Source organism: Bordetella sp. MIP270_01_BMS (genome assembly GCF_054958705.1).
Genome location: NZ_CM143297.1, coordinates 4,305,363 through 4,363,033, shown reverse-complemented (window position 1 = coordinate 4,363,033; position 57,671 = coordinate 4,305,363). Strand labels below are relative to the sequence as shown.

General features: G+C 65.0%; 50 protein-coding genes (2 of these 50 cut by a window edge). 15 read left to right on the top strand and 35 right to left on the bottom strand.

From position 1 onward, the window contains the following. The 5 genes in view from ACV17W_RS20480 to ACV17W_RS20460 are tightly spaced (at most 41 nt apart) and all read right to left on the bottom strand, a layout consistent with a single transcriptional unit that may run on beyond the window. Positions 1-693 carry the 5' portion of a CaiB/BaiF CoA transferase family protein gene (locus ACV17W_RS20480; protein WP_462594203.1) on the bottom strand. Its footprint begins 417 nt before the window's first position, so 693 of the gene's 1,110 nt are visible here — the first part of the coding sequence; it begins with the start codon at positions 691-693; its stop codon lies off the left edge, out of view. Between the two features lie 7 nt (positions 694-700). After that, complete coding sequence (locus ACV17W_RS20475) at positions 701-1,888, bottom strand: CaiB/BaiF CoA transferase family protein (protein WP_462594202.1); 1,188 nt, start codon at positions 1,886-1,888, stop codon at positions 701-703. Beyond that, the gene (locus ACV17W_RS20470; protein WP_462594201.1) at positions 1,885-2,385 is read right to left on the bottom strand and encodes a MaoC family dehydratase; all 501 of its coding nucleotides are present in this window, start codon (positions 2,383-2,385) and stop codon (positions 1,885-1,887) included. Before ACV17W_RS20470 ends, ACV17W_RS20475 begins: the two co-directional genes overlap by 4 nt. Continuing rightward, the gene (locus ACV17W_RS20465) at positions 2,385-3,383 is read right to left on the bottom strand and encodes a Bug family tripartite tricarboxylate transporter substrate binding protein (RefSeq protein ID WP_462594200.1); all 999 of its coding nucleotides are present in this window, start codon (positions 3,381-3,383) and stop codon (positions 2,385-2,387) included. The genes ACV17W_RS20470 and ACV17W_RS20465 overlap by 1 nt, the downstream gene beginning before the upstream one ends. 41 nt (positions 3,384-3,424) lie before the next feature. Next, the gene (locus ACV17W_RS20460; RefSeq protein ID WP_462596601.1) at positions 3,425-4,339 is read right to left on the bottom strand and encodes an SDR family NAD(P)-dependent oxidoreductase; all 915 of its coding nucleotides are present in this window, start codon (positions 4,337-4,339) and stop codon (positions 3,425-3,427) included. Positions 4,340-4,461: 122 nt separating this feature from the next. On the opposite strand from ACV17W_RS20460, the gene ACV17W_RS20455 reads away from it, so the two are divergent. After that, entirely contained in the window at positions 4,462-5,211 is a 750-nt protein-coding gene (locus tag ACV17W_RS20455) for an IclR family transcriptional regulator (protein ID WP_462594199.1), read from the top strand. A gap of 2 nt (positions 5,212-5,213) precedes the next feature. Here the strand turns inward: ACV17W_RS20455 and ACV17W_RS20450 are convergent, their stop codons facing one another. Genes ACV17W_RS20450 through ACV17W_RS20435 form a run of 4 tightly spaced genes read right to left on the bottom strand, consistent with a single transcriptional unit; the run spans position 5,214 to position 8,695 of the window. Further along, entirely contained in the window at positions 5,214-6,197 is a 984-nt protein-coding gene (locus tag ACV17W_RS20450) for a Bug family tripartite tricarboxylate transporter substrate binding protein (protein ID WP_462594198.1), read from the bottom strand. Further along, positions 6,194-6,961 carry a citryl-CoA lyase gene (locus ACV17W_RS20445; RefSeq protein WP_462594197.1) on the bottom strand — a complete coding sequence of 256 codons (768 nt, stop codon included), beginning with the start codon at positions 6,959-6,961 and terminating at the stop codon, positions 6,194-6,196. The genes ACV17W_RS20450 and ACV17W_RS20445 overlap by 4 nt, the downstream gene beginning before the upstream one ends. Beyond that, positions 6,958-7,467, bottom strand: coding sequence for a MaoC/PaaZ C-terminal domain-containing protein (locus ACV17W_RS20440; RefSeq protein WP_462594196.1), 510 nt, complete (start codon positions 7,465-7,467; stop codon positions 6,958-6,960). The genes ACV17W_RS20445 and ACV17W_RS20440 overlap by 4 nt, the downstream gene beginning before the upstream one ends. A 52-nt stretch (positions 7,468-7,519) precedes the next feature. Then, complete coding sequence (locus ACV17W_RS20435; RefSeq protein WP_462594195.1) at positions 7,520-8,695, bottom strand: acyl-CoA dehydrogenase family protein; 1,176 nt, start codon at positions 8,693-8,695, stop codon at positions 7,520-7,522. A gap of 285 nt (positions 8,696-8,980) precedes the next feature. On the opposite strand from ACV17W_RS20435, the gene acnA reads away from it, so the two are divergent. The 5 genes from acnA (at position 8,981) to ACV17W_RS20410 (ending at position 15,401) form a co-directional block, all read left to right on the top strand. Beyond that, entirely contained in the window at positions 8,981-11,680 is a 2,700-nt protein-coding gene (acnA, locus tag ACV17W_RS20430) for an aconitate hydratase AcnA (RefSeq protein WP_462594194.1), read from the top strand. Positions 11,681-11,781: 101 nt separating this feature from the next. Further along, positions 11,782-12,981, top strand: coding sequence for a DUF2863 family protein (locus ACV17W_RS20425; protein WP_462594193.1), 1,200 nt, complete (start codon positions 11,782-11,784; stop codon positions 12,979-12,981). 14 nt (positions 12,982-12,995) lie between these two features. Next, entirely contained in the window at positions 12,996-14,105 is a 1,110-nt protein-coding gene (earP, locus tag ACV17W_RS20420; RefSeq protein WP_462594192.1) for an elongation factor P maturation arginine rhamnosyltransferase EarP, read from the top strand. Between the two features lie 148 nt (positions 14,106-14,253). After that, positions 14,254-14,811: an elongation factor P gene (gene efp, locus ACV17W_RS20415; RefSeq protein WP_462594191.1), complete on the top strand. Its 558-nt coding sequence runs from the start codon at positions 14,254-14,256 to the stop codon at positions 14,809-14,811. A gap of 122 nt (positions 14,812-14,933) precedes the next feature. Continuing rightward, on the top strand, positions 14,934-15,401 hold the full coding sequence (locus ACV17W_RS20410; protein ID WP_462594190.1) for a DUF1178 family protein: 468 nt from the start codon (positions 14,934-14,936) through the stop codon (positions 15,399-15,401). Between the two features lie 78 nt (positions 15,402-15,479). Here the strand turns inward: ACV17W_RS20410 and ACV17W_RS20405 are convergent, their stop codons facing one another. From ACV17W_RS20405 to ACV17W_RS20330, 16 genes are all read right to left on the bottom strand, one after another. After that, positions 15,480-16,193, bottom strand: coding sequence for a DUF2968 domain-containing protein (locus ACV17W_RS20405; protein ID WP_462594189.1), 714 nt, complete (start codon positions 16,191-16,193; stop codon positions 15,480-15,482). A gap of 79 nt (positions 16,194-16,272) precedes the next feature. Then, positions 16,273-17,670, bottom strand: coding sequence for a sigma 54-interacting transcriptional regulator (locus ACV17W_RS20400; RefSeq protein WP_462594188.1), 1,398 nt, complete (start codon positions 17,668-17,670; stop codon positions 16,273-16,275). 38 nt (positions 17,671-17,708) lie between these two features. Continuing rightward, on the bottom strand, positions 17,709-19,808 hold the full coding sequence (locus tag ACV17W_RS20395) for a pilus assembly protein TadG-related protein (protein WP_462594187.1): 2,100 nt from the start codon (positions 19,806-19,808) through the stop codon (positions 17,709-17,711). A 21-nt stretch (positions 19,809-19,829) separates the two neighbouring features. After that, positions 19,830-20,291, bottom strand: a complete 462-nt coding sequence (locus tag ACV17W_RS20390) for a DUF3613 domain-containing protein (RefSeq protein WP_462594186.1) — start codon at positions 20,289-20,291, stop codon at positions 19,830-19,832. A gap of 44 nt (positions 20,292-20,335) precedes the next feature. Further along, complete coding sequence (locus tag ACV17W_RS20385; protein WP_462594185.1) at positions 20,336-21,241, bottom strand: tetratricopeptide repeat protein; 906 nt, start codon at positions 21,239-21,241, stop codon at positions 20,336-20,338. Continuing rightward, positions 21,241-22,233 (bottom strand): type II secretion system F family protein, encoded by a 993-nt coding sequence (locus tag ACV17W_RS20380; RefSeq protein WP_462594184.1) that lies wholly within the window; start codon positions 22,231-22,233, stop codon positions 21,241-21,243. Before ACV17W_RS20380 ends, ACV17W_RS20385 begins: the two co-directional genes overlap by 1 nt. Positions 22,234-22,246: 13 nt before the next feature. Further along, positions 22,247-23,173 carry a type II secretion system F family protein gene (locus ACV17W_RS20375; protein WP_462594183.1) on the bottom strand — a complete coding sequence of 309 codons (927 nt, stop codon included), beginning with the start codon at positions 23,171-23,173 and terminating at the stop codon, positions 22,247-22,249. Beyond that, complete coding sequence (locus ACV17W_RS20370) at positions 23,170-24,525, bottom strand: CpaF family protein (protein WP_462594182.1); 1,356 nt, start codon at positions 24,523-24,525, stop codon at positions 23,170-23,172. Before ACV17W_RS20370 ends, ACV17W_RS20375 begins: the two co-directional genes overlap by 4 nt. A 29-nt stretch (positions 24,526-24,554) precedes the next feature. Next, positions 24,555-25,883: a P-loop NTPase family protein gene (locus ACV17W_RS20365; RefSeq protein ID WP_462594180.1), complete on the bottom strand. Its 1,329-nt coding sequence runs from the start codon at positions 25,881-25,883 to the stop codon at positions 24,555-24,557. Beyond that, the gene (locus tag ACV17W_RS20360; protein ID WP_462594178.1) at positions 25,880-27,259 is read right to left on the bottom strand and encodes a type II and III secretion system protein family protein; all 1,380 of its coding nucleotides are present in this window, start codon (positions 27,257-27,259) and stop codon (positions 25,880-25,882) included. Before ACV17W_RS20360 ends, ACV17W_RS20365 begins: the two co-directional genes overlap by 4 nt. Positions 27,260-27,307: 48 nt before the next feature. Further along, positions 27,308-28,255, bottom strand: coding sequence for a Flp pilus assembly protein CpaB (cpaB, locus tag ACV17W_RS20355; protein WP_462594176.1), 948 nt, complete (start codon positions 28,253-28,255; stop codon positions 27,308-27,310). Beyond that, on the bottom strand, positions 28,252-28,749 hold the full coding sequence (locus ACV17W_RS20350; protein WP_462594175.1) for a TadE/TadG family type IV pilus assembly protein: 498 nt from the start codon (positions 28,747-28,749) through the stop codon (positions 28,252-28,254). Before ACV17W_RS20350 ends, cpaB begins: the two co-directional genes overlap by 4 nt. After that, positions 28,746-29,162, bottom strand: a complete 417-nt coding sequence (locus tag ACV17W_RS20345; protein WP_462596600.1) for a pilus assembly protein — start codon at positions 29,160-29,162, stop codon at positions 28,746-28,748. The genes ACV17W_RS20350 and ACV17W_RS20345 overlap by 4 nt, the downstream gene beginning before the upstream one ends. A gap of 23 nt (positions 29,163-29,185) precedes the next feature. Then, on the bottom strand, positions 29,186-29,683 hold the full coding sequence (locus tag ACV17W_RS20340; protein ID WP_462594173.1) for an A24 family peptidase: 498 nt from the start codon (positions 29,681-29,683) through the stop codon (positions 29,186-29,188). 95 nt (positions 29,684-29,778) lie between these two features. Next, entirely contained in the window at positions 29,779-29,964 is a 186-nt protein-coding gene (locus tag ACV17W_RS20335; RefSeq protein ID WP_462594172.1) for a Flp family type IVb pilin, read from the bottom strand. 91 nt (positions 29,965-30,055) lie between these two features. Continuing rightward, entirely contained in the window at positions 30,056-30,886 is an 831-nt protein-coding gene (locus ACV17W_RS20330; protein ID WP_462594171.1) for an MHYT domain-containing protein, read from the bottom strand. A 426-nt stretch (positions 30,887-31,312) separates the two neighbouring features. On the opposite strand from ACV17W_RS20330, the gene ACV17W_RS20325 reads away from it, so the two are divergent. The 3 genes from ACV17W_RS20325 (at position 31,313) to ACV17W_RS20315 (ending at position 35,502) form a co-directional block, all read left to right on the top strand. Then, the gene (locus ACV17W_RS20325; RefSeq protein WP_462594170.1) at positions 31,313-33,031 is read left to right on the top strand and encodes a ShlB/FhaC/HecB family hemolysin secretion/activation protein; all 1,719 of its coding nucleotides are present in this window, start codon (positions 31,313-31,315) and stop codon (positions 33,029-33,031) included. Between the two features lie 297 nt (positions 33,032-33,328). After that, entirely contained in the window at positions 33,329-34,927 is a 1,599-nt protein-coding gene (locus ACV17W_RS20320; protein ID WP_462594169.1) for a collagen-like triple helix repeat-containing protein, read from the top strand. Between the two features lie 29 nt (positions 34,928-34,956). Beyond that, positions 34,957-35,502 (top strand): MarR family winged helix-turn-helix transcriptional regulator, encoded by a 546-nt coding sequence (locus ACV17W_RS20315; RefSeq protein WP_462594168.1) that lies wholly within the window; start codon positions 34,957-34,959, stop codon positions 35,500-35,502. 28 nt (positions 35,503-35,530) lie between these two features. Here ACV17W_RS20315 and ACV17W_RS20310 read toward each other — a convergent pair whose 3' ends face one another. The 7 genes from ACV17W_RS20310 to ACV17W_RS20280 form a co-directional block, all read right to left on the bottom strand. Then, positions 35,531-37,216 carry an ABC transporter ATP-binding protein gene (locus ACV17W_RS20310; RefSeq protein ID WP_462594167.1) on the bottom strand — a complete coding sequence of 562 codons (1,686 nt, stop codon included), beginning with the start codon at positions 37,214-37,216 and terminating at the stop codon, positions 35,531-35,533. After that, positions 37,213-38,688: an ABC transporter permease gene (locus ACV17W_RS20305; protein ID WP_462594166.1), complete on the bottom strand. Its 1,476-nt coding sequence runs from the start codon at positions 38,686-38,688 to the stop codon at positions 37,213-37,215. The genes ACV17W_RS20310 and ACV17W_RS20305 overlap by 4 nt, the downstream gene beginning before the upstream one ends. Positions 38,689-38,693: 5 nt before the next feature. Next, on the bottom strand, positions 38,694-39,671 hold the full coding sequence (locus ACV17W_RS20300; RefSeq protein WP_462594165.1) for an ABC transporter permease: 978 nt from the start codon (positions 39,669-39,671) through the stop codon (positions 38,694-38,696). After that, a complete protein-coding gene (locus tag ACV17W_RS20295) occupies positions 39,668-41,920 on the bottom strand; it encodes an ABC transporter substrate-binding protein (RefSeq protein ID WP_462594164.1) in 2,253 nt (750 codons plus the stop codon). Before ACV17W_RS20295 ends, ACV17W_RS20300 begins: the two co-directional genes overlap by 4 nt. A 118-nt stretch (positions 41,921-42,038) precedes the next feature. After that, a complete protein-coding gene (locus tag ACV17W_RS20290) occupies positions 42,039-42,650 on the bottom strand; it encodes a thermonuclease family protein (protein WP_462594162.1) in 612 nt (203 codons plus the stop codon). 96 nt (positions 42,651-42,746) lie between these two features. Continuing rightward, a complete protein-coding gene (locus tag ACV17W_RS20285) occupies positions 42,747-43,751 on the bottom strand; it encodes a magnesium and cobalt transport protein CorA (protein ID WP_462594161.1) in 1,005 nt (334 codons plus the stop codon). A gap of 51 nt (positions 43,752-43,802) precedes the next feature. Next, on the bottom strand, positions 43,803-45,887 hold the full coding sequence (locus ACV17W_RS20280; RefSeq protein WP_462596599.1) for an ATP-dependent helicase: 2,085 nt from the start codon (positions 45,885-45,887) through the stop codon (positions 43,803-43,805). An 83-nt stretch (positions 45,888-45,970) separates the two neighbouring features. Between ACV17W_RS20280 and ACV17W_RS20275 the strand changes: the two genes are divergently transcribed. Next, positions 45,971-46,924, top strand: coding sequence for a DUF72 domain-containing protein (locus ACV17W_RS20275; RefSeq protein WP_462594159.1), 954 nt, complete (start codon positions 45,971-45,973; stop codon positions 46,922-46,924). Positions 46,925-47,115: 191 nt separating this feature from the next. Here ACV17W_RS20275 and pdxR read toward each other — a convergent pair whose 3' ends face one another. Beyond that, on the bottom strand, positions 47,116-48,621 hold the full coding sequence (gene pdxR, locus ACV17W_RS20270) for a MocR-like pyridoxine biosynthesis transcription factor PdxR (protein WP_462594157.1): 1,506 nt from the start codon (positions 48,619-48,621) through the stop codon (positions 47,116-47,118). Positions 48,622-48,764: 143 nt separating this feature from the next. Between pdxR and ACV17W_RS20265 the strand changes: the two genes are divergently transcribed. From ACV17W_RS20265 to ACV17W_RS20255, 3 genes are all read left to right on the top strand, one after another. Beyond that, positions 48,765-50,030, top strand: a complete 1,266-nt coding sequence (locus ACV17W_RS20265; RefSeq protein ID WP_462594156.1) for a 4-aminobutyrate--2-oxoglutarate transaminase — start codon at positions 48,765-48,767, stop codon at positions 50,028-50,030. 98 nt (positions 50,031-50,128) lie between these two features. Next, positions 50,129-51,598 carry an NAD-dependent succinate-semialdehyde dehydrogenase gene (locus ACV17W_RS20260; protein WP_462594155.1) on the top strand — a complete coding sequence of 490 codons (1,470 nt, stop codon included), beginning with the start codon at positions 50,129-50,131 and terminating at the stop codon, positions 51,596-51,598. A 214-nt stretch (positions 51,599-51,812) separates the two neighbouring features. Then, complete coding sequence (locus tag ACV17W_RS20255) at positions 51,813-52,661, top strand: inositol monophosphatase family protein (RefSeq protein WP_462594154.1); 849 nt, start codon at positions 51,813-51,815, stop codon at positions 52,659-52,661. A gap of 105 nt (positions 52,662-52,766) precedes the next feature. On the opposite strand, the gene ACV17W_RS20250 is transcribed toward ACV17W_RS20255, so the two are convergent. Further along, positions 52,767-53,648 (bottom strand): NAD-dependent protein deacetylase, encoded by an 882-nt coding sequence (locus tag ACV17W_RS20250; protein ID WP_462594153.1) that lies wholly within the window; start codon positions 53,646-53,648, stop codon positions 52,767-52,769. A gap of 14 nt (positions 53,649-53,662) precedes the next feature. Further along, positions 53,663-54,619 (bottom strand): serine O-acetyltransferase EpsC, encoded by a 957-nt coding sequence (gene epsC / locus ACV17W_RS20245; protein ID WP_462594152.1) that lies wholly within the window; start codon positions 54,617-54,619, stop codon positions 53,663-53,665. Positions 54,620-54,994: 375 nt separating this feature from the next. Between epsC and ACV17W_RS20240 the strand changes: the two genes are divergently transcribed. Together ACV17W_RS20240 and ACV17W_RS20235 are read left to right on the top strand one after the other, a co-directional pair. Beyond that, entirely contained in the window at positions 54,995-55,666 is a 672-nt protein-coding gene (locus ACV17W_RS20240; protein ID WP_462594151.1) for a TetR/AcrR family transcriptional regulator, read from the top strand. A gap of 53 nt (positions 55,667-55,719) precedes the next feature. Next, positions 55,720-57,671, top strand: the 5' portion of a protein-coding gene (locus tag ACV17W_RS20235) for an acyl-CoA dehydrogenase (protein WP_462594149.1). The gene runs 397 nt beyond the window's last position; the window shows 1,952 of its 2,349 coding nt (coding positions 1-1,952); it begins with the start codon at positions 55,720-55,722; its stop codon lies beyond the right edge, outside the window.

The following is a 57,671-nucleotide window of genomic DNA, read 5'->3' as shown; positions in this document are numbered from 1 at the left end:
ATAATACGGGTGGCCGCCGTCGAGCAAGTTATGCCCGCGCGGCTCATTGAATGCCCCGCGCAGGGCGCGCCCCACGTGGTGGGCCATCAGGTTGATCACGCCGTCCGTGATGGCGCTGTCCACGACCTGCCCGCGCCCGGAACGGCGCGCCTCGAACAACGCTGCCAGGATGCCCATCACGAGGTATAGGCTACCTCCGCCGTAATCGCCCACGAGGTTCAGCGGCGTTACCGGGCCACTGTCTGCGGTACCGAAGGCGGCGAGCGCGCCGGTAATGGCAATGTAGTTGATGTCGTGACCAGCGGCATGAGACAAGGGGCCATCCTGCCCCCATCCCGTGACTCGGCCATAGACCAGGCGCGGGTTGATCTTGAGAAGCTCGTCGGGGCCCAACCCCAGGCGCTCCATGACGCCCGGCCGAAAGCCCTCGACAAGCACGTCCGCGCACTGCAACAGGCTCAGCACGCCTTCGCGCGCTTGCGCATTTTTTAAGTCGGCGCAGACGACGGTGCGTCCTCGTGAGGCGATCTGCGTGCGATCGCCCAGGGCGCGCCCGGGCCGTTCGACTGTGACTACGTCGGCTCCCATATCCGAGAGCAGCATGCCAGCGAAGGGGCCTGGCCCGATGCCTGCAAATTCGACGACCCGCAGCCCCGCGAGCGGGCCGCTGCCTGCCTTTGCATCCGTTGCCATCGGCCCGCTACCCCTCGGAGCGCGGCGGTTGCAGCAACTCGTCGCTGTGCGCGCCCAGGGGAGGCGCGGGCCGCCGCAACGACCCCGGGGTGCGAGACATCCTGACCGGGATATCCATGAGTCGCACAGTACCCTCGGTCGGGTGCTCCATGGTCTTGAAGAAATTCACGGCCTCGAGGTGAGGATCGTCGAGCACGTCTTGCAGTGAATTCACGCGCGCCACCGGAATGTCGTGCTCATCCAGCAGGCGGATCCATTCGTCGGTGGTCTTGGTCGCCACGATCTCTATCAGTTCACCGTATAGCGCTTCGAAGTTGCGGTTGCGTGCCGTGGTGGTGGCGAAAGCCGGATTGGCGATGAGGTCGTCGCGGTCGGCCATCTGGAAGAAACGCACCCAATGGGCATCGGTATAGGGCAGAATGCTGATGTACCCATCACGCGTGCGATAGGGTTTTCTATTGCTGGTGAGAATGCGTTCGTAACCCATGCCCGCGATGGCGGGTACGTAGCTTTCGCCGCTCAGGTGTTCTATCAGCGTAAACGACACCAGCGTTTCAAACATGGGCACCTCGATGGCCTGCCCCAGGCCGGACTTTTCCCTTTCATACAGGGCCATGGGAATTGCATAGGCGATGGTCAGGCCCGTGACCTTGTCCGCGATCAGCGTGCGCATGTAGGCGGGCCCTTCTTCTTTTCCCATGCCCTGCAGCGCCGCCAGCCCGCTGTAGGCCTGGATGATGTCATCGAACGCCGGTTTGCCCGCGTAAGGGCCCGCCTGGCCGAATCCCACCGCGGCGCAGTAGATCAGGCGAGGATTCAATGCATGCAGCGCGTCGTAGTCCAGCCCGAGCTTTGCCAGGGCCTGAGGCCTGATATTGGAAATGAAGACGTCGCTGTCCTTGATGAGCGCCAGCAAGGCATCACGGCCGCTGTCCTGTTTGATGTCCAGGCAAACGCTGCGCTTGTTGCGGTTGAAATTCATGAAAGGAGCGCCCATCCGCGGCGACCGGGTGGGCAGCGCGTGGCGGAAGATATCGCCCTCGGGGGGTTCCACCTTGATCACTTCCGCCCCCATGTCGCCGAATATCTGGGTAGCGTAGGGCCCCATGCCCACGGTGGTCAGGTCGATGACCTTTACACCACTGAGAGGGCCATTGTTGTGCTGCGGCTGCGCGCCATGCGTCGCGTTTTTCATGGGTGCGAGTTTCCTTGCTGGGATTCAGATTCGGACTGCTTCATCAATACTTTGGCCTGATAGCTCAGCACCACCTCGCCTCGCTGGTTGAGCACGCTGACGCCCACCGACAGCACGCCGCAGCCCGGCTTGCGCGAGGGCCGCTTGTCTTGGATGGACACTTGCGCGTGCAGCGTGTCGCCAGGCGCCACAGGCCTGGCGAACACAAAAGAGTCCATGCCCAGCCCCGCCAGCACATGGCCGCCCAGGATGCTTTCGAGCATGCCCGCCGAAACGGCGGCCGTGAGAAATCCCGGCGCGATGGGCGAGCCGTACGGACCATCGCGCCTGGCGAACTCGTGATCGATAAAGATGGGCAGGCTCAAGCCCGCGAATGCCGTAAAGCCAACCAGGTGGGCCTCAGTCACGGTACGGGCGTAGCTGACATGCACGTCGCCCACCTCGAACTCATCGAGGTATGGCGACCGGACATGAACGAATCGCGTGGAGTCCGACATCACTTGATCTGCAGGGCCTTGGTGATTTGCTGGATACGCTCGCGCTCTGCCTGCAGTTGCTCGGTGAACTCTGCGTTGCTGGGGTTGACCGGCTCGGCTCCGAGGCTGATGAGACGCTCGCTCACTTCCTTGGATCCCATGGCGTTCAACACGAGCTCGCGCAGCCGCTCGACGATTGCAGGCGGCGTGCCCGCGCGGGCCACGAATCCGTACCAGAGAGGTGTGGCGATGTAGCCCTCAGGATTGCCCAGGGCTTCCGGCACGGTCGGTACTTGCGGCATGGCGTTCGAACGCTGTCCCGAGAACAGCCCCAGCACGCGTATGCGCCCTGAACTGGCCTGCGACAATGCCAGGGGCATCGCTGCGGGATAGAGCGCGATATTGCCGCTCATGACGTCCGTGAGCGCCTGCGCTGAGCTCTTGTAGGGAATCTCCACCATGTCGATCCCGGCAACGCTCTTGAGAATCTCCATTTCGATCTGGCTCGGCGTCCCCGCCCCGGAGGAGGCGAAACTGAGTTTGCCCGGGTTCTTCTTGGCATAGGCGACCAGATCGGGCAGCGTCTCGATGCCCAGGCCCGCATGAACCGTCAAGGCGATCGGCACCGTGGCGACCTTTGCTATGGGCACAAAATCTTGCAGCGGATCGTAAGGCGGGTTCTGGTCGGTGCTTGCCGCAATGACAAACGGGTTCGCGACCATCAGCATGGTGTAGCCGTCGGCGGGAGCGCGCGCCACGGCTACCGTACCGATCGCGCCGCTGGCGCCCAATTTGTTTTCGATCACCACCGGCTGCCCCGTCTCCTGACCGATACGCTCGCCTACGGTGCGGGCGAACACATCACTGCCCGTGCCGGGTGAGAACGGCACCACGATCTTGATCGGCTGACGCGGAAATGAGTCAGACTGGGCCGCCTGTGCAGTCATTGCGGCAGCGAGGCCGAGGGCTGCCGCCGCGGCAGCCAGTACCCTGGGGGCAAACGGTCGTGTGGATGTCATGGTTGTCTCCTTGTTTATTTGTAGTGGGCGTGCGGCGCACGCTAGATCGGGTCCCAGTCGAACACGTCCTGAGTCCGATCCAATGGATAGAAACTCTTGCGCAGGGCGGGCATGGCGTGCGCGGCGATGCTGTCGGCCGTCCAGCCCGCCGATTCGTGCACCGAGCGCAAGGGCCGGCTCTGGCTCATCAGGAAGATCTCATTGGCACGCACCGTGAAGATCTGTCCGGTGACCTCCGCGCTGGCTTCACTGCCCAGGAACCGCGCCAGCGGCGCGATCTTGCGCGTTTCCATGACTTTGAGGCGCTCGACGCGCTCCTGCTGATCCGCGGTGTCCGTCGGTATGCTGCCGATCAGGCGGCTCCAGGCAAACGGCGAAATGCAGTTCGACCGCACGCCGTATTTGTGCATGTCCAACGCCATTGATTTCGAGAGCGCGATGATGCCGGCCTTGGCAGCAGAATAGTTGGCCTGGCCAAAATTGCCGATCATGCCCGCCGTGGACGTCATGTTGATGTAGCTGCCGCCGTTCTGCTTCCTGAAATAGGGAGCCGCCGCGCGCGAACAATAGAACGTGCCGTTCAGATGCACATCGACCACTGCGCGCCATTCTTCAATGTCCATATTGAAGAAGAACCGATCGCGCAGAAAGCCGGCATTGTTCACCACGATGTCGATGCGCCCAAAACTGTCGAGCGCGCATTCAATGATGCGGCTTGCCGATGGCCACTCCGCAACGCTGTCTGCATTGGCGACCGCCATGCCACCGAGTTCGTTGATCTCCTGCACCACGGCGCGCGCCGGATCGGCATTCCTGCCCTCGCCTTTCGCGGAAGTCCCTAGATCGTTGACGACGACCCGAGCGCCGGCACCTGCCATTTCCAGGGCGATATCACGGCCTATGCCATTTCCCGCCCCGGTGATCACGGCAACTTTGTTGTCCAACCTGGTGTTCAATCCTGTCTCCTTGATGATTACCCCTGCCCCTATCGGCAGCGGACCTGTTCTAGAATTCAGCCTGGTGATCGCGATGGAATCTGTTGCGCTCGTCGCTGCATAGCCTCTTTTTTGTGTGCCCCATGACGACAACCAAACGCGTAAAAGCGGCCGATCGCACGCTCGATTTGTTCGAGGCATTCGCCCGCAGCAAGCGCCCGTTGACCCTGTCGGAAGTCTCCAAAGCGATCGACATGCCGGTCAGCAGCTGCCATGTCCTGCTCCGGACCCTCACTTCGCGCGGCTATGTCACCACGTTCGACCAACAGCGCCTCTACTATCCAAGCAAGCTGCTGTCCGAACTTTCCGGCACGCTGCTGGCCAACAACCCGGTCCTCGCGATCATTTCTCCCCTGCTCCAGGCGCTGCGCGACCATTGCGGTGAAACCGTCGTGCTGGGCAAGCGCCTGGGTAACCAGGTCATCTACCTGGACGTCTACGAGACGCCCAAGACCATCCGTTTCAGCGCACGCGTAAGCACCTTGCGCGACCTCCATTCCAGTGCCCTGGGCAAGGCGTTGCTTGAACAGATGCCCGAGGCTGAGCGCGTGGCGTTTGTCGCCGGCCTGAACTTGCAGCCGATCACCGGCCATACTCTTACCGACGCTGCATCGCTGCTGACCAATATTCGCGAAGGCCTGGACCGCGGCTGGCAGCTCACCGACGGCGAAAGCGTGGACGACGTCATGGCCGTTGCCCGCGGTGTGTCGCTGGCCAGCGAACCTTACGCCGTGGCGATCGCCGGGCCCCTGGCGCGCGTGCAGCCGCGTCTTCATGAGCATGCGCACGCGCTTCTCGCAACCTTGCATAATCTGCGGGCAGAGGCCGGCTGAGCTCAGTCCGGGGCTATGCCGGCGGTCTTGACGACTTTCGTCCATTTCGCCAGTTCGCTCTCGTGGAACGCCCGCATCTCGGCTGGCGAGGACGGCGTGATCGTGAAACCCGCGCCGGCGAGTATGCGCTCCACCTCGGGCAGTTGAAGCACCCGGCGCAGTTCTGCATTCAGCGCCGCGACCACCGGCTCCGGCGTGCCGTACGGCACGAAAACCGCGAACCAGGCGCTCACGTCATAGCCGGGCAAGGTATCGGCCACCAGCGGTGTTTCGGGAAATTCGTGCGAACGGGTCGAGCCAGTCAGGGCCAGCAACTGCACCTTGCCCGCTCGGGCATGCTCCGCCGCGGACACCGCTGGCTCGATCATCAGGTCGACATGCCCGCCTATCAGGTCGATCAGGGCCGGCCCACTGCCTTTGTACGGCACATGAACTATCTTCATGCCGCCCATCTGCATCAGCAGTTCGGTGGCTACGTGCTGAGAGCCGCCTACGCCGCCCGTGGCATAGTTCAGCTTGCCGGGCTTCTGCCGAGCGAGTTCCACCAAAGCGCCGACGGACCCGGCCGGCAAGCCCGGGCGCGCCAGCAGCGCGAACGGTGTCGACCCGATGAGACCCACCGGCGTGAAGCTCTTCATGGGATCCCAGGACAGGCCTGTGCTGACCACCGGGTTGATGGCGATGGTGCCGATCGTTCCCAGCCCCATCGTGTATCCGTCGGCAGGCGCACGTGCCAATGCCTGAAGACCAATAGAACCCATGGCGCCGGCCAGGTTCTCGACAACCACGGGCTGCCCCAGTCCGATGCCCATTTTGTCGGCGATCACCCGCGCCACCAGATCGGTCGACCCGGACGGTGCATTGGGGACAATCATCTTGAGCGGCCGGGTGGGAAAGTCCTGTGCCTGTGCCTGCACACCGACCAGGCACAGCAAGCCGGCCAACATCAAGACCGGGCCACGAAATCCGCGTGAAAAGACGTTCATGTTGTTTCCTTGCTGTAGGGCACATTGGTGCTGACCAGATTCCAGACGTAGCGGGCAGAAGGCTTGTTCTGCTCTTCATGGATATGCCCGACCAGGCCGGCAGCCCGGCTCACTACGGCTATGCCTCGCATGATCTTCTGCGGGATGCCGATCTCGCCCAGAACGGCCGCCACCGCGCCCGTGACATTGATCGTCAGGTGCCGGCCCATCGCCTTGTCGACTTCTTCGGACAGTACGCTCAGCGCCTCGATGTGGCGTCCGCTCGCGCCATGGCGCCGCGCCACCTCGAACAGCTTGGGCGAGCGCGGATCATCGGGCTTGTGGAATGGGTGTCCAAATCCGGGGACGGCGAGGCGCGCCTGCACGTGCCGACGGGCGATCTCGGCCGCACGGGACCGCAGGTCCTGCGGCTGGGACAACAGATCATCGATCAAAGCGGCGGCGCCTTCCATGGTGCCGATGAAGGTGCCCCCCACCCCGAGGATGCCGGCCGCGATCGCGCTCTGCATCGCTTCGGGCGTCGAGTCGTATATCTGGCGGGCCACGATTGAGCTGGGCGTGAATCCATGCTCCATCAGGGTCACCAGCACGGCATCCAACACCCGTGCCTGCAGCGCGGTGGGGCGCTGGCCCATCATTTGAAGGAACATCATCTCGGCGAACGTCGTTTCGCCGATCAGATCGTTCACCAGGTCGACTTCGCGGATGTGGATACTGTCACTGCTGTGGCGCGCGATGGATGTCGTGGGAGCTGCAGGCTTCATGTCGGCTCCTGGGTGCCGGATTGCACGGGCCGGGTCCTGACCACCAGGTGCCATGTGCTTTCCATGACGTCTTCGCCACGCTGGTTGACTGCCACACGCTTCATGACAATCGTGCCCCGATCAGGCTTGCGACCGGGAACCCTGCCCGCGATTTCCAGCCGCACATGCAGGGTGTCGCCCAGCTTACACGGCCTGAGGAAGCGGCATTCAAGACTCTTCAAGCCTAAGATCGAAGGCTCCAGGTACTTCATCAACGGCAGGCGGGTACACAGGCCCGAACTGATGGACAACACCAGCAAACCATGGGCAATACGGCCTCCGTGCTGGGTCTGGCCGGCAAATTCCGCATCCACGTGCAAGGCGTTGTAGTCGGCCGACAGGCCAGCGAAGTTGACGACATCCGCTTCGGTGACAGTGCGTGCCGAAGTCTTGAAGCTGTCACCTTCGGCGAAGTCTTCAAAATAAAGAGGCGTCGCCTCGACGAGTGCGGATAAGCGTTCTGACATGCGCAGGTTCCCCTTCAGGAGCAATAGGTGTTAAGTGAGCACCGCTGGCAATTCAGCCGGCCGGCGCACCGAAGGCTGACACCCCCAGCAGGTCGCGGCCGATGATGAGCGTCTGTATTTCGCTGGTGCCTTCCGGAATCACGGCGCCTCGCGTATCTCGAAAAATGCGCTCGATCGGATACTCTTTGCTGTAGCCCATTCCGCCATGCGCCTGCAGCGCGAGATCGGCGACCTCATGGGCGGCCTGCGCCGCATAAAGCTTGGCCACCGAACATTCCATGCGTGCAGGAAGCCCGCGATCGAGGGCACGGGCTGCGCGCCGGCACAATTGCCGCGCCGCGTCGGTCCTGACTTTCATGTCCACGACCATCTTCTGCACGAGCTGGAAGCTGGCGATAGGCTGCCCGAACTGTTTGCGGGTGCGCGTGTATTCCACTGACAGATCCAGGGCCGCCTGGGCGGCACCCACCGCGCCGGCGGCTACCGACAGCCGGCCGAAATTCAATCCTCGCAGAATGGCCTTGAGCCCTTCGCCCACATTGCCCAGCACATTGGCTGCAGGCACGCGGGCGTCGTCGAACGACATCTCTGATGTGACCGTCGACCGAAGAATCATGGTTTCCATGCGTCGGGCCGTGTAGCGCGTCTGCGTGCGGTCCACCAGGAACGCAGTGATGCCGCCCGGCTCGCCTTCGACGGAAGGCATCACCCTTGCCATCAGGATGCCCAGGTCGCCGATGGCGCCATTGGTGATCCACATCTTCGTGCCGTTTATCACGAACTCGTCGCCCTCGCGCCGCGCTCGCGTTTCCATGCCCGCAACGTTCGATCCGTGATCCGGCTCGGTGATGCCGATCCAGACCCGCAGGTCGCCCGCGAGCAAGGGAGCCAGGTACTGCTCCTTCTGGGCGGACGTGCCCAGTGCATCCAGCAGCAACACCGCCATGTTCATGGTGTTCAGCGTGGCTCGCAGGCTATGCCAGCAATATCCCGCCTCCTCCATGAGAATGGCGTAATCCAAGTGAGACAGGTCATACCCACCGCGGCTCTCCGGCAGAAATCCGCCCAGCAATCCGAAATCGGCCAGTCGCCTGGGGAGGGACCAATCGAATTCCGCCCTGGCTTCGTAGCCCGGGACTGTGGGTGCGACCTCGCGGCGCAAATATTGCGCCAGGTTGGCGCGAAGCTCGCGCTGCTCAGGCGTCAAATCGTCATCGTCTTGCAACATGCAGTCTCCTGGCACCCCGTGGCTTTCAGCCTGGTAAAACCTTTTCTTCTATCCTGAAATGATCCGGCAAATAAAAAAGCCCCGCCACAAGGGATTACCCTTGTCGGGGCAAACAAGCGAGGGACTTCAGGCCGGGAACTCTTTGCGGGCAACGCAAGTCTTATATAAGATATAAGATACAAGACCAGTGCACCGCGGGCCGTTGTGTCTCACATACAATGACAAGCGCGCCAAAACGCCACAAAATGGCAGCTTTACGCGGTCCTACACCCACGGAGTCCCATCATGCCGCATAACACGTTCAATACCCTGCAGAAGTTCAAGATCGGCAATAAATCCTGTCAGTTTTATTCTCTGCCTGCCTTGGGCAAGGCCTTAGGGGTAGACGTGCAGCGGCTGCCCGTATCGATCCGCGTCGTGCTCGAATCGGTACTGCGCAACTGCGACGGCAAAAAGGTAACCGAGGAACACGTGCGGCAATTGGCCGGCTGGCAAGCCAATGCCAAGCGCGAAGACGAAATCCCGTTCGTGGTCGCGCGCGTAGTGCTGCAAGACTTCACCGGCGTGCCGCTTCTGGCCGACATCGCAGCCATGCGGTCGGTTGCCGACAAAATGGGACAGGACCCCAAGCGTATCGAGCCCCTTGTGCCGGTGGACCTGGTGGTCGACCACTCGGTCATGATCGACTACTTCGGCTCGAAGAACGCGCTCGACCTGAACATGAAGCTGGAATTCAAGCGTAACCAGGAACGCTATCAGTTCATGAAATGGGGCATGCAGGCGTTCGATACGTTCGGCGTGGTGCCTCCCGGTTTCGGCATCGTGCACCAGGTGAACCTGGAGTATCTGGCGCGCGGCGTGCACCAGAAAGACAATATCTACTACCCCGATTCACTGGTGGGCACCGACAGCCACACCACCATGATCAATGGCATCGGCGTGGTGGGCTGGGGCGTGGGCGGCATCGAAGCCGAGGCCGGCATGCTCGGCCAGCCCGTTTACTTCCTGACTCCCGATGTGGTCGGGGTGGAACTCAAGGGCCAGCTGCGCGGCGGCGTCACCGCCACGGACCTGGTGCTGACCATCACCGAGATGCTGCGTCGTGAGAAGGTCGTCGGCAAGTTCGTCGAGTTCTGCGGCGAAGGCACCGCGAGCCTGTCGGTGGCCGAACGCGCCACCATCGGCAACATGGCGCCCGAGTATGGCGCCACCATGGGCTTCTTCCCGGTTGACGAGCGCACGATCGATTACTTCGAGGGCACAGGCCGCACGCCCGAGGAAATCGCCGCCTTCGAAGCCTACTTCAAGGCCCAGAAGATGTTCGGCGTACCCAAGGCCAGCGACGTCAATTACACCAAGCTGCTGACGCTCGACCTGTCCACCGTGGCCCCCTCGCTGGCCGGCCCCAAGCGCCCGCAAGACCGCATCGAAATCGGCAACGTAAAGAACACCTTCATAGACCTGTACTCGAAGCCCACCTCCGAAAACGGCTTCAACCAGCCTGCCGACAAGCTGCAGCAGACCTTCACGACCAGCGCGGGCACGAAGATCAAGAACGGCGACATCCTTATCGCTGCCATCACCTCGTGCACCAACACGTCCAACCCCAGCGTCCTGCTGGCGGCCGGCCTGCTGGCCAAGAAGGCCGTCGAGGCCGGCTTGAAAGTGCCCAAGCACATCAAGACCTCGCTTGCGCCCGGATCGCGTGTGGTAACCGAATACCTGACCAAGACCGGGCTGCTGCCATATCTGGAAAAGCTGGGTTTTGACGTGGCCGCCTACGGGTGCACCACCTGCATCGGCAACGCCGGCGATCTCGCCGCCGACCTGAACGAAGCGATCATCGACAATGACCTGGTGTGCGCCGCCGTACTGTCGGGCAACCGCAACTTCGAAGCGCGCATCCACCCCAACATCAAAGCCAACTTCCTGGCTTCGCCGCCGCTGGTGGTGGCCTACGCCCTGGCCGGCACCATGACCCGCGACCTGATGACCGAACCTGTGGGCCGCGGCAAGAACGGCGACGTCTGGCTGGGCGATATCTGGCCCAGCACCGAAGAAGTGCAGTCCCTGATCAAGCACGCCCTCGACCCGGCGGCGTTCCAGGCCAACTACGGCCAGGTCAAGAGCAACCCCGGCAAATTGTGGGAGAACATCAAGGGCGTGACCGGCGACACCTACAACTGGCCCGAGTCCACCTACATTGCCGAACCGCCGTTTTTCCAGGGATTCGGCATGGAACCCGATGCCATGCCGCCCATCAACGGCGCGCGGGCGCTGGGCATCTTCGGCGACTCGGTCACGACGGACCACATCTCGCCGGCCGGCGCCATCAAGGAAACTTCGCCCGCCGGCAAGTGGCTGAAAGAACACGGCGTAATGAAGGCCGATTTCAACAGCTATGGTTCACGCCGGGGCAACCACGAAATCATGATGCGCGGCACCTTCGCCAACGTGCGCATCAAGAACCTGATGATCCCCGCCCTGCCCGATGGCAGCCGCTACGAGGGCGGCGAGACGCTGTTCCAGCCCAGCGGCGAGCAGATGTCGATCTACGACGCTGCCATGAAGTACGTCGCGGAAGGCACGCCCACCGTGGTATTCGGCGGTGAAGAATACGGCACGGGCTCTTCGCGCGACTGGGCGGCCAAAGGCACGCAACTGCTGGGCGTCAAGGCCGTCATCGCCCGCAGCTTCGAGCGCATTCACCGCAGCAACCTGGTGGGCATGGGAGTTCTGCCGCTGCAGTTCATTGGCGCCGACAGCGTCGAGTCGCTGGGCATCACTGGCCAGGAAGTCTTTGACATCTCGGGGCTCGAAAACGGCATCAAGCCCATGCAGGAAGTGACCCTGACGATACGCCGCGCCGACGGCTCGCGTCAGGATGTGCCGGTACTTCTTCGCATCGACACCCCGATCGAAGTCGAGTACTACCAGCATGGGGGCATTCTGCCCTTCGTGCTGCGCCAGCTGCTCGCTGCCTGATAGCGCGCAACGCCCCCGGGCTTGCCCGGGGGCGTCCGCAGCCGGCGGGCGTTAAACTAGCGGGTTACCTCTCCCCTTACTTTGGACACCCGCAAGAAACAATGGCCCGAGCCCGAAGCCCCTCTTCCCCCCGCCTGAGCCGCGATGCGTCGCGCCTGGTGGCGCTTGCCCAGTCGTTGAACCGCTCCGGCAGCCGGGTCGAAGATCTGTACTGGGAAAACCTGCTCGGCGAATCGATACGCAAGCTGATGCGTGCCGCCCAGGATGCACCGCTGGAATCTGCGCTGGACCACTTGGCGCAGCACGATCCGGGCGCCTATGAAGTGCTGATCGAACAAGCCGAAACCTTGTCCGAATCAATGTACATCGACAAGAACGGGCAGCGTTACGACGTGCTGCTCGTCGTGGCCCCCATCGTCGCATGGACCCGCTACGCCATCCCCACGGGGCCGATCGCGGCCCCGGCGCAGCAGGCGCTGCTGGCCCAGCTGCACGGCCACGTGCTGGCCGAAGGCGCGCGAGCCGCCTTGCTGCCCTTGCTGGTCAGCATCGAGCAAATGCCGCGCACGTTCTCGGAAACCTGGCAATGGATGCAACGCCTGGGCAACCAGGCCCTGGGCGCCGAATCCGTCATGCCTGCCCTGCGCAACGATTCCGAAGCCGCGAACATGCTTGCCGACACGCGCTACGTCGTGGCGGCAGTGGCGGTGCCGGAAGGCGCGCCCATCTTCCGCTGGCAGGAACAGCCGGGCGACGCCACGCACAGCCGCGAAACCTGCCTGGCCAACTGGGTCGAGCAGGCGCAGCCGACACTGGCGTCTATGCTGCCGGGCTGCGGTATCGAATGCCTCTTGCCCGATGCCTACTACGTCAGCAACCGCGAGGGCGACCGCCGCGTCCGGCCACTGTCGCTGCGGGCGGCGGTCAGCTGGCTTGAAAGCGCCGTGAACCTTGCCCCGGGCGAGTTGCGAGCGGTCGTGGCGGGCTGCGGAGACGTGCGCATCGAGGAATACCGGGTGGGCTTCACCGCCCGGAACGGCAACGATGTGTACTACGGGTGCGTCTGGCCGCTGTATGGCCGTGACGAGGAAGCGCCGGCTGAAGACCAGCCCGACACCGTCGACGAGATCGCGGCGCTGCTCAAGGAAATCGGCGTCATCGATGTACGCCGCATACCCGGGCTGCTGCCCCCCGAGTACTGCGAGGATTGCGACGCGCCGATGTTCCCGAACCCGCTGGGCGAACTGGTGCACGCCGAATTGCCCGAAGACGCGAACCCCGCGCCGGCACAGTTCCACTGACCCGCGCGGGCGCCATGCGAGCCGACATCTTTTGCCGGGTGGTCGACAATTTCGGCGATATCGGCGTCTGCTGGCGCCTGGCGAAGCGATTGGCGCACGGACGCGGATGGCAGGTGCGGCTGTGGGTCGACGAGCTGGCCGCGTTCGCGCGCATCCAGCCCGGAATCGCCGTGGACGCGGGCCTGCAGCGATATGCAGGCATCGACGTCGTGCACTGGGCTTCCGATGCTCCGGCCTATCCGCCAGGCGACGTGGTGATCGAGGCGTTTGCCTGCGACCCGCCGCCCGCGTTCGTGCAGGCCATGCTGACCCGCCCGCCCATCTGGCTGAACCTGGAATACCTGAGCGCCGAGTCCTGGGTGGAAAGCTGCCATGCCATGCCTTCCCGGCGGGCCGACGGGCTGGTGAAATATTTCTTCTTTCCCGGGTTTACCGCCGCCACCGGCGGCCTGTTGCGTGAACCCGGCCTGAGTCACACCCGCGACCAGTTCCAGGCGTCGCGGGCCGCCCAGGAAGGTTTTTTGCGTGGCCTGGGCGTCGCGCCAGACGATCTTGCGGCCTGGCGCGACGGCGGCCGCCTTGCCACGCTGTTCTGCTATAACCATGCGCCGGTGGCCGCGATGGCGCGGGCCCTGGTCGAAAGCGGGCAAAATACACTGATGCTGGCGCCTGAAGGCGTGGCCCCTGGGCTGGAGCAACTGGAAGGGGGCGCCTTGCGGGTCGCTCGGGTTCCCTTTGTCGAGCAACCGGATTTCGACCGCCTGCTATGGTGCGCCGACCTCAATCTCGTTCGCGGCGAAGATTCTTTCGTGCGGGCCGCCTGGGCGGCGCGTCCGTTGGTCTGGCATATCTATCCCCAGGAAAGCGACGCCCATTTGCAGAAGCTCGACGCCTGGCTGGCGCGCTACCCCGCCCCTGCCCAGGCGCTGGCGTTGATCCGCGCATGGAACGCGCCCGGCGACGCCGGGGCTGCCCTGTCGGCGGCGCTGCCCGCCGCGCTGAGCCCGCCCGCGTGGCAGAATTGGCAACGTATGGCCCGCCAATGGGACGCCGATCTGTCAGATCGACCCGATTTGGCCGATACCCTGGCCGATTTTTGCGCAGAGCTGGCCCAGAAACGCTAGAATAGAGAGTTTTCCGAGTTCCTTTGCCCGCGCAAGTTGCGTCGAGCCAGGCCTCGACTTTGATTGCCTCCCGGGGCACGCGGGCCGCCATGCCGGCACCTGCGCGCAAGCACGGCGAGCGCGCCCTATTACCCGGAGTTTTAAATCGATGAAAACCGCTCAAGAATTACGAGTCGGCAACGTGGTCATGGTCGGCAAGGATCCGCTCGTGGTCCAGAAGACCGAATACAACAAGTCCGGCCGCAACGCTGCCGTGGTCAAGCTCAAGTTCAAGAACCTGCTTACGGGTTCGGGCAGCGAATCGGTCTACAAGGCCGATGAGAAGTTCGACATCGTGATGCTCGACCGCAAAGAATGCACTTACTCGTATTTCGGCGACCCCATGTATGTGTTCATGGACGAAGAGTACAACCAGTACGAAATCGAAGCCGAGAGCATGGGCGACGCTCTGAATTACCTCGAGGAAGCCATGCCGGTCGAAGTGGTCTTCTATGATGGGCGCGCGATTTCCGTCGAGCTGCCCACGATCGTGGTGCGCGAGATCACCTACACCGAACCCGCCGTGCGTGGCGACACCTCGGGCAAGGTGCTCAAGCCCGCCAAGATCAACACCGGCTTCGAGTTGAACGTGCCGCTGTTCTGCGCCATTGGCGACAAGATCGAAATCGACACGCGCACCAACGAATACCGCAGCCGCGTCAACTGACCGGCCGGCATTCCAGCACAAACGGCGCCGGCAGGCGCCGTTTGTGCTTCGGCGCTACACTGGGCCTATCCGGCCGGCGGCAGCCACTTGTTTTCCCCATCCCGCGCCCCATATTCCTCGACATGGCTCTCAAGGTATTCGATTTGCAGTGCGACCAAGGCCACGTATTCGAAGGCTGGTTCGGCTCGCACGAAGACTACGACTCGCAACAGGAACGCGGGCTGGTGTCGTGCCCCATGTGCGCATCGAACACGATCACCAAGCGGCTGTCGGCGCCGCGCCTGAACGTGGCGCACCTGCACGACTCGCCGCGGCCCCCTGCTTCCCCTGCCCCGGCCGCGGGCTCGCCCGACACGGCTGCCGTGGCTCGCATGCAGGCCGCCGTTCTGCAGCAGATTCGCAAACTGGTGCGCAAGACCGAAAACGTGGGGCCCCGCTTTGCCGAAGAAGCGCGCCGCATACACGAAGGCGAAGCCGACGACCGCCCCATTCGCGGCACCGCCACCCCCGAAGAGCGCGCTGCACTCAGCGAAGAAGGCATCGACGTGCTCGCGCTGCCCGCCTTCCTGGACGACGAGCGGATGCAATAGGCTTGCGCATCGTTGCAGGCACGCCATAAAGCAATGGGCCCCGACGAGGGGCCCATTGCTTTATGGCGGGGGATTGAGCTATCTGGTGCTCTTGCGCTTCGCGGCGGCGCTTCCCTGGTCGCGCTGCAGATCGGCCTGCTGCGCCTGCAATGCTTCGATCTGGCGTTGCATGGCGCCCAGTTCCTGGCGCAACTGCTGCTGCTGCAGGGCCAACGCGGCGGCCTGCTGGCGTGCCTGTTCCTGCCGGGCCGCCACTTGCTGCTCTTGCTGCTGACGCAACGACTGATCGGCCTGCAGCGTTGCCAGTTCGCTGCTGCGCTCGGCCAGGATGCGCTCGGAGTGGGCGTACTCGGCCTGCAGCTTGATGCGCTTGATGTCGACTTCCGCGAGTTCGGCCGACTGCTGGGCGAAGGCGCGATACGTCGATTCGGCCTGCTTGTCGGATTTCGTCTGCAGCACGCGCCAGAAATCTTTCTGTTGGAACAGGGCCACGTAATAGGTGAGATCGTCGGGCTTGAACAACAGGCTGGCGCCGTACGTGCCGTTATAAGTGGTACGAAGTTCCGACACCTGCCGGTTCTGGATCAGCGCCTGCAACTCGGCCACCGTGGAATTTGCCTTGGAAGTGGCGGGCGGTGGCGTAACAGGCGTATCGCCCGATACCCGGCTTTCTACCTGCTGGACCGGCGGACGGCTGGCTTCGGACTGTGCGCTTGCGCACGCTGCCAGCCCGGACATTGCCATGCCCAGCACGGCCAGACGCGCAGCGCTGTGAAGTTGTTGGACTTGCATGCCTACCCCAAGAAAACGTTGCAGAACTATACCAATTTATCGCGGCTTTCAGGAGCCTGATTTCGCTTGTTCGCGCCGTTCATGACGGCTCGGCCAGGCCTTCGGCGAGTTCGCTCTGATTATTGCCCAAGCGCAGTTTGCGCATTTTTTCCCACAGCACCTTGCGACTGATGCCGAGGTAGTGGGCAGTGTCCTGCCGTCGCCAGCCATTGGACTCTAGCGCGGCAAGGATACGCGCGCGCTCCGCGCGTTCGGCGACGGTGAACGGCGTGTCGGCCACTTCGGCCTGCCCCGCCGGCGGTTTGGCCGGAGGGCCGGCCAGCCTGTCGAATATCCGGTCGATCCGGGCCCTGTCCCATTGCTGGAACTGGCGGCGCACGATGGCCACGCGTTCGACCACGTTGGACAGTTCTCGCACATTGCCCTCGAATACCGTATTGGCCACCCTCTCGAGCAGCCATGCGGGAGGCGGGTCGTCCGGTTGGGCGTGGTGCCTTTCGAGCAAGGTGCGGAAGATGGCGATTTTCTCTTCAGGGCCTCGCTCTTCCAGGCTGGGAATATGAAGCTCGATGACCGCCAGCCGGTAGTAGAGGTCGGACCGGAATTCGTCCTGCGCGCAGAGTTCGCGCAGATCCTTGTTGGTGGCGGCCACCAGGCGAAAGTCCACCGGCACTTCGACGGAAGAGCCCAGCCTGGTGACGGCGTTCTGTTCCAGCACGCGCAGCAGCTTCACCTGCTGGTAGAGCGGCAGATCGCCGATTTCGTCCAGGAACAAGGTGCCGCCGTCCGCCTGCTCAAAGTACCCTTTATGCGCGCCGACCGCGCCAGTGAACGCGCCTTTGGCATGTCCGAAGAAATGCGCTTCGAACAGGCCCTCGGGTATGGCGCCACAGTTGACGGCCACAAACGGGCCATCGGCCCACGCCGCCCTGTCGTGCAACAGGCGCGCCACGCGCTCTTTGCCTACCCCCGTCTGCCCATGTATGAGCACGTTGTTGCGGCAATCGGCGTACATCTGCGCATCGGCCAACAGGTTGCGCATAGGCTCCGACACCGCCACGAAGGGTTGTTCGTTGCGCGTGCGCTGGCGATCGGCACGGTCGAGCGAGCCCAGCAGGTCGAACAGCTGCTTGCGCAGTTCGGCAGCGGTGAAGGTCAGCGGCAGCGTGTGCGAATACTCCGGCGGGTAATAGCGCGGGTCGTTGCCACGTGGCTCGGAGCCCACCCAGATCACCGGCATTCCCTGCGACGCCAGCCAGTCGTACCCGCTGAAGCGCTTGTCGCCCATGACCGAGACCGAGACCAGCGCAACCGCCGTGCGCGTCATGTCGCGCTGCGGCGGAAAGCTGGTGCCGGCGTCCGCGCGCACCACCATGACGTCCATGCCCGCCAGGCATCGCTCGGCGCGCGCCGCGATATCGGACACGCCTTCCCAGACGTATAGGTCGAAGTCGTCTCGGATCGTTTTGCTAGACATAGGCAGACTTATCCGGCCATGGGCATTTCGTCGTCATGTCAGTAGACCAGCCGCGGCTGACCGCAATCTACAGACAGCAGGGATACGTCGGTTTCTCCCAGATTCACCCCGAGCAGCGCCAACAGCTGCTGCAGCAGCAGGGACAAGGGGTCGAGCAAGGGCTGCAACAGCGCAATCACGATATTGAAGAAACCGCTGGCGGCTCCGGAGCCGGACAGCGCCATCGTGGCCACGGCGTCAATGCGGCAATTGCGTATGCCGTTGGGCGTCAGGTTCAGCACGCACACCGTGTCCGCGACCACTGCCGCCACCGTGTCGAGCACATTACCGACCACTTTGAGCGTCCCGCCGACCAGCCCCAGCAGCCCGCCGTTCACCACCCGGTTGTTGAGCTTCTCGATCTCCTGCGCTGACCAGTTCATTTTGTTGATCACCGCCGACACTGATTCACCAGACCCGGAGCTGCCTACCAGGCGCTCGGCAAACTGCTTGGCCTGGCCCGCCGGGATTCTTGCGCTCTGGTCATTCAGGTCTCCCAGCAAGCCGACCATCAGCGTATCGACCACATTGCGCGTCAGCTGAGTGAGATTCAGGTCCGTGGCCGTGACTGTCTTGCTGGACTCTTCGGATACGGGCTCGGTCAGCGTGACGGAAACGGGATCAGACGCCCTGAAGACGGGCAGGGTCACCCGGCTACTGACGGGGAGGATGCCCAGCACATTCAGTATCTGGTGGCGCTGCACCGACGTGAATTCGTCTTCTATACAGGCGTTCGTGCTCGAGAAAAAGGCCTCGTTCGACGTCATGTTCGGGAAGCGGCCGATACACACGTTCGCTACCGATGAGCGCACATCGAGCACCGCCTGGTGCGGTGTGAGCGGAGCCTGGCAGATCGATGTGAGCGTGGCGTCGGCCTGCCCCACCTCGACGATCAGCGGCAGGTCGACCTGCGTGCCCAAGGTGCTCAATATGGGACCGGCAATCGGAATGTTGGACGTGTTCACGCGCAGGTAGACGCGCACACCGGCCGTGCTGGCTTTGGTGCCCACGCCGCCCACGGCGATCGACGGCGGCTCGATCACGCGCACCCGGCTCTGCACGCCCAGCAGCGGCACATTCAAACCCAGGTCGATCAGATTCTCGCCATTGGCAACCATCAGCCCCGTCTGCAGGAGGTCGATGACGCGTATGTCCGCCTGCAGGGCGGCCTGTGCGTCAGTGGCCACGCCCACATCCAGCAGTCCGCCATCGCCGAACAGCTTGATCGGCACATTGAGCGGCGCGACACCCAGCAACACGTTCACGATGTCGGCCAGCAACCCGACCTGCGCCTGGGCCGTGCCGCTGCCGCGCTGCGCAACCGCCAGCGAGGCGTTCAGGAGATCGCCCAGGGATATGGCCGGGATGGCCGCCAGTTCTTCGGGCGAACCGATGGCCGCCAGTGCCGAAACGGGCAGGCCGAGCTCTTGCAATAATCCCGAAGGGGTGATGCCCAGATTGACGAGCCCGGCCGAGTCCAGCACGGTGAGCTGCGCCGGCGTGGCGCCCAGGGACGTCAGCAATTTGCCCAGCAGCCCGTCGGAGGCCAGGCGCAGCAGCCGGGACTCGACCGTGAATGCGGCGGTGGGCGCCGTGGTGGAGGCCACGGCCTCGACGGTGACGCGCGTTCCGCCGACCCAGCGCCCGAGCACGTCGGGGATCAAAGCGCTGAGCGTCTTGTCGATGCGTACGCGCACTGCATTGGCACGCTCACCGGCTGCCGTGTCGGGCAGGAACAAATGGCGGCCGGATGGGTCGGCGCGAGACGGATCCCAATACATGCACTCCACGGTTACTTCGCTTTCCGCGAGCGGGTCGACCAGCGCAGGCACATTCACCATGGCGTTGCGCCGCGCCGCAACCAGCACCGGCATGCCGGCGCCGCAATCGGCCACGGCCCCTGAGGGCGCCAACACCTGTACTGCCGACAGGGCCGCCAGGTCGGCGGCCTTCTGCAGTTCGCGCTTCATATAGAACAGGTAGCCAACCTGAACCGAGAGCAGCACGACCAGCCCGATCAGGACGGCGAAGCCCGCTGACAGGGTGATGGAGCCGCCCTGGCGAGCGGATAACGGCGAGCAACGCGGAAGGGGTGTCATAGGCTGGCCTGGCACGTACGCTTATTGGGTGCCCGTATCCACGCGTTCCGTAAACCATTGCGGGATCGGTTGATCGAAACTGCCCAGGTAGCGCTTCCACGAAGCCGTGGACACGGGCCCCAGGATCGGCAAGGCCCCGCCTGCGCGCCGGCCATCTGCCTGGGCGGCCAACAAGGCGCGGGTGACATCACCGATCTGTTCCGAGCGCTCGGCCGCACCGGAAGGCGTCGCGGTGGCGGGCGTCGCTACGCCGGGCGTCGCTGCACTGGCGGCCGGGGCCGCCGCGGGCGGGGGGGCGACAGGCATGGGCGTCTGCACCTGCCGCACCACGGGCCGGTCCGGCAGGGCTTGCGCCGGCGCCGGCGCAACGGGGGCCGGCGCAGCGGCGGGACTGCCCGTCAAGGGCGCATTCAGTTGCGCGGAGGCCGCCCACGGCGTGAGAGCCGCCAGGGCAAGCGTGAGGGTAATTGCGGATCGTGACATGGTCGTCTCTGTCATTTTCGTGATGCGTGGCGCGCTGCCTGCGCCTACTGCACCATCGGCGGGTTGATCATGCGGTCCATCACCGGCTGCAGCATGGGCATGACCACGTCGCGCCGGCTGGACACCTGGGTGACTTCACGTTCTGGATTCGCGCGGCTCATGTTGCGCACGACGACGTCGCCGGAGCCAGCGCCTGCGCCGTGAGCAGGGGCGGCCGGCGGGGAGCTGAACTGCATCTGGCTCGCCAGCTGATAGATCTGGCCGCGCGCTTCCTGGCCCAGGCGGGCCTGGTCCATCAGCCGCTGGGCCTGCACTGCGTTGCCTTCGATGACGAGCAGCAAAGCCATATTGGCGAGCACCTTGGCGTTGGTGGGATCCAGTTCGGCGGCCTTGCCCAGCGGTACGCGCGCGCCGGCGGTATCCCCCGCGCGCAACCTCGCATAGCCAAGGTCGCCCAGCATCTGCGCATCGGTGGGCGCCAACTTCACGGCCTGCTCGAAATTCCGCGCGGCCTCGGCGTAGTCGCCGCGGGCGCCGGCAAGCAGACCCAGGCCATGCCAACCTCGCGCGGCCTGACTGCCTCGCAGCAGTTTCCGGTACGCGGCCTCGCTCTGCTCTTCCTGTCCGGTGCGCCGCAGCGCATCAGCCTGCAGCGCAGCCAGGTCGTCGCTGTCGCCGAACTGCTGACGATAGGCGTCGATATAGGCCAGCGAAGCGAAATAACGCCCCTGCGCCTGGTTTTCGCGGATCAGGGCCAGCATCAGTTGCGGCTCAGTCGGCGGGCGATTGAGCGTGTCGTCGTCTTCGGACTGGCGCATCAGGGCCTGCTCTTGCTGCTGCTGCTGGATCAGGTCCCAGGCCGACTGCATCTTGTTGCCCTGGCATCCCGCCAGCAGCAGGGTCGAACACGCCGCGAGCAGCCAGTTGCGATGTCGCATCAGATAATTCATTACATTCCTCCCGCGATTCGCGACAGGCCGCGCACCACCGACAAAATTCCCATGCCGCCGGTGACGATCAGCAGCGCGGGCAACAAGGTCACGATCATGACGCCCGTCATCTTCACGGTCAGGTGCCCGATTTTCTCTTTGAGCTCGAAGCGGCGCTTGTCACGGATGCGTTGTGCGAAGCGATTCAGGGGTTCCTGCACTGCGCCGCCATGCTTGTCCACCTGCACCAGCAGCCTGCAGATGGCGGCGAGATCGTCGTCGCCGAAATCCTGCGACAGGCGCGCCAGCGATTGCTCGCGCGTGCGCCCGCGGGCATAGACGGCGGTGGCAGCCCCGAACTCGTGCCCCAGCACCGGCAACACCGGACTGAACTCGCTGACGATCACGTGCAGGCTCTGGTCGACCGACAAGCCCACGCCCTGCAACAGACGCAGCAGATCGACGAGCAACGGCAGCTCTTTGGATGCCTGGATCTTGCGCTGCTTGACCCGGCGCACCAGCAGCCACTTGGGCAGCATGTACCCCAGCGCGAAGCCGAAGAACAGCGTCAGGCCGATGACCACCATCGATCCGGGCCCGAACCACGCGCGCCGCACGATCACGGCAGCCACGGGCAGCAACACCGCCAGGCCGAAGCGCAACACGATATACCGCGCCCGCGCGACAGCCACGTTGCCAAAGCCCGCCAGTTCGATAAGTTTCTCGTCTTCGCCGGGCAGCAGCGAGCTGGACAGCCGGCCCTCTTCCAGGCGCTTGCCCAGGGCACTGGTGCCCTGAGCCAAGGTTGCCATGCGGCCCTGGGCCTGCCCCTTGCCGGGCGTGGCCAGCGCCGGATTGCTGGCGGCGAGCGCCTGTTCCATGACCATCATCGAACGGGACTGGCCTCGTAGGCGCAGAATGATGCTCACGCCCACGATCAGCAGCGCCACGGCCACCAGCAGGATGCCTGCGGCCAGCAGGTTCGAACGGGCGAATAAGATGAGTGAATCCATGCCGCGCCTCCCGTTATATGGATTTGGACATGCGATACAGCCAGAACGAGCCCAGGGTCTGCAGGCCCAGGGCGGCCATCAGCATCTTGAAGCCCAGCGGATCGTCCCACATGGTCATGAACAATGCGTTGTTGGTCAGCATGATGTAGCAGGCAATTGCCAACGGCATCAGTGCCAGCACCCACGCCGACAGCCGCACCTCTGCGGAAGAGGCGTTCAGTTCGGCGCGCGCCTGGGCCAGGTCGCGCATGAAAGCGGCGATGCGCTCCAGCACCACGTCGCTGCGGCCGCCAAATCTCTGTGCCACGCGGACCACTGCGGCCAGCAGGCGCAGTTCTTCGAAAGCGTACTGCCGGGCGACGTTCGCCAGGGCCACGTCGAGTTCCTGCGTGGTGCGGCTCAGATGCGCCGCCTTCTCCACCACTTCGCGCAGCGGCTCGTTGGTGTTGGCCGCGGCTGCCTGGAAAGCCGCCGCCATGCTGTTGCCTATGGTGATCAGGCGCACCATCGTGTCGAGCATTTCGGGCAGCTGGTCGAACATGCGCGCACGGCGGCGGTCGGCGCGCAGCCAGATGTAGAAATAGGTGGCCACCAGCAGGGCGACCGCCGCCACGATGGCGGAGACCGCGCCGCCCAGCAGCGCGGCCAGCAGCACTCCGCCGCCCAGGACGCCCGCGATCACCACGTACAGTCCGGGTGTCTGGCGGATTCCGGCGCAGCGCAGCAACGTATCCCAGCGCTCTATTCCGCTGCGAACCGCGGTCATGGGCGTGGTGTCGTCGTCATTGCTGCCATTGGACTGGCCATGGGCAAGCTGGCGTTCCAGGAACACCGTAGTGGCCTGGCGCCGCTGCCCTTGGCCCGCGCGGCGCCAGAGCAGGGCCGCCCCGGATACCAGGGCGACCGCAGCGGCGGCCATCAGCAATGCGGCGGCCATCATCGTCTGCGGCTCCAGAACCCGCCACCAGCAGGCTCTTCCTGTGCGGCGACGCTGGCACGCAGTTCGTCGCGCAGCTTGGCAAGTTTCGGCGAATGCGGGTGCACCCCCAGCCAGTTCCAGGTGTCCTTCTCTTCGCCGTCGGGCGAGACGTAGGTCTCGTGCCGATACAGCTCCTGCGTGGCAATGACGTTGTCGCCCATGCCAGTGACTTCGGTGACCGACAGCACCCGACGCTTGCCATTGGGCAACCTGCCGATCTGCACGATGAAATCAAGGGCGCTGGCAATCTGGCGCCGCAGGCTGTCTTCACTGCCCTGGAAGCCGGCAAAACCCGCCAGCATTTCGATCCGGTACAGGCACTCGCGCGGTGAGTTGGCGTGGATGGTGGCCATGGAGCCTTCATGCCCGGTGTTCATGGCCTGCAGCATGTCCATCACTTCAGCCCCGCGCACTTCGCCGACGACCACGCGATCGGGCCGCATGCGCAGGCTGTTGCGGATCAAGTCACGGATCGTGACCAGGCCTTCGCCATCGAAACCACCCTGCCGCGACTCCAGGCGCACCACGTGCGGGTGGTTCAGCGACAGTTCGGCCGTGTCTTCCACGGTGACCACGCGTTCCGTAGGGGGGATGAAGAATGCCAGCGCGTTGAGCAGCGACGTCTTGCCCGAACTCGTGCCGCCGGACACCAGCACGTTGCAGCGATTGGCCACCGCCATGTTGAGCAAGCGGTGGATTTCTTCATTGAAAGTGCCCAGCGTCAGCAAGTCGGCCGGCTTGAGCGGGTCCTTGCGAAACTTCCGAATGGACACCATCGGCCCATCGACCGCCAGCGGCTCGATCACCACGTTCAGGCGTCCGCCGTCGGGCAAGCGCGCGTCCACCATGGGGCTCGACTCGTCCAGCCGGCGCCCGATCGGAGCCAGAATGCGACGCACGATGCGCAGCACATGCTGATTGTCGGAAAAGCCCAGGGTTTCGCGCGCCAGCACGCCGCGCCGCGATACGAAAACGTTGTCGTAGCCGTTGATGAGGATGTCTTCTACCGCCGGATCGGCGAGCAGGTCTTCCAATGGACCCAGGCCCGCCAGTTCCTTGGTCAGCGCCTCGGCGATGTGGCGCATTTCGCTTTCGTTGATGGCTACGCGCTTGGTGCGCGCGAAGCTGGCCACTTCAATATCGACGAAGTCCTGGATCGCATCGCGCGCCCAGCGGCCAAACTCCGCGCCCAGCTCTTCGATGCGCGAGAGCAGATGCTCGTACGCCGCTGTTTTGACTTCCTGGTAGCGCGCCGAGCCCACGAAACTCTTGTCGCCATCGGGGCCGAATTGGATCGTCGCTGTCATGATCATGTCGGTGTCCTGTTGCCTGTCGGAGCCAGTTATCGAGCCACCAGCATTCGACGGTGTACACCCGGCAGCCACGTTGCAAGCCAGCTGCCGCGTCCACTACTCTGTGTTGTGTCGTTGCAAAGCTTTTCGGTCAGAGCCTGTACGCCGCGGACATACACGTCTCGCTCGGCATCCTGGTGCAGCAGCCGTCCCTGGTTGGTGCACACCATCAGGGCGAGCGGCCGGTCGGGCAGCGTGCCCACGAGTTCAAGCTGGAATCGTTCGGCGATCTGCTGGGCCGTCATGCCATAGCGTTCGTCGTAACGGTTGACGACCAGCCCCAGCGTGCGACGTTCGACATGGCGGCGTTCGAGGTCCTGCAGCAGGCCGGCCAGGGCGACCAGCGAACTGACGCTTTGGTCTGTGACGATCCAGCTGGTGCTGGCCGTGCGCGCCAGACCGGCCACGAAGTCCATGTTGGAGAAACCGCCGGTGTCCGTCACCATCAGGCCGAAATGTTGCCGCAGCCGCTCGAACACGAGCAGGGAATCGGAAGGCGAGACATTGGCCATCTGCGCCGCGTCGCGAGGCAACGACATCACGCTGAGACCTTCGGCGGTATGAGCCATGGCCGAACCCAGCAGGGTGGCGTCCAGCCGCTGCAGATTGCGCGTGGCCTCGGCGAAGTCGAAGTCTCCGACGACGTTCACATACAACTGGGCATCGCCGATGGGCCAGCCCAGGTCCAGCAACGCCACGCGCGCGGAAAGTGGCAATTGAGTGGCAGTGTCGGTGCCCTTGCGGCCAGCGCCGCTCTGCTGCGCGTGGTTTTGCGTATATCGGTCTTGCGCGATGCCGGCCAGGTGGGCCGCCAACGTGCTCGTCCCGACGCCGGCACGCGCGCCGATCAGCAGCACGTCGCGTCGCGATCCGCCTTCGGGGCCGCCCGCGGCGGGCATGTCGAGCAGACGTTGCACCACCTCACGCACCTCGTGGGGCGCCACCGAGGGATCGACAAAATCGGTCACCCCGGCTCGCAGTGCGGCGATGGCGCCTTCGGGTTGCCCCAGCAGCCCGACGGCGACACGGGGAATGGCGGGAGCCACTCGCGCCAGGGTGCGGGCCAGGTCCGCGGATCGCAACAGCTTGCCCGGATCGGCATCGCTCAGCGTGAAATCGAGGAAGATGATCTTCGGGTCGAGATCGGCCAGACGGCGTCCCAGCTGGTCGACCGCAGGCGACTCCTGCGTGAGCACGCCGATGGGACCCAGGGCGGCGACAAGCTGCGCGGCCACGCCGTCGGCTTGCGAACAAAGAAGAAACCGGATGCCGCTTTGCAATCCGGCCAATTCTGAGGAATGCGCCTTCATATGCTTCACCGAGAAAAACCTGGTGCTTGTTGGCCGCCCGCCGGGCCCATGAGGTAATAACCCCAGGCATTGGTCAGAGAGTCCGGCTGGTCCTGGCGTTCGCCTGGCAGCGGCAAGGTCACGCCGCGCGCGATCGGCCGCACCAGACGCGGGGTGACAACAATCACCAGCTCATGCTCTTCTTGCGAATATTCGACGCCACGGAAGAACGCCCCGATGATCGGCAGTTCGCCCAGGAACGGCACTTTGTTGACGGAGGCCTTGGTCTGTCGCGACACCAGGCCACTGATGATGAAACTCTCGCCATCCCCCAGCTCGATCATGGTGTCGGCGCGACGCGTGCGCAGGGCCGGGATCAGCGTGGCCGTCTCGCCATTCAGAATGGGAATGCCATTGACGTAGTCGAGTTCGCTGGCTTCCGGCGCCACCTTCAACGCGATGCGCTCGCGCGACATCACCGTGGGAGTGACCGTCAGCCCGATACCGAAGGGTTTGAACACGACATTCTGCGTGCCCAGACCGCCGGATTCCGGAATGGGGATCTCGCCGCCGGCCAGGAAGCTGGCACTCTGGCCGCTGAGCGCCACCAGGGTCGGCTCGGCCAGGACGCGAGCCATTCCATTGGTCTGCAGCATGCGCAGCGTGGCGCCGAAATGGTTCGAATCGAACAACAGGCTGAAACCGTCGCCCAGGACATTTCGGCCGCTGATCGCCCCGGGTATGGACAGGCTGCCCGGCGACGTGCGCGCGCCGAAGCCCCATCCGCCCGCGCTGCCCGTCATGGACAGGCCCACCTGTTTCATCACCGATCGGGAAACCTCGACCACCTTGACTTCGACCTGCACCACGCCGCCAGGCGCCGCGGTCGACACATCGACCACGTTATCCGCGCCTACGGCGGCAGCGGCAGCCGCTACGGAATTCTGGTGTGACAATGCCGAGGGAGCCTGGCCCGACACCACGGCGTGCGAGCCCACGATGTCGACCTGCGCCCCGCCCGCCTGGCCGCGGCGCGCCAGTTCAGCCTGCACGGCGCCGGTCACGCGCACGGTCCATGCCATCGGCGTGCGGCTATCGCGCGCCCAGACCTGTACTTCAGTCGTGCCCGCCTTCTTGCCTATCAGCATGACCGCAGCCGGACGGCCCGCGGCGGCGGGCAGCACCTTGACGTCCGCGACATCCGGATCGGCCACGGCAATGCGGGTGGGCGTGCCGGGCAAGGGCAGCAGGTGCTGCCCCTTGACCGGAATCGACAATTCCTGGGTAGCGGCCGCTTCGGCCGCCGGCGGCGTGGCGCGGGCCTGACTGGCGGCGGGCGCACCATAAAAAACGCCCGCCATCGTCAGTGCGGTGCAGATCAACGAGGCGCGCATGCTGGGTTTCATCCGTGTCGACATAGATATGGGAAGGTCGAATTAGTCTGTCTGGCTGGGTCAGTAGGCAACGCGCTGGGCGCTGTCGCCGCGCAGTATTTCAATAGAGCGCCCCCCGCCACGGGCCACCGAACCCGAGCGCTTCACGGGTTCGGGAGCGGGACCGTCCAGCTGCGCCAGGCTGTCGCCGGCGTACGCGCGGTTCACCCCTTCTGCAAGCTCCTGCCGCTGCTCGGGCGACAGGTCGGGACGCGTCGGCATCACCGGCTTGCGGGCCACGAACAGATCGCGGTCGGGAAGCGCTTCGTCGTCCGGTGCGCGCAAGGCCAACTGCAGGCGGCCAGAACGCGTGGCGAGCAGCAACTCGTTCACGTCCTGCACGGGCACCGCCAGCAGGGCCGAACGCGCGGGCGCCGGCCCGCCGCTACGCTGCACGGCAGAGCGGTCGGTGCCGGGGGCAGGCCCGTCGATCGACTCCGCACCGTAAGCCAGCACGCGCACGCGCGACTGGAGCAGGCGCACCTGGCTGCCCTGGACTTCCTGGTTCTTTTCCAGCGAGAAGAAAACATCGACCAGGTCGCCAGGCGCCACACGGTTGCCCGCTCCGATGATCTCGTCCACGGGCACGGCCACGGCTCGCTCGCCCGTTCGCAACTGGCGGGCAAGGCCCTGCGCCAGCACCTGCCGGGTGACCGGCTCGCCGGCCGCGATGTCCAGCCGGGCCACTTCGCCGACCAGGTCTTCCGGCTTGGCGAAGCCCTGGCTGAGCCCGACGGGCCACTGCTGGACTTCCAGCATGCCGGTCTCCAGGCGCGTGCCCGCGGGGATTGCTTTCGCGGCCAGCACCACCGCGTGCTGGGTCGCCGGAGCGGCGGGTTGAGCGGCCACCGGGGATTCCGCGGCAGGCGCGGGCGGCGCCGGCCTGCTGGCCAGGTAGTATGCAAGTATTGCCAACACGATGCCGGCTACCATCAAGACAGCGGCGAAAATCTTGGTTACGCCGGTCATAACGGCTCCTGTGAAATTTGAATAGTGGCGCGCGCCGACAAGGTGGCGGGAATCAGGCGCTCGACGTCACCACCGGTGGCGAACCTGACCAATGCCTGGAAAGATTCCAGCATCGGCCATTGCGTTACGTCGTACGTGAGCTCGACAGTCACGCAAGGCATCTGCGCACCGTCGACGCCCGGCCATTCGCACACCTGCTGCGGCGCCGTATGGTTGCACTGGACGGCCGGCCCCGGCCCGAAGGCCTTCAGGGCCGTATCGCAGGCCGTCGATTGGACGTTGCCATGGCCGGCGTACTGCGCCTGCAAGCCGGCGCGCGCGCCCTCGCCGACCGCTGCCGACAACTGCTGCTGCGCCCAGAACAGGGCGCCGTATCCGATCAGGGCCAGCAACATCAACAACAGCACGGTGATGATGAGGCCGAACTCGACCGCGGCCGCGCCCCGTTGGCGCACCGGCGCGCTACCGCCACGAACGGACCGTCGGGCCGTCATGATGGCGTCGCGCCGGCCGCGACTGGCTGGCCCAGATATGTCGTGGCACGCCCCTGCAATTCGCGAGGCACCATGGCCTGTCCCAGCCATGGCAGCAGCGGGATCAACGGGCTGCTGGCATAGCCATAGCTGACCACCACTTCGATCTGGTCGGGATCCAGCAATGCGCCGCTGCACTGAGTGGCATTGGCGGCGCTCAACATGCCCGAGGCGCTGCATACGGCCACGCGGACCGGGCTTTGCGACATCAGGGAGATCCAGTCGGCCTGGGCCAACGCCGTGTCGCGCGCCGCGTTGGCACGAGCCTCGAGCGCGGCCGAGCCGTTCTGCCATTGCAAGGCTTTGCGAGCGCCGTCCTGGGCAGCCAGATTCAGGGACTGCTGTGCAGTGAACACCATGGCGTAGGTCAGGATGGCGTAAAGAACCGCAAAAAAGACTACGAAAACCAGGCCGAACTCAATGGAATAAGCCCCACGCTGAGCGCGCCGATCGCCATATAGGCCGCGTAAGGGACGCGGCTCCAGTAGGCGTCCAGAGCCCGATGACGCGATACCGCCATATAGACCAGGGCGTGCAGCCCGCCGATCAGACTGGCCAGCGCCAGCACCATGATCAAGCGCACCGGCCCCAGGACCAGTCCGTAGACCGCGATGGCCTTGACGTCGCCGCCGCCCATCCACCGCCGTTGCCACAGCAGGAAGAAGGGTACTGCCAGCAGGAATCCGGCCAACGCGAGCCACCAGCCCGGCCATAACGGCGGGTAGTGCCAGGCCGGCATCAGCAGGGCTGCGCCCACCCAGAGCAGTTCGCCGCATAGCGCCGCCAGGATCAGCGTGTTGGATACCTTCCGGTAACGCAAATCTCCGTACGCCAGCAGCAGACTCCATAGGACGAACAGCAGCCACCACAATGCTTCCCCTGTGGACAAATCCAACCTCGCTCATATCCGGCAATTGCCTAACTCTGAATCGATACCGCATAGACGAAACGCGCACGGGCATCGTCATGCACGTGCGCCCATTCGCCTGATCAGGTCGGTTTGGTGCCGGCGGTGGTCAGCTTCGCACCGATGCTCTCGAAGAAGGTCTCGAGTTCGTCGGCCATGGCCCACATTGCCGCGCCCACGGCCACGACCAGCACGGCCGCGACGATGGCATATTCCAGGGCGGTCACGCCCTCTTCATCATTCCAGAACTGCAAAAGTTGCTGCTTCATTTCTCTCTCCCATGCCTGTGCATGTCCATACAGTTTTGGCCGCCCCCAGATCGCCTGGCGGCCGGCCCCCATACCTCGGCAGGCCGAGGCTTTATCCGCGTCCCAGGGATTGGGCAGGCTCACTGCCTGCGATCCCTGGGGCGCCAGATCCGATAAGCACATCTACACGGCGCGCCATCTTGAGCCGGAACCGGGCAGAAGCGCGGTGCAACTGCCAGCGCAGCAGCGCCAGCGTGACGATAGACAGAACGAACACCACGTAGGGCAACGACGCCCCGCCGATAAGCAGGCCGGTGAATTCCCGGGGCGCGGTGCATACCATGGCCCCGGCGGCCGCGGCGGTGTAGTGCATGCCACAGACCGCAACGGCCATGACGGTTGCGGCAAGCACACGCTGACTGATGGTGTGCACGTTGAAGGCCAGCCACAGGGCCGCGATGGCCGCCACCACGGCGATCAGCACGGAAGCCACGACGAGCGCAATATTCCACTGGAACACCGCCGGTACGCGAAGGGCGACGATTCCCACATAGTGCATGGCGGCAATGCCAAGGCCGGCGACGACGCCGCCAGCCACGCATCGCAGCGCCGAAAAACGCGCCTTGGCCACATACCAGAGCGCAAAACCCGAGCACAGCACCGCGAGCAGGAAGCTCAGGACGGTCAGCCCGACCTCATAGCCGGCCGGAAACGGCATGGACTGCGACAGCATGCCGATGAAATGCATGCTCCAGATGCCAATGCCTCCCATGGCGACGGCAGCGATGCCCACATAGGGCAGCCAGGGCTGGCCATCCGCAACTGCGGCGCGCACATGCGCGGCAGCCGCCAGCGCCACATAAGCGCCATAACCCGCCACCAGGAACGACAGAATTACCAGTCCGGAGGCGAAGGACAGGGGAACAATCTCACCGGGGTTCATGGACACATCCGTTGCGCTGCTGTAAGCCGCTGAATAATTTGCCCGGGCAATCCGGTGGTGCCATGAGAAGACAAGCGAGCCGAACTAGGCCTTGCCATCGTAATTGCCTCAATTTTTAACAATTTGTTTACGCTACGTGTATTACGGTTTTTGTTCATATATTTCCGACTATCCTAACTTATCCCAACAATAAGTCTAGATAATGATTGAAACCGACAACAGATTGCAGCATATTAGTTACAAATAGCGATAAATGGCGCTTTAGATCTATATAGAGGTGACATTTTTGTATAGTTTTTTTGCCACACCACGCCCAATTTTTAGCGTTATGGCAACATTCGAAACTCTTAGCATTGTTCTTGTTGGATATCGAGCTGGCACGCGGCGTGGCGTAGCCGCCACACATTCCTGGAATCTTCGCGGCTCATGACTGCTTCTTCGCGCACCACTGCTTTCGCGTCCTCGACGCTTGCCACCCTGCTGTGCTGCGGCACCGCTTACGCCGACGGCCCGCTGCGCGGGAACCCGGTAGACGCAATGCCACGGGTCCAGACACCCGCCAACACGGGCGCGCCCCAGGCGCAGCCGGCCCTGCAGGCGCCCACGCCCGAGCAACAGGCCGTTCAAGCCCGGTTGGCGCAGCGTCTCGTTCCCCAGAATTTCGACGTGTCCGGCGTGCGCACCCTGCCCTTCGATGAAGTCTCGGCGCTGCTGGCGCCCCTGGCGGGCAAGGAAACTACGGTGGGTGCCCTGGTTGCAGAGGTAGACAAGATCACGGCGCTATACCGCGAGCGCGGCTACCCGCTGTCGTTCGCACTGCTGCAGAACCAGACCTTCGCCGGCGGCCTGGTGGTTGTCACCGTGGTCGAGGGATACATCGCCGAAGTCCGTATCGATGGCGACATCGGCAACGCCCGCGACCGACTGACCAGCCTGGCGGCCCCGCTGAAAGAAGAACGGCCGCTGACCCAGGCGACGCTGGAACGCGTCTTGAACCTGATGCGCACCGTGCCCGGCGTGACTTTCCAGCCGGCGCTGGACTTGCCGCGCCGCGCGGACGGGGCGACTGAACTGGTACTCACCGCGACCCGCCGCCCGGTCACGGCCGACGGCGGTGTGGCAGACCTGGGCACCGGCATGCAGCCTCTGGTGAACGTCGGTACGAACAGCCTCACGCCGCTCGGCGAGCAGGTCAAGCTGACCAGCAGCATTCCGCTCAACAGCGACGACGTTCGTTATGTGGCCGCCGCCATTACCGTGCCGCTGGGCTCGGATGGCATGGCCTTGCACGTGAACGCCCACCACTATAAATCGTCGCCCCAGGACGATGCGGTCGAGCGCCTGGGCTACGACCGGGAAGTCACCAACAACCGCCTGGCCGTTGCGCTGAGCTATCCGCTGCTGCTGAACAATCGCCGGTCGCTGACGGCGACTGCGGGAGTCTACGCGGTCGATGCCAAGGACCGCTACGAGGGACGCGAGAACGATTACTGGCTGCAGCAGGACGTCGATGTGCGCGCCGCCACGGCGGAACTGCGGTACCGCGACGTTCTGCCGACACGTTCGACAGAGATCGGACTGGGCGTGTCGCAGGGTTTCAACAAGGTCGGCGCAGGCAAGACCGTAGAGACCAACTATGGCTATACCGGCGTGCCCGATGTCGATCTCAATTTCACGCGCTACAACCTCGATGCGCGGCAGACCTTCAGCCTGCCGGCGCAATTCGGGCTCGTACTGAGCGGCGCCGCCCAGTACACCGACGACGTGCTGCCCAGTTCGGAACAGGTTTCGTACGGCAGCTGGCGATTTGCCATGGGATATCCCCAAGGCGAGAAAAGCGGCGACAAGGGTGTGGGCCTGTCCGCCGAGATCAACCGTCGTTTCGGGGTGGGCTGGAAGTACCTGAACAACGTTCAGCCCTATGCCGTCGTGGATTACGCGCGCACCTGGTACAACAACCGCACCCTGCAGAACAACAATCCCGGTCACCTGTCTTCGGTGGGCCTCGGCTTGCGGTTTACGGACGACAAACATTACTTGTTCGACGTGAACGTGGCCAAGCCTGTCGGCGCTCGGACCGTGGATGACAATGACAGGGGTGTGCGCTTCAACGCGAACTACTCCCTGTTCTACGACGCGTTCTGAGGTTAAAAAAAGGTCTTGGGAAGTGTGGCGTTACGTAACATAGCCCGTAACGTAACGTCATCTACTGCTGAAACCGTAACATTCGCAGCAAGCGTAACGTCCCAAATTTAAGATTTTCGCGGCTTAGAGATAATTTAAATAAACGCCGCAAGCTCTTGAAGTATCACGAATTTCCCTGGCGACATCGGTAAGGTCGTCGCGGCAATCCGACGATAATTCTAAAGTTGGCATGGATCGTGCTTGAAAGGACGTAACCGGCGCACACGACGCCGACCCGTCCACTTCAGGAGTGCAATCATGTCTGCGAACAATTCCGACGTACGCCGCGTTAAACGCGTATTGGCCAGGACCGCCCTGGTAGCCGCCCTGGCGGCCTCTCTTGCCGCCTGCGGTGGCGGCAGCGGTGGCGGCAAGCACGCCACGGGCCCCGGCGGCGGCGACCTGCCTGGCGGCGGGGGCGGTGGCGGTGGCGGCGGTGGCAACCCGCCGGCGACCCTGCCGGCCGGCCTGCTGGAAACCACGCTGGGCAATACCGGCAAGGCTGTCGACAACGCACTTCCGCTGGAACTGGGTGACGCGCTTGGCGGCATCGGCAAAGCGCTCGACCCGACCCTGGCCCCGGTTGTCGACACCGCGACCGGCCTGACCCAACAAGTCGGTGCGGCCACTGGCCTTGGCGCACCGGTCGACGGCGTCCTGACTCAGGTGGGCGGTGCTGTCAGCAACCTGGGCGACAGCGTGGCGGGCGCCGGACTTCCCGGCGGCCTGAGCACCGGTGTGGGCGGGCTCGTCAGCGGTCTGGGCGACACCGTCGGCAGTGTCGGCGGCCTGCTCAATGCCAACCCCGACAATCCCCAGCCCCTGACGACCGTGCTGGGCAACGCGACCAATGCCGTGGGCGCCCTGACCGCCGGCCTGGCGGGTGAAGGCGGGCTGCTCAATCCGGTCACCGGACTGGTGGGCGGCCTGACCGCCGGCCTGGGCAACGGAGACAAGCTGGCCATTCTGGAACCGGCCCTGGGCAATACCGGCACCGCAGTCGACAACGTATTGCCGCTCGGCCTGAACCAGGCCCTGGGTGGCGTGGGCAAGAGCCTGGATGGCGTGGTCAGCCCGGTTGCCGGTCAGGTCGTCAGCCTGACGCAGCAAGTGGGTGGCGCAACGGGCCTGGGCGCTCCGGTGGCGGGACTGCTGACGCAAGTCGGCGGGACCCTGGCCGGCGTGAATGGATCGTTGCCCGAAGGGACGCCCCTGAACGGCGTCTTGAGCAACCTGGGCAATGCGGTCGCCAGCCTGGGCGGCGTGTTGCACGCCACGCCGCAGAACACCAACCCGCTGGGCGCCACACTGGGTAGCGCCACCGCCGCGGTCGCTTCGCTGACGGGCAGTCTGGGCGGCGTGACCGGTGGCGGTCAAGGCGGGCTGCTCGCCCCCGTGACGGGCCTGCTCGGTGGCGTGACCGGCGGCCTGGGTGGCGGCAGCGGCGCCAACGGCGGCCTGCTGGCTCCGGTTACCGGTCTGGTCGGTGGCCTGACGGGCGGCCTGGGCGGTGCTGGCGGTGCCAACGGTGGCCTGCTGGCTCCGGTTACCGGCCTGGTCGGTGGCCTGACGGGCGGCCTGGGCGGTGCTGGCGGTGCCAACGGCGCCAATGGCGGTCTGCTGGCTCCGGTGACCGGCCTGGTCGGCGGCCTGACGGGCGGCCTGGGCGGCGCTCCTGGCGGTGACGCTGGCGCGGGCGGTCTGCTGGCGCCGGTGACCGGCCTGGTGGGCGGTCTGACCGGCGGCCTGGCTGGCGGTTCGGCGGGCGGCTCGGGCAACGGCGGCAATGCCAACGGCGGCCTGGTAGGCGGCTTGTTGGGTGGCCTGCTGGGCGGCCTGGGCGGCGCCGCCAAGTAATCCCGGGGACGGACAAAGGAGCGTGAACCATGTTGCAGCTGGCTTCAGCGGTACACCTTAGCCGGCCGTCTACCTCAGTTTCCGAAAGCGACGAGACACGGCCTGGCATGATCGATGACATTGCATTGATGCTCGGGCGGCAGTTCGCCGCCTACACCGCAGCCTGCCAGGCTTCGTTGTCTGAAAAGATGGGCATCGCGCTGGCTGACCTCAAGGCGCTGGACCTCGTGCTGGAATTCGAGTCCTTGCCGACGGGGCAGCTGGCCCAGCTCATGGGCATCAGCCCGGGGGGCGCCACCGCTCTCATCAACCGACTGGAGGCAGCCGGTTATGTGGAGCGCGGCCGCCACCCGCTCGACCGCCGGGTCATCGTGATCCGGCCGGTTGAAGAGCAGTGTCGTCCACTGCTGGCCGAGCGACATGCCATTGCGCGTGAAGTGACGCTGCTTGCGCGCAATTTCGATACCGCGCAACTGGAAACGGTACAGACCTTTCTGGCGCAATGCCTGAAGGCGCTAAGGCACGACACGCGGGTATGGCTCGAAACCCGTCACATGCACGGGCTGGACGGCTGATCGGCAAACGGCCGGCAAGCTGGCTACGCTAGCTTGCCGGACCGAATGCCAGCCGCGGAACCGCAGCCAGCAATCGCCGCGTCATTTCATGTCGCGGCGCATGCAGCACCGCATCGGCGCTGCCCTCTTCCACGATTTTCCCGCCGTGCATGATGGCAATGCGATCGGCGAGATATTCCACGACGCCGAAGTTGTGGGTGATGAACAGATAGGCGATACCCAGCTCGGCCTGCAGTTCACGCAGCAGATCGAGTATCTGCGCCTGCACGGACACATCGAGCGCAGAAGTCGGTTCGTCGCAGATCAACACTTTCGGTTCCACGGCCAGGGCGCGCGCGATAGCAATGCGCTGGCGCTGGCCCCCGGAAAACTCATGCGGATATCGCGCATCGGTGTCGGCCGGCAGACCCACGCGCTGCAGCAGGTGTCGGGTGCGGTCGCGCCGCTGCGACTCCGACAGCTCGGGTTTGAGTGATGCGATGCCCTCGTCGAGAATGTCGCCGACCCGCATCCGGGGATTGAGCGAGGCGTATGGATCCTGGAACACGATCTGTATGTCCTGGCGCAGGCGGCGCAGTTCGCCGCGACCCGCCCGCAGCAGGTCTACGCCGTTCAACTCGGCACGGCCGCGCACCCGGGCGCCCTCGACCAGGCGCAACAAGGCCTTGCCCGTAGTGGTTTTGCCGCAGCCCGACTCGCCCAGCAGTGCGAGGGTTTCGCCGGCCCGCAATGAAAACGTGACCCCGTTCACCGCCTGCACCCATGAATCGATGCGTCGCAGGAGGCCTTTGCGTATGGGGTAATGCACCTGCAGATCCTGCACGTCGAGCACCACCGGGCCCGTGGCCGCCCGCGAGACCGGCGCCGCCAGGGCGGCCTGCGCGGCCGCCTGGCCGGACGACAAGGGCCTGCCCCGCTTCTCGAAGCTGGGAATCGCGTCGAAGAGCTGGCGCGCATAGGGGTGGCGCGCCGCCTCGAAGAACGCCGCGGCCGGCGCGCTTTCCACGATCTCGCCTCCGCGCATCAGCGCCACATGCTGGGCGACATTTCGCACCACGGCGAGGTCGTGGGTGATAAGCAGAATCGCCATCCCCATCTCGCGCTGGATATCGGCGAGCAGGTCCAGCACCTGTGCCTGCACGGTCACGTCCAACGCGGTCGTGGGCTCATCGGCAATGAGCAAGGCCGGCTCGGCCGCCAGCGCGATGGCAATCATGACTCGCTGTTTCTGGCCCCCGGAAAACTGGAACGGATAGTCATCGATGCGCCTCTCGGGTTCGGGAATACCCACGCGCCGCAGCCAGTCGATGGCGCGCGCCCGTGCGGCATCGCCGCGCAGCGGCGTATGCGCCTTGAGGGTTTCCAGGATCTGGTCGCCCACCCGCATCACCGGGTTCAGGCTGGTGGACGGCTCCTGGAAAATGATGCCGATCCGTCCGCCCCGCACGGCGCGCATCGCACTTTCCGACAACTGGTTCAAGTCTTGACCGTCCAGCGTGACCTGGCCGCCCACAATGCGGCCGGCATCCGGCAGCAGACGCAACAGCGCCAGCGCAGTCATGCTCTTTCCGCAACCCGACTCGCCGACCAGGGCGAATGTCTCGCCGCGATCGATTGCGAGTTGCAGGCGCTTGACCGCGTGGGTCAGCCCGGCGTCGCCGGCAATGGCGACCTCGAGCCCGTTGATGTCGAGCAGAGCGTGAGAGCGGCTCATTGGTGAGCTCCGGGGTCGGGCACGGCGGTGGCGCCGCCGGCAGCGAGCCTCGCGGGCCGGAAGCGCCGCGCCCGCGGATCGAACGCATCGCGTACCGCATCGGCGAACAGATTGGCGGCCAGCACCAGCGCAAGCATGAACAGGAACGCAGTCAGCAGATTCCACCACACCATGGGATCGCGCGACATCTCGACGCGCGCGCGGTCGATCATGGAACCGAACGAGTTCATGCTGGGATCGACGCCGATGCCCAGATAGGACAGCACCGCCTCGTACAGCACGAGGCCCGAGAATTCCAGCACCGCCGTGATCAGCACGATATGCATCACGTTGGGTAGCAGGTGCCGCCGCATGATGTGCCAGTGCGATACCCCGAAGGCACGCGCGGCCTGCACGTATTCCAGTTCGCGCAGCTTGAGCGTCTCGGCGCGCAGCAGGCGGCAAAGCCCGGCCCATCCGGTCAGGCCCAGGATCATGCACAGCAGGAACAGCCGCAAGTCGGCCCGCGCCGCCGAGGTGTCGAAAAGTTCAGGATGCGTATCTATGTAGACTTGCATCATCAAGGCGCAGGCGGCCACCAGCAACACGCCCGGTATCGAGGTGATCGTGGTGTACAGATACTGGATGGCGTCGTCGACCTTGCCCTTGAAATAGCCGGCCGCAATGCCGAATCCGATAGCCGGGGGCAGCATCGCCAAGGTCGTCAGGCTGCCGATGACAAGCGCCGTTCGTACGCTTTTCAATGCCTGCCACAGCACGTCATTGCCGGTGCGGTCGGTGCCGAAAACATGGTAGCCGCTGGCCAGGCCTGCCACCGCGCCCGTGACCACGCACAATACCGCATAGGTGATCCATATTGCCCGCCACGGTACGTCGGTACGGCCACGGATGATGTCGCCCCAGGCGCGCAGCCACCCGCCCCGCGCGCGCGCCAGGCCAGCGGCCAGCAATGCGCCGCCCGCGATAGCCGCGGCGAGTCCGCCCGCCAGGCCCCACGCCAGGCGCCGCGCCACGTCCTGCACCAGCTGAGACTCTGGATCGTCGAGGTGAGCGCCGCCGCTGCGCAGGCGCGGGAAATCACGCACGGGCTGGCCGTCGATGAGTTCGGTTTCTTTGGTGAACTGGCGGGCTGCCAGGGGCGCCGAATAGGTCTTCTCGGGACGCGCCAGGACCGAACCATCCAGCAGGCTGTCCAGCGCCGATTTCACGGCTGGCGCGTAAACCGGCGGTGCATCGGGAGCGGCGCCTGCCACAGGGGGCAACTGCGGGCGGAAGTGGATCGAATCCAGCAAGCCGACCACCGCGAAGGCGCTGAGCACGACCGCCGAACACATGGCGGGCGCGTCGCGGCCCACCTGGGCCCAGGTGGCGCGCAGCGTGCGGCTGCGCCTGGCGCGCCAGATATAGACCAGCAGGCCCGCCACCATCAGGAACAAGGCGACATCCGTCCACAGGAATACGAACTTGGGCATGGCGGTTACTCAAAGCGCACGCGGGGGTCAGCCAGCGTGTATGAAATATCGGCCAGGATGAGGCCCAGGATGTACAGCGCCGACCCCAGGAACACCATGGCGCGCACAATGGAGAAATCCTGCGAATTGATGGCGTCAATGGTGTAGCTGCCCAGCCCCGGGATACCGAAGAACGACTCGGCGATCAGGCTGCCCATGAACAACAGGGGCAATGCCGATACCGTGCCCGTAAGAATGGGCAGCATGGCGTTGCGCAGCACGTGGCGGAACAGCACTACCCGCTCGGCAAGCCCCTTCGCGCGCGCCGTGCGCACGTAGTCTTTGCCGACCTCTTCGAGGAACAGCGTGCGGTAGAAGCGCGCTTCGGGCCCCAGGCGAGACACGATGGCGACCAGTACCGGCAATGCCAGGAACTTGATTGCGTCCAGTCCCCCGGCGAATCCGGAGTAAGGCACCAGGCGCAAGACCTTCGCAAACAGCCATTGCCCGGCAATGATGTAGAACAGGCTGGAAATCGACAGCAATATCACGCACAGCACCACCCCCCAGAAATCCAGGCGGGTGGCGCGGAAATACACCAGCATCAGCGAGAACACGACACTGGCGAACAGCCCCAGGAAGAAAGTGGGGATCGCCAGCGCAAGGCTAGGCCCCATGCGCATGCGTATTTCACGGCCAATATCGTGGCCTGCGTCGGACGAGCCGAACTCGAACGCCAGCAAGGGCACCGAGCGCTGGTAGAAGACGGTTTCGGTAAACTGCTCAACGCCTTCGGCGGCCGTGTTGACAAACAGCGGTTTGTCGTACCCGTGCTCGACCTTCCAGCGTTCGATGGCCTCCTGGCTGACCCGTTGCCCGCCTATGGCCAGGCGCGCCATGTCATCCGGCGTGTTGACGGCGAAGAAAAGAATGAACGTAAACAGATTCACGCCCAGCAGGATCAACACCCCGTAGAGCAGGCGGCGGATGACATAGGCGGTCATGACTGGGGCTCCTTGGCCGCGGACGCGTCGGCCGCGCGGGCGCCGAACGCAGTCTGGCGCTCACGCCGCTTCAGTGCGACGTAAGACGGCCAGATCGCCAGGGCCAGCACCAGGACGAGCAGACCCAACGGCCACCATAGCGGCGTGTTCCATTCGTGCACCTTGCGCACTCGCAGTTCGGGATCGACCTTGATGTACTGCAGCGTGTTTCGCACCATCTGCGTCGGCTTGGCGTTGCCCACCCATTGCTGATAAGCCCCGCCCGACATCGGGAAGAAGCCGAACATCCATGGCGCATCACGCTGCACTATGGCCACCATGCGGGCAATGATGGCCTCTTTCTCGGGGCCATCGTCCAGGAATTTCATCTGTTCGAAGAGCCGGTCGTACTCGGGGTTCGCGTAGTTGGCGGCATTCTCGCCGCCATGATTGGCTTTGCCATTGGGCCCGTACAGCAGGAACAGGAAGTTTTCGGCGTCGGGATAATCGGCCACCCAGCCCCAGAAGAACATCTGGGCCGTGCCGCGCTGCATCTTGTCCTGGAAGCGGCTGTAATCGGTAGAGCGCACGTCCATCTGGATGCCGATATTGGCCAGTTGCCGGCGCATCCAGTCGAACTGGGGATTCGCGCCTCCCCCGGACATGGCGTCGTAGTACAACACCAGCGGCGCGCCGGTCTCGGCGTTCCGGCCATTGGGATACCCGGCTTCGGCAAGCAGTTGCCGAGCAACGTCGAGCGGCTTGCGCTGCGGCTTGCCATCGACCAGGTCGTACACCACCGGGTTGATCCCTTCGGGCGGCTCGCGGAACCCCAAAACGCCGGGCGGCACCGGCCCGTAGGCCACCATGGCCTGGCTGTTCTCGAAGACCGCGACGTATTCTTCCCAATTGAAGGCGATGCTGATGGCCTGCCGCAGCTTGCGGTTCTTCTCTTGCTGCTCGGGCGTATCGCCATGCCCCACCACGGGATCGAGCCAATTGAATCCCATGTACCAGCTCGAGGTCTCGATGGCCGTCGGCAGCTGAATGCCATGTTCGCGATACCGCCTGGCCTTGTCGGGGGAATCGCCGGCGGCAACCAGCATGGCCACTCCGTATTCGCCTCGCTCGGCTTGCGGAATATCGTAGTAGCCCTGCATGAACTTGCCGGTGAGCGGAACCGCTTCTTTCTCCACGCTGAAGACCACGCGGTCCAGGAACGGTGTGGGCTTGCCGCAATCGTCGAGCAGGCCCGCGGCCCGATCAGCGGGCTCGCCGGCGCAGGGATAGGGTTCGCCCCAGTAGTTGGGATTGCGTGCCAGAACATGGCGGCGGTTCTGCAGCGATTCGGCCAGCATGAAAGGCCCGGTACCCACCGGCCAGGTGTTCAAGGACAGGTCGTGCTCGGCCATGCCCGTCTGGCTGTAGAACCGGTCGGCCTCCCAGGGAATGGGCGCCGTGAAAGTCATGGCCAGCCAGTACTTGAACTGCGGGTATTTGCCTTTGACGCGGATGCGCAGCGTGTGCGGATCGAGCGCCTGCACCCCTTCGAAGCCGTCGGGTTCCCGCAGGTCGAGCCAGGGCAGGTTTCGCTGGCCAAAAGGCAGTCCGCGCCGCAGTTCGGCGTCGCGTTCGCGCAGACGCTTGCCATAGTCTTGCATGCCCACGATATATTCGGCCATGACCGAATAGATGGGCGAGGCCACCCTGGGGCTGGCCAGGCGGCGGATCCCGTAGACGTAATCGTCCGCCGTCAGTTCGCGCGTTCCCGTCTTGGGGAAATCGGGCACGTAGTACTTGTCGTCGAGCTCGCCCGGCTTGAGGGGGAAATAGCTATAACTGCCATCGGCTTCGCGTGCGAAGGCCGGATGCGGCTGGAACCGGATGCCTGTGCGGATCGGGATGTCGTACACGCTCTCGGCGACCTGGTCGCCCGGGACGTCCGCAGGCAGCTCCTGGCCCTGTGCGTCGAGATAGCGTGGCGCCGAGACGGCGGAAGCCGCTCGCGGAATCAGTTCATACGGCCGCTTGAGGTACTGATAGCCGTACAGGGGCTCGTAGATGTTGTAGGTGTATGGGGTTTCGTCGGTAGAGTACGAACGGGCCGGATCGAGATACTTGGGCGAACGCTTGACGAAAGCCGTATACAGAGTGTTTTCGGCCAGGGCCCCTGATTCATACGGACTGTTGATGGGATCCTGCGAACAGCCGGCCAGCGCTAGTGCCGCAAGCAGCACCGCCATCGAGCATCCCCTCAGCCATGCACCCATAACGCCGTTTCCGTGTAGTTGACCCGCACCGGGCCGGCGCAAGCATAGCAAAGACCAGGCGCGCGCCGCATCCAGATTGGCCCGGGGTCGACGCCGGGCCTACGCCTTGGACCAGCGCCTAGCAGCGCTGGTTCCGCCAGCATTCGTAACGCCATTTCCAGGGTTCCATGGCCCCACCCTGCTGCCACAGGCCCCGGCGGGCTTCCCGGGCCTGCTGCTGCAGCGCGGGCAAGGCGCGATCACGCAGGTACTCGCCGCGACGGGCGGTATAGGCCCACGCAAAGCCGGCCGCCACCTGCGCCCGATTGGCGGAATTGCCATCGGGCAGCATCAGCGCGCAGAGGTCGCGTTCGTATTGGTCCTGCTCATAGCATTGAGCAGTGATCGTCTTGCCCCCCACCAGCTGCTCGAGATGCCGCCGTGCCGCGTCGGCATAAGGCTGCCCGGGCTGCTGGGCGCCATGTCCGGCCTCGGGCGCGTCGATGCTGTCGAGCCGGATGCGGTGCCGCCGGCTGCCCACCCGCAAGCTGATGGTGTCGCCGTCAGGAACCGCGATGACCTGGCCGGTAAGGGTGTAACGGCCCACCGGCACGGCATCGGCGGACTGCGGGGCCGCCTGCCCGGCCGGCCGCGACGGCGGCTGCGCAGGAGCGTCGTCGTTGCCCTGGAACCAGTGCACCAATGCGGCGGCCAAAGCCACACCCAATACGCCACCCAGCCGGCGGCCCATACGGCCAAATGAAAACTGCCTGCGCAAAACGAAGTTCCCGGAACACGAATGGCGTGCAGTGTGCCACAGCATCCCGCGCCTGGCGACGGGCACGGGCTACAGCCAGCCCGCCTTGCGGAACCGCCAATACAGCACACCGCAAGCGCCGGCGATACCGGACAACGTCACTGGGTAACCCCAGACCATCTTCAGCTCGGGCATGAATTCGAAGTTCATGCCGTAGATCCCGGCGACAGCGGTAGGCACTGCGAGAATGGCAGCCCAGGCAGCCAGCCGCCGGGTGATGTCGTTCTGCTGCGTCTGCGCGATCATCATGCTGGCTTCGAAGGCGAACGCCAGCGCTTCGCGCAGACCGTTGATCAGGTCATCGACTCGCCGAACCCGGTCGGCGACCACCGAAAAATACGGCCGCGCCTCGGGGTCGATCACGGACATCTCCATGCTGGACAGGCGGCGGCAGATCTCGGCCAGCGGCGCGATGACCGTATGGATGCGCAGCAGGTCGCGGCGCTGGCGATACAACCTGCGAATATCGGAGTCTTTGGCGCCGCGTATCAGGAGCTTCTGCTCGGCCGACTCGACCACGCTTTCCAGTTGCCCGGCGGCCGTGACGTAGTGATCCACGAGCAGGTCCAGCAACTCTGACGCAACATAATCGCTGCCCCGACGCAGCAGGTCCGGGGCAGCCTCGAGCCGCGCGCGCAGCGCCCGGTAATCGCTGGTGGCGCCCCGCCGCACCGTCAGCAAGAAGCCACGACCGATCACCAGTTGCGTTTCGCCAAACGCCGGCTTGGCGCGGCCCACTTCCACAGTGATTGCCACCACCAGTACGCAATGCCCGAAGTCGATGATCTTGGGACGGCGATGCGGCTCCAGCAGTTCTTCCACGGCCTTGGGCCGGATTCCAAGCGCGTCGGCCACATGGTGCAACAGCTCGTCGCGCGGATTATGCAGGCCTATCCATAACAAGGTGTCTTCCTGGCCCACGCTCGACCGGATGTCATCGACCGGTACGTCGCGCGCGCGCTCGCCGCGCACATACGCCACCGACGCCACGACTTCGCGTTCCTGCGGCGGCGGGCCGGTTTGATCGTGCAACATGCAGCCTCTCTGGTGTGGCGCCGCGTTCGACGGCGACCGGGGCATGATAGCTCAGGAAAACAGCTTCCGAACCCTTCGCGCGACGTCCATGCGCGGCTCGGGCTCGGCGCGAGGCTGGGCTCGCCCGAACGGCAGTTCCGGGGGCTTGGGCAGGCTGTCGAACAAAGGCAGCAACGCATCGGGTATGAACCGGGTGCGCGAGCCGTAGACATGGCGGTCTCCCATGCCCGTCTGCTGGTGCACGTAGAAACGCTGGGGCACCACCAGGTGCAGCTGCTCTTTGGCGCGCGTCATGGCCACGTACAGCAAGCGCCGCTCTTCCTCGATTTCTTCGGCGGTGCCGGTGCTCATGTCAGAGGGAATGCAACCGTCCACGACGTTGAGCACGTACACAGCCTTCCATTCCTGGCCTTTGGCGGAATGAATGGTGGACAGGATCATGTAGTCTTCGTCGCGCAGCGGCGGACCGGACTCGGCGCTGGTTGCATCAGGGGGATCCAGCGTCAGTTCGGTCAGGAACCGTTCGCGGCTGGCGTAGCCGGCCGCAATGCGCGCAAGTTGATCCAGGTCGGCCTTGCGCACGCGGGCGTCTTCGTACAGGCGCTCGAGCTGCGGCGCATACCAGCGCAGAGCCAGATCGAGGTCGCCCGGCCATTGCAGGCCCGGGGCGCGCAAGGCCGCATAAGTTTCGCAGAAGGCCTCCCAATCGGCCTTGGCCGCCGCTCCCGGCTTGAAATCATGCAGGGCCTGCATCGGCTCGGCCGCCTCGGACATCGCCTCGATGAGCCGCCCGGCAATGGCCGGGCCGATACCCGGCAGCAACTGCGCCACGCGGAACCCGGCCAGCCGCCCGCGCGGGTTCTCGGCCCAGCGCAGCACCGACAACACGTCTTTGATATGCGCCGCCTCGAGAAAGCGCAGGCCGCCGAATTTCACGTAGGGAATATTGCGCCGCGTCAGTTCCAGTTCCAGCGCCGCGCTATGGTTGGACGAGCGGAACAGCGCGGCCTGCGACTTGAGTGTCGCGCCCGCTTCGCGCTGGGCCAGCACCTGGTCGGCGATCCAGCGGGCCTGACCGGCTTCGTCACTCACCGTGACCAGCGCGGGACGGACTGAGGATACGCGGTCGGTCCAGAGGTTCTTGGTGTACCGTTCGCTCGCGAGCCCGATGACTGCGTTCGATGCATCCAGTATGGGCTGCGTCGACCGGTAATTGCGCTCGAGGGTGATGACGTGCGCGGGACTTGCAAACTGACCCGGAAAATCCAGGATATTGCGCACGGTAGCCGCGCGGAACGAGTAAATCGACTGGGCATCGTCTCCTACGACGGTCAGGCCATGCCCCTCGGGCTTCATGGCCAGCAGGATCGCGGATTGCAAGCGGTTGGTGTCCTGGTATTCGTCAACCAGCACATGATCGTAACGGTTGCCCACATCGCGCGCCAGCACCTCGTCCTGCATCATCTCTGACCAATACAGCAGCAGATCATCGTAGTCGAGCACCTGCTGGTCTTGCTTGGCCTGCACGTACGCCGCGAACAAGCGCTTGAGTTCGGCCTCCCATTGCGCGCACCAGGGAAAGGCCTGCTTGAGCACATCGGCCACCGGCGCCTGGCTATTGATCACCCGCGAATAGATGGACAGGCAGGTGCCCTTGAGCGGAAAGCGTTCCGCGGTGGCGGACAGCCCCAGTTCGTGCCGCACCATGCCCATCAGGTCTTCGGCGTCGCCCCGGTCATGGATGGTGAAGCTCTCTGACAGGCCGATGCGCCCCGCGCAATCACGCAACAGTCGCGCGCCGATGCTGTGGAACGTGCCGGCCCATGGCAGGCTGGGCGCCTGTTGGGCCGGATGGAGCTTCATGACCCGCCGCAACACCATGCCTACGCGGCGTTCCATTTCCTGGGCGGCGCGGCGTGAAAACGTCAGCAGCAGCATGCGTTGCGGATCGGCGCCGCGGAGGATGAGGTGCGCTACCCGGTGGGCCAGCGTGCTGGTCTTGCCCGACCCCGCCCCGGCAATCACGAGCAGGGCCGGCGCGTCGGGCTGGCCTGCGCCAAACTCGACCGCCGCCCGCTGGGCCGGGTTCAGGTCGGACAGGTAGTGGTCGGCGGTATCGGAGGACGTGGTGGGCATGGCAAGCAGAAGTCGCAATACTGTATATTCATACAGACTATAACGGAACTGCACGGCTGCTGCCGGCCGCCGCGCCAGCTCACATGCCCATCCTCACCGGCACCGCCTCCTGGACCGACCCCACGCTGCTGGCATGCGGCCGCTTCTACCCACCGCATGCCAGCACGCCTGAAAAAAGGCTGCGCCACTATGCGCGCCAGTTTCCGATGGCGGAGGTCGATTCCACCTATTACGCCATGCCCGGCGCGCACACCGCGCACCTCTGGGCCAGTCGCACGCCGCCCGGATTCGTCTTCAACGTCAAGGCATTTCGGCTGTTCACGGGCCACCACACCCCGCTTGGCGCCCTGCCCGCCGATATTCGACGCGAACTCGGCCACGGGCCCGACGGGTACGCTGCAACACTCGCCGGCGCCACTCGCCCAGGCGCGCAGGCCGGGCTCTTCTACAACCAGATGCCTGACGACCTGCGGGAAGAACTGTGGCGGCGCTTCCTGATAGCGCTGGAACCCTTGCGCATCTCGGGAAAACTGGGAGCGGTGCAGTTCCAGTTCGCGCCCTGGGTACACGCCAACGCGCGAGGACGCAGCCTGGTCATGGCGTGCGCGCGCCACATGGAAGAACATCTGATGGCCGCCGAATTCCGGCATCGCAGCTGGTTCGACACTTCTGCGCGCACCTTGGCCACGCTGGCGTTCCAGCGCGACCTGGGCGTCGTGCACACCATCGTGGACGCTCCGCAGGGCATCGACAACACCGTGCCGGCGGTGTGGCAAAGCACCCATCCCGACTTGGCCATCCTGCGTATGCACGGCCGCAACGCCGCCGCCTGGAACACGCCGTCCGGCGCATCGTCGGGACGGTTCCAGTACGAATACACACCCGCCGAGCTGGCCGACATCGCCGAGCGGCTCAGGCGGGTCGCCGAACGCGTACGCAACGCCCACGCCGTCCTGAATACGAACTACCAGGACCAGGGTATGCGTAACGCCGCGGGCCTGGCCGCCGCGCTGGGGCGGGCCCCTGCACCTGCCTGAACAGGCTTGAACAGCCTGCTCGGCGCGGGACCGGGCCGGGATTTCGGGCGAGGCGGGTATGGGTGGGGATGCGTGCGCGGCGGGATGAGCCGGAGTCGCGCGCGACTCCGTTTAACCGAGGTGCCCGCCAAGCGGGCCGGCATGGGTCTGCGCGCCCCTGCGGCCGGCCGCGAGCCGCTGGCGACCGGCGGCTATGCGTGTATCGCGCCCGCGCGCCTTCGCGCCACAGCGGCCAGGCTGTCCAGCACGACTTCGAATTTACGAGCGATGTCGTGCTCCGGCACGCACGCGTAGCCCAAAAGCAAACCGGGGCGGCTGTCGGTTCCCACGGCGAAGTAGCGCGACAGGGGCCGTGTCAGCACGCCGCGGGTACGAGCCTCTTCGACGACCCGGGTATCGTCCATGCCCGCCGGCAATTTCACAACCAGGTGCAGGCCGGCGTCGCTCGAATCGCGGTCGAGCCAGTCGGGTCCGAGACGCCGCTCGATCAAGTTGACCAGCATGGCGCGGCGCCGCGCATACAGCATGCGCATGCGCCGGATGTGGGCTGCGTAATGCCCTTCGGAAATGAAGGTGGCCAGCGCCGCGTGCGTCATCAAGTGGCCTTCACGGTACAACTCGGCGTGCGCCGCCTGGAAGGCGCGCGTGAGGGACTTGGGCAGAACCAGGTAGCCGACCCGCAATCCGGGATACAGAGTCTTGCTGAACGTACCCAGGTAGATCACCGGCGCATCCGGCTCCAGCCCTTGCAGCGACGCAATCGGCCTCCCCGAGAACCGGAATTCGCTGTCGTAGTCATCTTCGATGATCCAGCTGCCCCAATTGCGGGCCATGGCCAGCAGCTGCCGGCGTCGGGCCAGCGACATCACCGAACCCAGGGGATACTGGTGCGACGGCGTGACGAATACAAAGCGCGGCGCAGGCCCTTCGGGTTGCGCGGGCAGCTGCATGCCCTCGGCGTCGACGGGCTGGTGCACGATACGGATGCCATTGGCCGCCAGCACCGTGCGCGCGCCCCAGTACCCCGGATTCTCGACCCACGCCACGTCGCCCACGTCGCCCAGGATGCGGGTAGCCAGATCAATCGCCTGATGTGATCCTTCGACGATGATGATCTGGTCGGGCTCGCAATCGATCGATCTGGTCACCGCCAGATGCTGGGCCAGCGCCTCTCGCAATACCGGCAGGCCGCCCCCGTAGGAATAGCTGAGCATGGCCGGCGCCGGTTTGCGCCACAGCGCATTGAGTATGCGCCCGAACTTCTGGTGCGGAAACTCGGTGACGTCGGGCACCCCCGGCATGAACGCGCCCCACTGGTGCGGTGAGGCAGAGGCCTCATCGACAATCTGTGCGCCGCGCGCCGACAGGGCCGCGCGCGGCAGCGAAGCCGGTGCATGACGCCGGCTGCGCCCGCTGGCCAGGTACGTGTCGGGCACCGAGTCGGTGACGAACGTGCCGTTGCCCTGGCGGCTGTAGGTATAGCCTTCGGCCAGCAATTGCCCGTACACGTGCACGACCGTATTGCGCGCAATGCCTAGTTCGGCCGCCAGATCGCGCGATGCGGGCAGCCGAGTGCCGGCCGGGATGCTGCCATCGAGTATGGCTTCGCGGATGCCGCGGTACAGCCGCTTGTTCATCGGGCCGTCGGATGGCTCGCCCAGCCGAAGTTGCAACAGGTCGCCCGCCAGGGTACGCAATTGGTTCTACCTGATTTGCCAGAGTGGTTCTTTGTAATGGAGCCATCTTAGCGTTAAATAGAAGTCTGGCAGGCGCTGCGTCACGGCGCCCCGCTCTTCCTGCCGCGCCGCGGCACCCATGTCTGTTTGCCATCGAGGCTGAAATGCAAAACCGAGATCTGAACACCCGTCGTTCGCTGGCTACGCCCCGTGGCGTGGGCGTCATGTGCGACATGTATGCCGTGCGCGCGGAAAACGCCACGCTGTGGGACAGCACCGGCAAGGAATACATCGATTTCGCCGGCGGCATCGCCGTGCTCAACACCGGCCACCGTCATCCGAAGGTGAAGGCTGCCGTGGCCGAACAGCTGGAAGCGTTCACGCACACCGCCTACCAGATCGTTCCGTACGAAAGCTATGTCGCGCTGGCCGAGCGCATCAACACCCTGGCCCCGATCGACGGCCTGAAGAAAACCGCATTCTTCACCACGGGCGTCGAGGCAGTGGAAAACGCCGTGAAAATCGCGCGCGCCTACACCGGCCGCTCGGGCGTGGTCGCCTTTACCGGGTCGTTCCATGGGCGCACCATGCTCGGCATGGCGCTGACCGGCAAGGTCGCTCCCTACAAGCTCGCCTTCGGCCCCATGCCGGGCGACATCTATCACGTGCCGTTCCCCAATGGCACGCAGGACATCAGCGTGGCCGATTCGCTCAAGGCGCTCGACCTGCTGTTCAAGTCCGATATTGATCCGCGCCGCGTGGCCGCCATCATCATCGAGCCTGTGCAGGGCGAAGGCGGGTTCAACATCACACCGCCCGAACTGATGACGGCCCTGCGCAAGGTATGCGACGAGCACGGCATCATGCTGATAGCCGACGAAGTCCAGACCGGCTTCGCCCGTACCGGCAAATTGTTCGGCATGCAGCATCACGAGGTGCAGGCCGACCTGATCACCATGGCCAAGAGCCTGGGCGGTGGCTTCCCCATTTCGGGCGTGGTGGGCCGTGCCGAAGTCATGGACGGACCGGCCCCCGGTGGGCTGGGCGGCACCTACGCCGGCAACCCGCTCGCCGTCGCCGCGGCGCATGCGGTGCTGGATGTGATTGAAGAAGAACAGTTGTGCGCCCGCGCCGCCGAACTGGGCCAGCGCCTGCAGGACCACCTGAACAGCCTGCGTCCGCGTTGCGCGGCCATTGCCGATGTGCGCGGCCTCGGTTCGATGGTGGCCCTGGAATTGCGTGATCCCGCCACGGGCGAACCGGACGCGGCGGCGGTCAAGCGTGTGCAGGACAAGGCGCTTGAGCGCGGTCTTATTTTGCTAAGCTGCGGTGTATACGGGAACGTGCTTCGCTTCCTGTACCCCCTGACCATTCCGGACGCCCAGTTCGGCCAGGCGCTGGATATCATTGCCGACATCCTGACCGCCTGAGCTGCGTCTGCGGCGAGTTTTCCCGGCCGCGTGTGCGCATTCCTGGCGCGCACGCGGCCGGTTGGCCTTTACGCGCATTCATCCTTCAAGGAGTCTCCATGTCGCAATTGCCTCAATCTCTCAAGCGCGCCGAACTGCTGCGCGACGCCTGCTACATCGATGGAAAATGGGTCGGCGCCGGCGGCGGTGCCACGATCCCGGTCGACAATCCCTCTACCGGCAAGACCATCGTATCGGTGCCCAAGCTGGGCCGCAAAGAAACCGAGCAGGCCATCGCCAGCGCCGCGGCGGCGCTGCCAGCCTGGGCAGCCAAGACCGGCAAGGAAAGGGCCGCCATCCTGCTCAAGTGGGCGCAGCTGATGATGGCCAATCAGCAAGACCTAGCCACCATCATGACGTCGGAACAAGGCAAGCCGGTGACGGAAGCGGCCGGTGAAATCGCCTATGCCGCCTCGTTCCTGGAATGGTTTGCCGAAGAAGCCAAGCGCATCGACGGCGATATTCTGCAAAGCCCCAAGGCAGGCCAACGCCTGATGGTGCTGAAGCAGCCCATCGGCGTGACGGCGGCCATTACGCCGTGGAACTTCCCCGCGGCCATGATCACCCGCAAGGTGGGTCCCGCGTTGGCGGCCGGTTGCACAATGGTGGTCAAGCCCGCTCAACAGACGCCGCTGACTGCGCTCGCCCTGGCCGTACTGGCCGAAGAAGCGGGCGTGCCCGCAGGCGTTTTCCACGTCATTACCGGAAGCTCGCGCGACATCGGCGCGGCGCTGTGCGAAAGCGATGAAGTGCGCAAACTGAGTTTCACCGGCTCGACCGAAGTCGGCCGCACGCTCATGGAACAATGCGCCCCCACGATCAAGAAGCTGTCGCTCGAACTGGGCGGCAATGCGCCCTTCCTCGTGTTCGATGACGCCGACCTCGATCGCGCCGTCGATGGCATTCTCGCTTCGAAGTATCGCAATGCCGGCCAGACCTGCGTCTGCGCAAACCGCATCTACATTCAGTCGGGCGTGTATGAAGAAGTGGTCAAGCGCCTGACCGCCAAGGTCGAGGCCATGAAGGTGGGCGACGGTTTTGCCGAAGGCGTGACCCAGGGGCCGCTGATCGACAGCAACGCCGTCGCCAAGGTGCAAGAGCACATCGCCGACGCCGTCGAACAGGGCGCCAAGGTCGTCACGGGCGGCAAGACGCACGCGCTGGGCGGCACCTTCTTCGAACCCACGATCGTGCGCGATGTCACGCCGTCGATGCGTTTCGCCATTGAGGAAACCTTCGGCCCCGTGGCGCCGCTGTTCAAATTCGAGACCGAAGAAGAAGTGCTCAAGCAGGCCAACAACACCATCTTCGGCCTGGCGGCGTATTTCTATACGCGCGATTATGCGCGCCTGTGGCGCGTGTCCGAAGCGCTGGAATACGGCATTGTCGGCATCAATACCGGCATCATCTCGAACGAAGTGGGACCATTCGGCGGCGTGAAGCAATCGGGCCTTGGGCGCGAAGGCTCCAAGTACGGCATAGAGGAATATCTCGAGCTCAAGTACCTGTGTGTCGACCTGGGCGAATAAGCCCGCGTCACCGGGCATGGCATCAGGCGTCTGGCACGCGCCCGCCGCTCTGAGCCATGCAGGCCCGACAACACTGAGCGATGCCCGGCGTCACCATCGAAGCCGGGCACCGGCCTCGCCCACGAGGCTGTCCCGCAAGGCGCATTTGTGGCGCACCATCGCCTCGACGCCATTCAATCATGCTAGATTTGCGACTCTTTCTACCGAGTCCGGCATGAGCAAATCGTTTACCCGCGAAGATACCCGTCGCATTGCGGCCATCCTGGCCGAGGCGGCCCAGGCCGAAGTCATGCCGCGCTTCCGGCGCCTGCCGGCCGAAGCCATCCATGCAAAGAGCTCTCCGCGGGATCTGGTCACCGACGCCGACGAGGCCGCCGAGCGCTTCATCGCGACGCGCCTGGCGAGGCTGCATCCGGGCGCCGTCATGGTGGGCGAAGAAGCCGCCGCGCGCAATCCGGCGCTGCTCAACATGCTGGTCGATGCCGACCTGGCCTTCCTGATCGACCCGATCGACGGCACCCGCAACTTCGTCGCCGGGTTGCCGCTGTTCGGCATGATGGTGGCGGTATGCCATCGCGGCGATGTGCTTGCCGGCGTCATCTACGACCCGGTGGCGCACGACTGGGCCATGGCCGTGCGGGGCGACGGCGCCTGGTCCGAGGCGGCCGATGGAACGCAAACGCCCCTGAAGGTCGCCGCGCCTGCCCCGCCCCAAGACATGGACGGCATGGTGGCCACGGGCTTCCTGCCCGAGCCCTTGCGCGGCACCGTCAACGGCAACCTCGCCGCGCTGGCGTCGACCGCATCACTGCGATGCGCGGCGCACGAATATCGGCTGGCCGCCAGCGGGCACTGCCACGTCATGCTCTACAACAGGCTCGAACCCTGGGACCACGCCGCGGGCTGGTTGCTGCACCGCGAAGCCGGGGGCTTCTCGGCGCATTTCGACGCCAGCCCCTACAAGCCCACGCATCGCACAGGGGGGCTGTTGTACGCGCCCGATGTCGGCAGCTGGCATGCAGCGCGCCGGGCGCTGCTGGGCGACGACTTCCCCGCCATGTAGGTCCGCCCCTACCGCGGGTTATCCCCAATTTCTGTGGACAACCCTATGGACAGCTTGGGGCCATCCCGAAAAAAACCAATGCTGGCAAGCACTTGCTTATTGCGGTCACGATGCGCGGCTCAGGGGTCCGTACAGGGCATCGAGCGCCTCGGCGCACGGCCGCACGACTTTCAATTCGAACAAATGGTCGGCTCGGGTGCGGCCGAGGTTCAAGGCAGCGATGGGCAGGCCGGCCTCGGCGGCCGCCCGCACATAGCGGTAGCCCGAATGCACCATCAATGAAGAACCCACCACCAGCATGGCATCGGCTCGCGCCAGCGACTGGCGTGCCCGCACGCCGCGCTCCGCGGGAATGCTTTCTCCGAAGAACACCACGTCGGGCTTGACGATACCGCCGCACCGCGGGCAGGCAGGCACGTTGAAGCGGGTAAAGTCCACGCCTTCGAGATCGGCGTCGCCGTCTGGCGCGTCGGCGGCGTCGAGCGCGGCCCAATCCGGATTGCGCGCATCGAGCTCGTGCTGCCAGGCTTGGCGCGTGCCGCGCCAGTCGCAACGCATGCAGCGCACCTCATCGAGTCGGCCATGCAGGTCCAGCACGTTGCGGCTGCCGGCGGCCTGGTGCAGGCCGTCGACGTTCTGCGTCAGAAGCAATTCGATGCGGCCTTCGTGTTCCAGCCGCGCCAGCGCCAGGTGTGCGGCGTTGGGGCGCACATTGCCGAAACGCCGCCAGCCTATGGTGCTGCGTGCCCAGTAACGCGCCCGCACCAGCGCGTGGCCCATGAAATCTGGGTATTCAATAGGCGCGCTGCGGGCCCACTGGCCGTCGGCGTCGCGGTAAGCCGGAATGCCCGACCCGGTGCTGCATCCCGCGCCGGTCAGTACGAACAGATGCTGGTGGCGCCCGATGAAATCGCCCAGCGCACGCAGGTCGGCCGCCTGCTCCGCCGGGCTACCGGCGGCGGCCGCGCCGCCAGGGCCTGCGTCCATGCGCTGCCCGCCTTTCAAGCGCCGCCCAGGCCGCAATCCGGCGTGTCGCTGACCAGGCTCGCCTGCGTTACGTTGCTGCCTGGCGGGACGCTGCGCGTCAGCCAGACATTGCCGCCTATGGTGCTGCCGCGGCCGATGGTGACGCGCCCCAATATGGTGGCGCCGGCGTAGATCACGACGTCGTCTTCGATGATGGGGTGGCGGGGCAAGCCTTTTTTCAGTTCGCCATTCTCGCCCGGCGGGAAACGCTTCGCGCCCAGCGTCACCATCTGGTACAGCCGCACCCGATCACCAATGATGGCCGTTTCACCGATCACCACGCCCGTTCCGTGATCGATAAAGAAACTCTTGCCTATTGTGGCGCCCGGATGAATGTCGATACCCGTATCGGCGTGAGCGATCTCGGCCACGATGCGAGCCAGCATGGGCACCCCCAGCTTGTACAGCACACTGGCCAGGCGGTGGTGGATCATCGCGAGGACGCCGGGGTAGCAAAGCAGCACCTCGTCGACGCTATGCGCGGCCGGATCGCCCTGGTAGGCAGCCGTCACGTCGAGGTCGAGCGCGCGGCGCACCTGCGGCAGCGCCGCGCCGAATTCGCGCACGATCTGTATGCCGCGCGCGCGCAGGCTGGCGTCGGATTCCCGTTCGCTGCCGTTGCGGCCCATGTGGTGCAATTCCAGGCACACCTGGTGCAGCAGCGCATCGAGCGCGGCTCCTATGGTGTGTCCGACGTAGAAATCCTCGACCTCTTCACGCAGATCGATGGGACCCAGCCGCATCGGAAACAAGGCTCCGTACAGTTGCCGCACGATCACCCGCAGGCTTTCCTGTGACGGGAATTCGCGCTCGCCGGCGTCTTCACGCAGCCGACCGCGCGGCCCGCGCCAATCGACGCGCGCGGCCTTCAGGCCCGACACGATCGAATCCAGATTCCAGTGAGCCGGCGGCGAATGGGACGAATCATTCATGACAGCTCCTTCCCGGCCGCGGCGGCCATTATGTGGTCGTACATACCAAGCAACCCCTGCAAATAAACATCACCGCGTTCCGCTGCGGCGCAATAGCCGTTAACTGTAACCCGCCGGGCAAGGCGGGGGCCGGCGCGACCCGGCTCGCATTGGGGTTATGCATCGGCCGGCCAGCGCCGCGCCGCCTGGCCATCGACGGCGACGGCGCCGAAGGCGTTCGGCAGCGGCGGTGGGAGGCGCGCGCCGCGCAGTCGGCCCCGGCCGGCCGGGGGGCCACACCCGAGCAGGCTCGCAATAGCCGCTAAGGGTTATTGCCGACGCCCCGAAGTCGATGCGCGGCCTATAATCTTTTTCAAACGAACGTTTGAATTAACCATGAACGAAATCCGCTCCAGTTCCACGCGTGACACCATCCTGGACACGGCCGAGGCGCTCTTCGCCCGCCAGGGCCACGATGGCACCTCCATGCGGCAGATCACCGGCGAAGCCGGGGTGAACCTCGCCGCGGTGAATTACCACTTCGGTTCAAAAGAAGCGCTGGTGCAGGCCGTGCTGAAGCGCCGCCTGGAAGTCCTGAACCGCGAGCGGCTGCGCCTGCTCGACCAGCTGGAAGCGCAGGCCGGGGGCGAACCATTGAAACCATCACAGATCGTCGATGCCTTCTTCGGCACGGTGCTGCGGCTCGCCGCCAGCCCGGATCACGCCGGCAAGAATTTCCTGCGCCTGCTGGAGCGCACCATGACCGACCCCACCGGCTTCATCCGGGCCCTGGTGGCCGAGGAATACGCCGAAGTCATGGAAAGGTATCAGGCCGCGCTGTTCCGCGCCCTGCCCGACGTGCCTCGCGAAGAGATCATCTGGCGCTTTCAATTCATGCTGGGCGCCACCTCGTACGCCATCGCGGGCACCGGCGTGCTGCGACTGAGCATCGGGTGGAGCCTCGGTGATGACGATGACACGCACGACGCCGAACGGCTGCTGCCCCGCCTGATGAGCTTCCTGCTCGGCGGCCTGCGCGCACCACTGCCCAAACACGCCGGAACCTGACCCTCGCTCGCCCGCCCACGACCCAGCCAACCCGTCTCAGGAGATTCCGCGCCATGTACGCCCTACTGCTTGCTGCGGCCATTGTGGCAATTCTTGCCGGGCTGGTCCTGGGCCTTCGGCCATTGCGGCAGGCGCTGCTGACCCGGCCGCTGTTCAACGCGTATCGCAAGGTGCTGCCGCAGATGTCCGACACCGAACGCGACGCGCTGCAGGCAGGCACCGTATGGTGGGAAGGCGAGCTGTTCCGGGGGCGCCCCGATTGGTCGAAGTTGCTGGCGCTGCCCCGGCCGCGGCTCACCGAATCGGAACAGCGTTTCCTGGACGAACAGGTCGAAGAAGCCTGCCGCATGGTCGATGATTGGGACATCACGCACAAGCGCTACGACCTTACCGAGCAGACCTGGGCCTACCTGAAACGCAACGGCTTCCTGGGCATGATCATCCCGCGCGAGTATGGCGGCCTGGGCTTCTCGGCCTATGCGCACTCGCAGATCGTCACCCGCCTGTCGACGCGCTCGTCGGCGCTGGCAGTGTCGGTCATGGTGCCCAACTCGCTGGGGCCTGCAGAGTTGCTGCTGCACTACGGCACCGACGCTCAGAAAAGCCACTACCTGCCACGCCTGGCGCGCGGTGACGAGGTGCCGGCCTTCGCGCTCACCAGTCCGTGGGCAGGCTCCGACGCCGCCGCAATTCCCGATCACGGCACCGTATGCAAAGGCCTGTGGCAGGGCAAGGAAGTGCTGGGCATGCGCGTCACCTGGGACAAACGCTACATCACCCTGGCGCCCGTCTGCACGCTGCTGGGCCTGGCGTTCCGGCTGTACGACCCGGAAAGGCTGCTGGGCGGGCCGGTGGACGTGGGCATCACCTGTGCCCTGGTTCCGCACGACCACCCCGGCGTCGAAACCGGCCGCCGCCACTTTCCCTTGAACGCCATGTTCATGAATGGGCCCACGCGGGGCACCGACGTTTTCATGCCGCTGGACTTCATCATCGGCGGGCCCGCGATGGCAGGCCAGGGCTGGCGCATGCTGATGGAATGCCTGGCAGCCGGCCGGTCGATTTCGCTGCCCGCATCCAACACCGGCATGGCCCAGCTCACGGCCCGCGCCGTGGGCGCGTACGCGCGCGTGCGCAGCCAGTTCCGCACGCCCGTCGGCCGATTCGAAGGCGTTGAAGAAGCCTTGGCGCGCATCGGCGCGCACACCTACCTGATGGATGCCGCGCGCGTGATGACCGCGGGCGCGGTCGACCTGGGCGAGAGGCCCTCGGTGGTCTCGGCCATCGTGAAGTATCACGTCACCGAACGCGCGCGCCAGGTCGTCAACGACGGCATGGACGTCATCGGCGGCAAAGGCATCTGCCTGGGTCCTTCGAACTTCCTCGGACGCGCCTATCAGCAAGTGCCCGTGGGCATAACGGTAGAGGGCGCCAACATCCTGACGCGCAGCCTGATCATTTTTGGGCAGGGTGCCATCCGGTGCCACCCTTATGTGCTGGCGGAAATGCAGGCCGCCGCAGATGCCGACGCCCAGCGCGGGTTGCGGGATTTCGACCGCGCCTTCTGGGGTCACGTGGCCTATGTGGCCGGCAACGCATTGCGCGCCGTCGGCCATGGCCTGACCGGCGCGCGCGCGGCACGTGCGCCTGCGGGAACGGCGCGGGAAATGCAGCCCTACTATCGCCACATCTCACGCTATGCCAGCGCCTATGCATTGCTGGCCGACACGTCGATGGCCCTGCTGGGTGGCAGCCTGAAACGCCGCGAACGCCTGTCCGCGCGCCTGGGGGACATTCTTTCGCAGATGTACCTGGCGTGCGCCGTCCTGAAGCGATACGAAGACGACGGACGCCCCGCCGAAGACGCCGCCCTCGCGCACTGGGCACTGCAGGATGCCCTGCAGCGCGTACAAGATGCTTTCAATGGGGTGCTGGACAACATGCCATCACATTGGGTAGGCTCAGTGTTACGCCATTTGCTCTTTCCCTGGGGGCCGCCGCAACA

Bases quoted from the DNA above. Each gene is read 5' to 3' on its own strand.
- ACV17W_RS20475 (WP_462594202.1), bottom strand. From the start codon at position 1,888: ATGAAAAACGCGACGCATGGCGCGCAGCCGCAGCACAACAATGGCCCT.
- ACV17W_RS20470 (WP_462594201.1), bottom strand. From the start codon at position 2,385: ATGTCGGACTCCACGCGATTCGTTCATGTCCGGTCGCCATACCTCGAT.
- ACV17W_RS20465 (WP_462594200.1), bottom strand. From the start codon at position 3,383: ATGACATCCACACGACCGTTTGCCCCCAGGGTACTGGCTGCCGCGGCG.
- ACV17W_RS20455 (WP_462594199.1), top strand. From the start codon at position 4,462: ATGACGACAACCAAACGCGTAAAAGCGGCCGATCGCACGCTCGATTTG.
- ACV17W_RS20450 (WP_462594198.1), bottom strand. From the start codon at position 6,197: ATGAACGTCTTTTCACGCGGATTTCGTGGCCCGGTCTTGATGTTGGCC.
- ACV17W_RS20445 (WP_462594197.1), bottom strand. From the start codon at position 6,961: ATGAAGCCTGCAGCTCCCACGACATCCATCGCGCGCCACAGCAGTGAC.
- ACV17W_RS20440 (WP_462594196.1), bottom strand. From the start codon at position 7,467: ATGTCAGAACGCTTATCCGCACTCGTCGAGGCGACGCCTCTTTATTTT.
- ACV17W_RS20435 (WP_462594195.1), bottom strand. From the start codon at position 8,695: ATGTTGCAAGACGATGACGATTTGACGCCTGAGCAGCGCGAGCTTCGC.
- acnA (WP_462594194.1), top strand. From the start codon at position 8,981: ATGCCGCATAACACGTTCAATACCCTGCAGAAGTTCAAGATCGGCAAT.
- ACV17W_RS20425 (WP_462594193.1), top strand. From the start codon at position 11,782: ATGGCCCGAGCCCGAAGCCCCTCTTCCCCCCGCCTGAGCCGCGATGCG.
- earP (WP_462594192.1), top strand. From the start codon at position 12,996: ATGCGAGCCGACATCTTTTGCCGGGTGGTCGACAATTTCGGCGATATC.
- efp (WP_462594191.1), top strand. From the start codon at position 14,254: ATGAAAACCGCTCAAGAATTACGAGTCGGCAACGTGGTCATGGTCGGC.
- ACV17W_RS20410 (WP_462594190.1), top strand. From the start codon at position 14,934: ATGGCTCTCAAGGTATTCGATTTGCAGTGCGACCAAGGCCACGTATTC.
- ACV17W_RS20405 (WP_462594189.1), bottom strand. From the start codon at position 16,193: ATGCAAGTCCAACAACTTCACAGCGCTGCGCGTCTGGCCGTGCTGGGC.
- ACV17W_RS20400 (WP_462594188.1), bottom strand. From the start codon at position 17,670: ATGTCTAGCAAAACGATCCGAGACGACTTCGACCTATACGTCTGGGAA.
- ACV17W_RS20395 (WP_462594187.1), bottom strand. From the start codon at position 19,808: ATGACACCCCTTCCGCGTTGCTCGCCGTTATCCGCTCGCCAGGGCGGC.
- ACV17W_RS20390 (WP_462594186.1), bottom strand. From the start codon at position 20,291: ATGTCACGATCCGCAATTACCCTCACGCTTGCCCTGGCGGCTCTCACG.
- ACV17W_RS20385 (WP_462594185.1), bottom strand. From the start codon at position 21,241: ATGAATTATCTGATGCGACATCGCAACTGGCTGCTCGCGGCGTGTTCG.
- ACV17W_RS20380 (WP_462594184.1), bottom strand. From the start codon at position 22,233: ATGGATTCACTCATCTTATTCGCCCGTTCGAACCTGCTGGCCGCAGGC.
- ACV17W_RS20375 (WP_462594183.1), bottom strand. From the start codon at position 23,173: ATGATGGCCGCCGCATTGCTGATGGCCGCCGCTGCGGTCGCCCTGGTA.
- ACV17W_RS20370 (WP_462594182.1), bottom strand. From the start codon at position 24,525: ATGATCATGACAGCGACGATCCAATTCGGCCCCGATGGCGACAAGAGT.
- ACV17W_RS20360 (WP_462594178.1), bottom strand. From the start codon at position 27,259: ATGAAACCCAGCATGCGCGCCTCGTTGATCTGCACCGCACTGACGATG.
- cpaB (WP_462594176.1), bottom strand. From the start codon at position 28,255: ATGACCGGCGTAACCAAGATTTTCGCCGCTGTCTTGATGGTAGCCGGC.
- ACV17W_RS20350 (WP_462594175.1), bottom strand. From the start codon at position 28,749: ATGACGGCCCGACGGTCCGTTCGTGGCGGTAGCGCGCCGGTGCGCCAA.
- ACV17W_RS20335 (WP_462594172.1), bottom strand. From the start codon at position 29,964: ATGAAGCAGCAACTTTTGCAGTTCTGGAATGATGAAGAGGGCGTGACC.
- ACV17W_RS20330 (WP_462594171.1), bottom strand. From the start codon at position 30,886: ATGAACCCCGGTGAGATTGTTCCCCTGTCCTTCGCCTCCGGACTGGTA.
- ACV17W_RS20325 (WP_462594170.1), top strand. From the start codon at position 31,313: ATGACTGCTTCTTCGCGCACCACTGCTTTCGCGTCCTCGACGCTTGCC.
- ACV17W_RS20320 (WP_462594169.1), top strand. From the start codon at position 33,329: ATGTCTGCGAACAATTCCGACGTACGCCGCGTTAAACGCGTATTGGCC.
- ACV17W_RS20315 (WP_462594168.1), top strand. From the start codon at position 34,957: ATGTTGCAGCTGGCTTCAGCGGTACACCTTAGCCGGCCGTCTACCTCA.
- ACV17W_RS20310 (WP_462594167.1), bottom strand. From the start codon at position 37,216: ATGAGCCGCTCTCACGCTCTGCTCGACATCAACGGGCTCGAGGTCGCC.
- ACV17W_RS20305 (WP_462594166.1), bottom strand. From the start codon at position 38,688: ATGCCCAAGTTCGTATTCCTGTGGACGGATGTCGCCTTGTTCCTGATG.
- ACV17W_RS20300 (WP_462594165.1), bottom strand. From the start codon at position 39,671: ATGACCGCCTATGTCATCCGCCGCCTGCTCTACGGGGTGTTGATCCTG.
- ACV17W_RS20295 (WP_462594164.1), bottom strand. From the start codon at position 41,920: ATGGGTGCATGGCTGAGGGGATGCTCGATGGCGGTGCTGCTTGCGGCA.
- ACV17W_RS20290 (WP_462594162.1), bottom strand. From the start codon at position 42,650: ATGGGCCGCCGGCTGGGTGGCGTATTGGGTGTGGCTTTGGCCGCCGCA.
- ACV17W_RS20285 (WP_462594161.1), bottom strand. From the start codon at position 43,751: ATGTTGCACGATCAAACCGGCCCGCCGCCGCAGGAACGCGAAGTCGTG.
- ACV17W_RS20280 (WP_462596599.1), bottom strand. From the start codon at position 45,887: ATGCCCACCACGTCCTCCGATACCGCCGACCACTACCTGTCCGACCTG.
- ACV17W_RS20275 (WP_462594159.1), top strand. From the start codon at position 45,971: ATGCCCATCCTCACCGGCACCGCCTCCTGGACCGACCCCACGCTGCTG.
- ACV17W_RS20265 (WP_462594156.1), top strand. From the start codon at position 48,765: ATGCAAAACCGAGATCTGAACACCCGTCGTTCGCTGGCTACGCCCCGT.
- ACV17W_RS20260 (WP_462594155.1), top strand. From the start codon at position 50,129: ATGTCGCAATTGCCTCAATCTCTCAAGCGCGCCGAACTGCTGCGCGAC.
- ACV17W_RS20255 (WP_462594154.1), top strand. From the start codon at position 51,813: ATGAGCAAATCGTTTACCCGCGAAGATACCCGTCGCATTGCGGCCATC.
- ACV17W_RS20250 (WP_462594153.1), bottom strand. From the start codon at position 53,648: ATGGACGCAGGCCCTGGCGGCGCGGCCGCCGCCGGTAGCCCGGCGGAG.
- epsC (WP_462594152.1), bottom strand. From the start codon at position 54,619: ATGAATGATTCGTCCCATTCGCCGCCGGCTCACTGGAATCTGGATTCG.
- ACV17W_RS20240 (WP_462594151.1), top strand. From the start codon at position 54,995: ATGAACGAAATCCGCTCCAGTTCCACGCGTGACACCATCCTGGACACG.